Source organism: Arthrobacter sp. 05L417, assembly GCF_056397865.1.
This window is the reverse complement of record NZ_JBFTOG010000001.1, coordinates 227,052-284,722: the sequence shown is the minus strand read 5'-3', so window position 1 is coordinate 284,722 and position 57,671 is coordinate 227,052. Positions and strand designations below refer to the sequence as shown.

The following is a 57,671-nucleotide window of genomic DNA, read 5'->3' as shown; positions in this document are numbered from 1 at the left end:
GGGAAGGGCAGACTCGTTTCTCATACCCGCATTGTGGCGCAAAAAGGCGGGTGCCCGCAGAAGTTATCCACAGGCTCGGGATTCGGCTGTAGGTCTTGTAGTCCTCGGGGGGTGATAGGTGAGCGAGGGTTTCCCGAAAGTGCCACATACGTGAGCGAGGGTCAGAAGAGGCCCACCGGGTTGCCATGCTCATCGACGTCCATTCGCATCGCGGCGGGTTCCTTAGGTAAACCCGGCATCGTCATGACAGCACCCGTCAGAGCGACAATGAAGCCCGCCCCGGTCTTGGGAATCAGCTCGCGGACGTGGACCGTGAAACCCTTGGGGGCGCCCAACTGGGACGCGTCGTCGGTGAATGAATACTGCGTCTTTGCCATGCAAACGGGCATTCCGCTCCAGCCGTTTCTCCGGATGTCCGCGAGGCGCCTGAGCGCTGGGACCGAAAACTCCACACCGTCGGCACCATAGATTTCCTGCACGATCGTGCGGATCTTGTCTTCAATGGACAGGCCAAGGGGGTACAAGTGCCGGAAGTCCGACGGCGTTGCTGCCGCCACCGCCGCGGCGACCTTCGCCGCGAGCTCGTCACCGCCGTCGCCCCCTCCACCTCGGCCCCAGACGTCCGCCACTGCCGCCTGCACTCCCTCCTGGGCGCACCAAGCCAGCAACCATTCGAGCTCTTCGCTTGTGTCCGTCGCGAATTTATTGATTGCAACAACCGGTGTGACGCCAAACTTCTCCACATTGTGCACGTGCCGTTTTAAGTTCTCGACCCCAGCGGCGAGTGCCTCGACGTTGGGCTCCTTGAGCAGCTCCTTCGGGACGCCGCCCTGCATCTTCAGCGCCCTGATAGTCGCGACCACGACGACGGCGGACGGCGCCACGTCCGCGATGCGCGACTTGATGTCCATGTACTTTTCGGCACCGAGGTCGGCGCCGAATCCCGCTTCCGTGACAACAATGTCGGCGAGTTGTTGGGCCGTTCGTGTGGCGATGAGCGAGTTGCAGCCATGTGCGATATTGGCGAACGGGCCGCCGTGCACCAGGGCCGGCGTTCCTGCGATGGTCTGCACGAGATTCGGTTTGATGGCGTCCTTCAACAGCATGGTCAGGGCACCCTGGACGCCGAGATCGGCCACGGTGACCGGCTGACGGTCATAGCTGTATCCGAAAGTGATGCGGCCGAGGCGCTCGCGGAGGTCATCCAAGTCCGTCGCGAGGCAGAAGACGGCCATGATTTCGGACGCCACGGTTATGTCGAATCCGTCCTGTCGCGGCACTCCTTGAGCGGGCCCGCCCAAGCCGATGATGATCTCGCGCAGCGAGCGGTCGTTCATATCGAGAACCCGTTTGAAGGTCATGCGGCGTGGATCAATGTTGAGCTCGTTGCCTTGGAATATGTGGTTGTCCACGAGGGCCATCAGGGCATTATTTGCCGAGGTGATCGCGTGGAAGTCGCCGGTGAAATGCAGGTTGATCTGGTCCATGGGGAGAACCTGGGAATAGCCGCCCCCGGTCGCGCCTCCCTTCATGCCCAAGATCGGTCCAAGGGACGGTTCGCGTAGCGCGATCATCACGCGGTGACCGGCCCGCGCCAAGGAATCGGCGAGGCCTACCGTGGTTGTGGACTTCCCCTCACCTGCGGGCGTTGGGGACATAGCCGAGACGAGGACTACCTTGCCCGCGCGTTTGGCATCCGGGAGACGGAGCTTGGCGGGATCGATTTTCGCCTTGAACCGGCCGTACAGTTCCAACGCATCGACGTTGATCCCGGCACGCTCCGCGATCTCCTCGATGGGACGCATCGCCGCATTCTGGGCAATTTCAAGGTCGCTCAAGATCTTGTTTTCAGACATCCTTGTCCTCAAATCCGTGCGGAACACTGTGCGCGACAATCTATCAGGCGTGCCCCCATAGGTGAGCGAGCGTCGTCGGGATTGCCTTCATTGGTGAGCGAGCGTTTGGGGGATTGCCTTCATTGGTGAGCGAGCGTCGTCGGGAGGGGGCACATTGGTGAGCGAGCGTCGTCGGGAGGGGGCACATTGGTGAGCGAGCGTCGCCGGGAGGGGGCACATTGGTGAGCGGGGGTCTAGCTTGGGCGGACGAGGACAGCGCCGATGGCAGCGTGGTAGCTCTCGAGCGTGATGGCTGCCGTCCTCTGCCAGCCGAAGGACTCCGCGTGCACGGCGGCGGCACGACCCATATCTTCGCGGGTGCGGGGATCGTCGTACAGGGCTTCGATGACGTCGGCCCAGCGGGAGGGATCGTGGCCGTTAACCAAAATACCCGTCCGACCGTCGGCAAGAGCGCGGGACAGTCCACCCACGTTGGTGGCCACCACCGGAGTGCCGCAAGCCTGCGCCTCGAGGGCAACAAGCCCGAACGATTCGCTGAAGGATGGCATCAGCACGACGTCGGCTGACCGGAACCAGCCCGCCAGCTTGGGCGCCTTGACCGGCGCACGGTGCGTTACGACGTCGTCGAGCCCTGCGGCCGTAATGAAGGACTGTAGATTGAAGTCCTTGGCGCCGCTTAAGGCGCCAAGGATGGTCAGCTCGAGGTCGATGTCGGGCCGCCTCTTGCGGAGGATGCCGGCAGCCTCGATGAAGACCTGCGGGCCCTTGAGCCGTTGGATGCGTCCGGCGAAGAGCAAGTGGAAACTGCCCGGCCGCACACCAAGTTCGGCGCGGGACCGGGCCCGGAACGCTGGAGTGAACACGGTGAGGTCAACGCCGGGGGGTGCGATGTCGATATGGTCGAAATCGGCGTTGTAGTGCGATACGAGCTCCTGGGCTTCGGCGGGCGTATTGGCCACGAGGCGCGTGGCCCCATCCACGATCCGTTGTTCGCCGTCTTCACGCAGGCGCGGTTCAGGCCGCTCGCCGGATTCGAGCACCAAGTTCTTGACCTTCGCCATCGTGTGCATCGTGTGGATCAGCGGCACGTTCCACAATGCGGAGAGTTCCAGGCCGGCCACACCGGAAACCCAGTAGTGCGAATGGATGGCGTCGTAACGGCCGTGCGGTTGCCGTTGCCGGATCCTCTCGATTTCGGCAACCATGGCATGGAGGAGCTCGGGAAGTTCCTCCTTGGGCAGTTTCCGGGGCGGGCCTGCCAGGACGTTATGGACGCAGACGCCGGGACCGGGATGTTCGACGGCGGGCTGCCCGGCGGACGTCGAACGCGTGAAGATCTCCACCTCCACGCCAAGATCCGCCAACGCCATGGCCAGCGCCCGGACGTACACATTCATGCCGCCGGCATCGCCCGAACCCGGCTGCTCCATGGGGGAAGTGTGGAGTGACAGGAAGGCCACGCGACGGATCAACGACACCTCTACCTCCTGTATCCAACGCAATTCAACAAGCCCCGCAAAGCGATAAATCCTCTGCGTCCCAGCGAAAACACTACTCCTGACCTCCCTGGCATTGCAGCCGGACCAAGAGGGCCCGCTGCGCATGGCGGGCTGATACCGTAACGGACGTGAGCCACTCAAACAGCGAAGCAGGAACGCCGACGGCCGTTAAGTACGAGATCAGGCCCGCCGAGGAAAGCGACTGGCCCGGGATCTGGGCCGTCCTGGAACCCGTGATCCGGGCAGGGGAGACATTCACCTGGGACCGCGACACCACCGAAGAAACGGCACGGGGCAAATGGTTCAAGGAGGCGCCCGGCCTGACCTTCGTGGCAGTGCGCGACGGCGAAGTGCTGGGTACCGGTGAACTGCACGCAAACCAGGGCGGCGGCGGAAGCCATGTGGCCAACGCCGGCTACATGGTCCATGCCGACCACGGCGGGCAGGGAATCGCTCGAGCGCTGTGTGCCTATTCCTTGGTTGCCGCCCGGGATTCCGGGTTCAAGGCCATGCAGTTCAATGCGGTCGTCGAGAGCAACGTCCGCGCGGTGGGCCTGTGGCAGTCCATGGGCTTCCGCATCATGGCGACGATCCCCGAGGCCTTCCAACGTCCGACCCTTGGCTACGTGGGGCTGCACGTCATGTACCAGGAGCTCTAAGAGCTTTGCACAATCGTGGCTGCGGCGTAGTCTGCCGTGCATGGACGCAACGCCCAGGACTGGATTCGATCCCCTCGCTGCCATCCGCGGGGCTGAGCAGGAAGACGGGGTCGATTCAGGGTGCGATCTTCTGCTGACAGGCACAGTGTTCCAGGACATCATCTTTACCGGACTGGACCGAAGCCCTGAACCAGGGACCGAAGTGTGGAGCCAAGGCATGGGGACCTGCCCTGGCGGCGTGGCCAACCAAGCCATCGCGGCTGCCCGGCTTGGGCTGCGGACCAGCCTTGCGGCGGCCTTCGGGGATGACGGATACGGGGACTTCAACTGGCGCATCCTGGAAAGCCAGGAGCATGTTGACCTTTCCCTGTCCAGGCGGTTCGAGGGCTGGCATTCCCCGGTCACCGTCTCCTTGTGCGTCGATCAGGACCGTTCCATGGTCACCCACGGCCACCCCTCGCCCATGAGCGCGTCCGAACTGATTGGCGATCCGCCCAAGGCGCTCGCCGCCGTCGCGGATCTCGCCGAGGAGCCGGAGCCATGGATGTTGGCGGCGCGGAAAGCCGGCGTCAAACTCTTCGGCGACGCAGGATGGGATCCGACCGGGGCGTGGTCGTCGAAGCGGCTGGACCAGCTCAGCAATTTCTACGCCTTCATGCCGAACCAACGGGAGGCGATGGCCTTTACCGGCAAGGACAACCCTTGGTCTGCGCTCTACACGCTCGCCGACCGCGTTCCGGTGGCTGTAGTGACGTTGGGTGCGCAGGGAGCCATGGCCGTGGATTCCGAAACCGGTGAGGAGGAATGGGTGCCGTCCCTTCCCGTGACGGCGTACGACCCCACGGGAGCGGGCGACTGCTTTGGTGCGGCGTTTGTAGTGGGCTGCCTGGCCGGGTGGCCTTTGGGAGACCGGCTCCGTTTTGCCAATCTTTGTGCCTCGCTGGCGGTGCAGGAAGTGGGTGGCTCGCTGGCTGCGCCTGGTTGGGGAGACATCGCCGATTGGTGGCAACGAGCCAACGCCCGCAGGGAGCGGCAGTCCAGCCAGTGGCTCAAACGGTTCGCCTTCCTCGAGGACATTGTGGAGGACGTCCCGCCCGGGGCCCAACGTCGTGCAACAGCCACGATCGCCCACAACTCCGACGCCTGAGCGGCGCTCACTCGCCGGACAAGCCGCTCACCCTGCTGGACAACCCCTACACCCCCAGTCAACCCGCACGCCGCCGCGGCACTAGAATCGTGAGGGTGACTTACGAAGCAGCTGCCAGTTTCGAGCCCTCGACGAAATCGGGTTCGGCAACGGTCCTCGAACGATCAGCCGTCATTGACCTGGACGCCGTCCGGCACAACGTACGCCAGTTCGTGGCCATCGCCTCGCCTGCAAACGTCATGGCCGTGGTCAAGGCCGACGCCTATGGGCACGGCGCAGTGCAGGTGGCGCGGGCAGCCCTTGAAGCCGGCGCCCGATGGCTCGGTGTTGCCCATATTTCGGAGGCTTTGGCGCTACGCGCTGCCGGAATCGATGCCCCCATGCTGGCTTGGTTGCACACCACCCAAAGCAACTTCCAAGCGGCGGTCGCCGCCGGCGTCGACGTCGGGATATCCGGCTGGGAGCTGGACGCGGTGGTCGCCGCGGCGCGCGAACAGGAGCGGCCGGCCCGTATCCATCTCAAGGTTGACACCGGTCTGGGCCGCAACGGCTCCACCATTGCCCAATGGGACAAAGTGGTGGGCCAGGCCATGGAATACCAGGACGAGGGCCTCCTGCGCGTTGTGGGTATCTTTTCGCACTTGGCCGTGGCCGATGAACCCCACCGTCCCGAGACCGACGAGCAGTTGGCGGCCTTCCGGGAAGCGATTGCCGTGGCCGAGGACGCCGGAGTGGACACCGAAGTCCGGCATCTCGCCAACACTCCCGCCACGCTTTCGCGCCCGGATGCCCACTTCGACCTCGTCCGCGTGGGGCTCGGCCTTTACGGATTGTCCCCTTTCGAAGGACAAAGTTCTGCGGAACTTGGTCTCCGCCCCGCCATGACGGTGCGCACCCTCGTTTCCAATTGCAAGCGCGTGCCCGAAGGCCAAGGGGTGTCCTACGGACTCAACTACCGGACTTCCAGCGAGAGTGCCTTGGGCCTGATCCCGCTCGGTTATGCCGACGGCGTGCCGCGGGTCGCCACCGGCGGACCGGTGCGGGTCAGCGGGGTCAACTACCCCGTTGTGGGCCGGATCGCCATGGACCAGATGGTCATCGACCTTGGGAATGCGGTGACGGACGAAGCCGGTTGGCTGGGTGCCGAAGCCGTCATGTTTGGTGACGGAGCCGACGGCGGCCCGACGGCGGACGACTGGGCTGCCGCCGCGGGAACCAACAACTATGAGATTGTCACCCGCATCAGCCCGCGCGTGCCGCGCATCTACGTCAATGAGACTCCGGCGGCGGATGCGCGGTGAGCGGGGCTTCGATTGATAGGACCCCGTTGAGTGCGGCATTGTGGGAACGGACCGTCAAGGTCGCGACGGCGGAGCAGACGCACGCGTTGGGCTCGGCGCTCGCCGGGGTCCTTGAGCCGGGCGACCTGCTCGTCCTGACAGGCGAACTCGGTGCCGGCAAGACTACCTTCACGCAGGGACTCGGCGAAGGACTGGGCGTCCGTGCCGGCGTCATCTCGCCCACGTTCGTCCTGGTGCGGATTCACCCCAACCTGCCCGACGGGCCACGCCCCGGAGGCCCGGATTTGGTCCACGTTGATGCTTACCGGCTGGCGTCCGCCGCGGAAATCGACGACATCGACCTCGAAAACACGATGGACAACTCAGTGACGGTTGTCGAATGGGGGCGCGAGCGCGTGGAACACCTGTCGGAAAGTCGCTTGGACATCGAGATGCACCGGACGGTGGGCGGCGCGGATTCGACGGTCGCCAGTGCGGCCACGACCCAGGATGCTGTGCTGGACTTCGACCCGGAGGACGACGACGAACCGCGCACTATCGTTTTCCGCGGCTTTGGCCCTCGGTGGAGCGCCGTGCCGGAATTACTGGAGGAGAACGCCTGATGCTGATTTTGGCCATTGATACTTCGGCCGTGGCGAGTGCGGCGCTCATCTCGGACGATGCCCTGGAAGGCGTGGTGGAGTCCTTCGCCACGGAGGACACCCGCAGCCATGCCGAGGTGCTGGCGCCCGGCATTGAGAAACTCCTGGCCGACGCCGGCGTCAGCGGCGCCGACATCGACCTCATCGTCACGGGCGTTGGCCCAGGACCATTCACCGGGCTTCGTTCAGGGATTGCAACCGCCCGCACTTTGGCATTTGCGTGGAAGAAGCCGCTTTTCGGTCTGATGAGCCTGGACGCGATCGCTTTGGAAGTGGCCGAATCAACGGAGGCGCAGGCGGAGTTCCTCGTGGCCACGGATGCCCGTCGCAAGGAGGTCTACTGGGCGCGCTACACGCTTAACGATAGCCAGCTCCCGCAGCTCGTGGACGGTCCGCACGTCGGTTTCGCATCGGAGTTGCCCGATCTCCCGGTCTTTGGTGCCGGCGGAGGCATCTATGCGGACGTGGTCAACGCGAACGAGGAATTCAGCAGTACCCAGCCCGACGCCGCCTCGTTGGGCCAGTTCGCCATGGCCCTCTTGGCAGCAGGCGCGGAGCTGCCGGATTCCACACCCTTGTATTTGCGGGAATCCGACGCGCAAGTGCCGGGCCCGAGGAAGCGTGCCCTGTGAACCCCTCGTACCAGTTCAAACTCGACGGCGTGACCTTGCGCGACATGACCGCTGACGACGTCACCGCCGTCGAGGTCCTCGAACGTCGGCTCTTCCCGGTGGATGCGTGGCCGATGCAGATGTTTTTCGATGAACTTGCCCAGGTTGATACCCGCCGCTACGTGGTTGCCGAATCCGACGGCCAGATTGTGGCCTACGCGGGGCTCATGTGCATCGAGCCGATCGCCGACGTCCAGACGATCGCTGTCGTGCCCGAATTCGAAGGCAGGGGAATTGGCTCCGCCATCCTCACGGAACTGATCGAAGAGGCCCGACGGCGCGGCGCGGTGGAAGTGCTCCTGGAGGTCCGTGCCGACAATCCGCGCGCGCAGGCCTTGTACGTGCGGTTCGGCTTCGAGCAGATCCATGTGCGTCGGCGGTACTACCGCGACGGTACGGATGCCCTCATCATGAGGCTGACATTGACTGAAGGAATTCCGGCATGAACCGCTCCCACACCGTCCAGCCGCTCGTGCTGGGGATCGAGTCCTCCTGCGACGAAACCGGCGTAGGGATTGTCCGTGGCACCACTTTGCTGACCAACACGGTGTCTTCCTCGATGGACGAGCACGTCCGCTTCGGCGGCGTCATTCCGGAGATCGCTTCGCGTGCGCACCTGGACGCTTTTGTTCCCACGCTGCAGGAGGCCTTGCACGAGGCAGGGGTCACGCTGGACGATATCGACGCCATCGCCGTGACCTCCGGACCTGGCTTGGCGGGCGCGCTCATGGTGGGTGTTTGCGCGGCCAAGGCACTTTCTGTTGCCACGGGCAAGCCGCTCTATGCGATCAACCACTTGGTGGCGCATGTCGGCGTCGCGCTCCTTGACGGGGGTCCCGGCGCCGCCGGCGGCACTGGGGGACCCGGTTCGGGCGGCCGGCTGCCGGAAAATCTCGGTGCGTTGCTGGTCTCCGGCGGGCATACGGAAATCCTGCGCATCCGCAGCATCACCGACGACGTCGAAATGCTCGGCTCCACGATCGACGACGCCGCGGGCGAGGCCTACGACAAAGTGGCGAGGCTCCTGGGCCTTGGCTACCCGGGCGGACCGGCCATCGACAAACTCGCCAAGGAAGGCAACGCCAAGGCCATCAGCTTCCCGCGCGGCCTGACGCAACCCAAGTACATGGGAACCACGGAGGAGCCGGGACCCCATCGCTACGACTGGTCCTTCAGCGGGCTCAAGACCGCCGTCGCGCGCTGCGTTGAACAGTTCGAAGCGCGCGGTGAGGACGTTCCCGTTGCCGATATCGCCGCTGCATTCCAGGAAGCGGTAGTGGACGTGATCACGTCCAAGGCTGTCCTGGCGTGCAACGAGAACGGGATCACGGACCTCCTGCTGGGCGGCGGCGTTGCAGCCAACTCCCGGCTCCGTGAGCTGACAGGGCAACGCTGCAGCTCTGCCGGGATCACCTTGCATGTGCCGCCGCTGCCACTGTGCACCGACAACGGCGCCATGGTTGCTGCCTTGGGCTCGCAGCTCATCATGGCGGGAATCGCTCCTAGCGGCGTCGCGTTCGCTCCGGATTCTTCCCTACCGGTGACCACGGTATCGGTGTAGGCGCCGGAGTCCGGCTGCATGCTGGACAGCAGGGCTAAGCGGTCTGAGGCTAGGCGGTCGGAACGGACCGCATTTGCTCAACGAGATCCTGGACAACCGCGTGGAGATCGCCGTCGTGCTGCGCGGCGACGCGGCGCTGGCGCTGGTAGCCTGCTCCGCGGGCGATGATCTTTTCGACGTCGGCCAGTTCCTTGGAGCAACCCAGCTTTTCAGCGACAGGCGCCAAGCGCAGCAGCGTTTCCTTCAGGTGCTCAGTGACGAGCTGCTCATTTCCTTCGGCGTCGAGGATGATGATCGCTTCCATGCCGTAACGGGCGGCGCGCCACTTGTTTTCCTGGATGTGCCACGGCGGCATGGTGGGAATGCTGCCGCCGTTGTCCAGGATCGTGGAAAACTCGTCCACCAGGCATTGGGTCAGGGCCGCAACAGCGCCGACTTCCTCGAGGGTGGCCAGGCCGTCGCAAATGCGCATCTCGATGGTGCCCAGATTCGGCACCGGACGGATATCCCAGCGGATCTCAGACAGGGTATCGATGACTCCGGTAGTGAACATGTCCTGGACGTAGGACTCGTATTCGGCCCAGCTGGGGAACTGGAAAGGCAATCCTGCCGTGGGCAGTTGCTGGAACATGAGGGCGCGTTGTGACGCATAGCCAGTGTCTTCGCCGCCCCAGAACGGGCTCGAAGCGGACAATGCCTGGAAATGCGGGAAGTAGTTGACCAAGCCATCGAGGATGGGGAGCGCCTTGTCCCTTCGGTCCAGGCCGACATGGACGTGCACCCCGTAGATGACCATTTGCCGTCCCCACCATTGGGTGCGGTCGATCAATTTGGCATAGCGTTCTTTGTCCGAGACCGGCTGAAGCTGAGGCGGGCTGAAAGGATGGCTTCCGGCGCAGAAAAGCTCCACGCCCATGGGGTCGGTGACTTCCCTGACGGCCCGCAGGGACCGGGCCAGGTCTTCCTTGGCTTCCTTGACGGTGTTGCACACGCCCGTGACAAGTTCCACGGTGTTCAAGAGCAGTTCCCGTTTGATGTGCGGATGCTCGTCGTCTTCGTTCAAGTCCGGATGCCGCGATGCCACGCCCCGCAGGACCTCATTCGCAACGGAGACCAATTCGCCGGTGCGTGCGTTGACGAGCGCGAGCTCCCATTCCACCCCCAGGGTCGACTGCCTGGATGAAGCGAAATCAATCTGCACGTGGGTCCCCTCGGTATTTGCCAAAAACGCCCTGAGCAATGCCCGCCGTGGGGCCGTCAGCGGTTGGCTCAAGTCTAATGCAGGGGCGGTACGGTACCGCATGATGGGAACCGCGAGGTAAAACAGGAAATCAACTTTTGCTAATGAGAATTATTTGCATCTATGATAGTTGACATGCATCTTTCTGTTGTGAGCTCACTGGACAGCCAATGCCGCGAAGCAGCCACCGCCAGGCTTGGGCGGACCCACCGCGATTCGGTGGTGGTCCTTCACGACCTCCTGGACGGTTCCGTCGTTTTGCGGAGGGTTTTCCGCGACGGCGAACTGGTGGAGCGGGCACAAACCGTCTTGGAGCACGGTTGCCTCAGCTGCACGGTCCGCCTTGATGTTGTCCCGACGGCGGAACGCCTCGCGTCCTCCGGCCATGACCACATCGTCCTGGGCCTGCCACCGGGTGTCTCCGTGGAGATGGCGGTGGCCGAACTCAAACGGGGCCTTGAGCGGCCTGCCCTCATTGACAACGCCGTGTTGGCGATCGATCCCTCCGGCCTGGAAGACCATATCTGGGACAAACACACCCTGTATGAATCCGGCTTCACGGCCATGCCCGAAGATGACCGCACCAGCGGAGAATTTCTCATTGGGGAATTGAGCCACGCGGATACTGTCATGGTGCACGCCGGTCTGGGGGCAGAGCTCACCGGCTTGCGCCCGGACTCAAGCGAGGCCTGGACCCACGGCGTGGAACTTCTTGGGCAGCTTGCGCCGCACGCAGCCATTTCCGCGGGCGACGACGACTTCCGGCCCGGCTGCTACGACGGCGCCGAGGCTCTCGCGAGACTCCGTCGTGGTTCCGTGAGGGTGCCGCTCGAGGAGGAGTCGGGGAGTTTCCGGACAGTGCTCCACAAAGTGGAGCGTCCGCTTCATCCGGGGCGCTTCCAGGAGGCGCTCCCCAAGTTGGCCGAGGGATGCCACTGGATGCGGGGCCGCTTGTGGATTGCTTCGGCGGCCAAGGTTCGGATCGCGGTGCAGGGAATCGGGCCGCGTGTTTGGCTCGAGAGCACTGGCGAGTGGCTTGCGGACGCCGGCGCCGGCCCTGTCCTCGACGGCAAAGGGCTGCAGCACGGAAAGGCACTCCACGACGTCGACGCCGTTCTCGACTGGCACCCCCGCTTTGGTGACCGCGGCACTGTGCTGGCCGTGACCGGACGAGGGGAGGACCTCGACGCCGCGGAAATCCGGGCCCTGCTGGACAGTTGTGCACTGAGCGAAGCGGAGCTGCGGCACGGCTTCGCTGGACTCGAGGACCCTTTTGAACTCGAATCCACCCTTTAGCCGAGCTCCAGCCTCGGTGGAACAAAGCCCGAATCAAACAAGTCAAAACCCGAGAAGGAGAACCCCATGAAAGTCAGGAACTCGTTGCGTGCCCTCAAGAAGATCCCCGGCGCTCAAGTGATCCGCCGGCGCGGCCGCACCTTTGTCATCAACAAGCTGAATCCGCGCTTCAAGGCGCGCCAAGGCTAGCTCCCCGTCTAGGCTGGGCAGAGAACCCGCTACGCGAAGGAAGCCCCGTTATGCCGATCCTCAATAAAGACATGACGCTCTGTATTTCTCTCTCTGCCCGGCCAAGCAATAACGGAACGCGTTTCCACAACTTCCTGTACGAGGCGCTCGGCCTGAATTGGATCTACAAGGCCTTCGCTCCCACCGACCTCCCGAACGCGATCGCCGGCGTGCGCGGCCTGGGCATCCGCGGCTGTGCCGTCTCGATGCCTTACAAGGAAGACGTCATCGCCCTCGTCGACCGGATGGATGCTTCGGCCGCCGCTATCGACTCGGTCAACACGATCGTGAACGACGCCGGCGTGCTGACGGCCTACAACACGGACTACACCGCGATCGCCCAGCTGATCGAGCGCAACGCGATCGACCCGGCGTCGTCCGTGCTGCTCCGTGGGTCCGGCGGTATGGCCAAGGCCACCGCGGCGGCCTTCCGCGACGCCGGATTCTCCCGCGTTACTGTGGTTGCCCGGAACGAAAAGCTCGGGCAGTCCCTCGCAGGACTCTACGGCTTCGGCTGGCAGGCCGAACTGGGGGAGTCGACGGCGGACGTCCTCGTCAACGTCACACCGATCGGCATGGCCGGCGGACCCGAGTCCGGCTCGCTGTCCTTCCCCGAAGCGGCGGTGGCGGCCGCGCAGGTAGTGTTCGACGTCGTCGCCCTCCCCTCCGAAACGCCGCTCATCAAGGCCGGCCGTGCGGCAGGAAAGACCGTGATCAGCGGCGCCGAGGTAGCCACCATCCAGGCGCTCGAACAGTTCGTGCTCTACACGGGCATCACGCCCACGCCGGAGCAGGTGGCCGCTGCCGAGGAGTTCACCCGCGCCCAATAGGGCACCACGGCCCAGAGACCAGCTCAGGCAGCGGCTACCGGCTCCACCACAACAGCCACCTTTTCCTCGCCGATCCTGGTGAGGACCAGGGTGGCTGTTTTGTTGCCGCGGCCTTTTGCCGAGCCCTTTCCAGCCGGCAGCAACTGTTTGCGCAGTTCCTCAGGGGTGACGGAGGTGCCGCGCTTCTTGATGTCCAGGACCCCGACGCCGTTGGCCTTCACCCACGCTTTGAGGGCCTTGATGTTCAACGGCATGACTTCCAGGACTTTGTAGGCGCGGGCGAACGGTGTCTCAACCAGTTCCGGAGCGCAGATATAGGCGATGTGTTGGTCCACCAAGTGGCCGCCGAGCCGGAGTGCGACATCGGCCACCAGGCCCGCACGGATCACCGCCCCGTCCGGTTCGTACAGGTATCCCTCCACGGGCCCGACGTCGGGCACCGGGCCGCCGTCGAAATCTTCGCCGCTGGTGATCTCGGCTGCGCCCTGGGGCCCGAGCACCAAGGCCGCGCGGCGGATGCCCGGACGGGCGACGTCGTTGAACCACAGCGTTACTTCCGTGACGTCCCCTCCCACCGAAACCCACTGTGCCTCGCAGTCGGCCGGAACCGATTCGTGCGGCATTCCCGGGCCCATCTTGACCCCGACGGACTTGCCGGTAGCGGCAAGCGATTCAACGAAGGACAACGGCGGCGAGAACGCCTCCGGATCCCAGATCCGTTTGGTACCCGACGACGACGTCGTGCGGCGCGCCGGATCGAGCCACACGCCGTCGACCCCGTCGAGGGACACGGACGTAGCGTCAGAGTGCACCACCGACGCATGCGGGAAAGGCATGAGGTTGATGGTGGCGCACGCTGCGGTGGTCTCATCCAGTTCCACGGCGGTGACCTTGATGTCCATGGAGGCCATCGCCATGGAGTCGGCTCCAAGCCCGCAGCCGAGGTCCGCTACGTGCTGCGTGCCCGCCTTGGCGAATCGCTCGGCGTGCCTGGCTGCCACATTGAGCCGGGTTGCCTGTTCCAGGCCCGCCTGGGTGAAGAGCATCTGACGGGCGAATTCTCCGAACTTGGCCTCGGCCCGCGTGCGGAGCCTGGACTGGGTGAGGACGGCCGCCACGAGTGCGGGGGAGTGGCCATCTTTGCGCAGGCGCGCATTGAGGGCGAACGCTTCGCCGTCACGGTATGGTCCCAAGGATGCCAGCAGTTCCCAACCCTCCGTTGTCAGCAAGGGGGCAATCTGGTCCTGGGGTGTGTCAGCCATGGGAACTAGCCTAGTGCTCGCCCGTCATACAGTGCGGAGGGGGAGCCGGGAGCACCCGGGCGGATAGGGTTGATGCCATGGAAGACAACCCAGTACGCCAGCCTGACGACGCCAATGGTTCTCCCTTTGCCCCCGATAAACGCCCGTTCGCCGGAAATCTCTCCAAGTATGCCCGCCCCGCGCTCATCGTGGGTGCCTTGATCGCCATTGTCTGCATCGCGCTGTTGATCATTATTTTCTTCCTCGACTCCTTCAACGCTGCCACCTACTCGATGACCGGAAAGAGCGTCCAGGACGCCACGGATGAGGCCCGGGAGATCCGCGACACCTACACCGGTGCGCGCATCGGAGCGATCGTCGGGCTGGTGGTGTTCGGCGTCGTCGCGCTCGCCAGCGGCGTAGTGCTCTACCTGAACCGCGGAAACGCGCCGAAGGAAGAGTACGACGACGGTGAGGACGTTGACTTCGACGACCTCGCCGGGCAATGAACTACTCGAGCCGGAAGCGGCTCTTGGGACGTTCACCCGTGACGGAATTCTGGCACTCGCCTTGACCGAGTGCTAATGCTTACATAGAGTCTTGATTAGCACTCTCCCTAGGCGGGTGCTAATCATGCCGCCAGGCACTTACCGGCACCGCGACGACGGTAAGCACGCCACGGCACCCCTGGTTTGATAGTCCATGTACTACCTCACGTAAAGGAGAGATCCGAGTGTCGGTCTCCATTAAGCCTCTCGAGGATCGCATTGTTGTCCGCCCGCTCGAAGCAGAGCAGACCACGGCTTCCGGCCTGGTCATCCCGGACACTGCACAGGAAAAGCCGCAGGAAGGCGAAGTTGTTGCAGTTGGCCCCGGCCGCTTCGATGACAACGGCAACCGCGTCCCCGTCGACGTAACCGTCGGCGACGTCGTCATCTACTCCAAGTACGGCGGAACTGAAGTCAAGACCGGCGGCAACGAATACCTCGTTCTGTCCGCCCGCGACGTTCTGGCGATCGTCGTTAAGTAATTCCCTGGATCCCGCATCGCAGATCGAGTCGGACTTCTTCCGGTCGAATCAGCGGTGCGGGTTTTCCGTCTTGAAAGGACACAACCATGGCAAAGCAGCTTGCGTTTAACGACGCTGCCCGTCGCTCGCTCGAAGCAGGCATTGACAAGCTCGCCAACACCGTCAAGGTCACCCTTGGCCCGCGTGGCCGCAACGTCGTTCTGGACAAGAAGTGGGGCGCTCCCACCATCACCAACGACGGCGTGACGATCGCCCGCGAAGTCGAACTCGACGACCCGTATGAGAACCTTGGCGCGCAGCTGGCCAAGGAAGTCGCCACCAAGACCAATGACGTCGCTGGCGACGGCACCACCACGGCCACCGTGCTGGCACAGGCCCTCGTCAAGGAAGGCCTGCGCAACGTTGCCGCCGGAGCAGCCCCTGGCGAAATCAAGCGCGGTATCGAGGTTTCCGTCCAGGCCGTGGCTGCCCGCCTCCTGGAGAACGCCCGCGAAGTAGAAGGCACCCAGGTTGCCAGCGTTGCCGCGATCTCCGCCCAGAGCGATGAGGTTGGCGAGCTTCTCGCCGAGGCTTTCGGCAAGGTCGGCAAGGATGGCGTCATCACCATCGAAGAGTCCTCCACCACGCAGACCGAACTGGTCCTCACCGAGGGCATGCAGTTCGACAAGGGCTACCTGTCCCCGTACTTCGTCACTGACGCGGAACGCCAGGAAGCCGTTCTGGAAGACGCACTCATCCTGATCAACCAGGGCAAGATCTCCTCGCTGCAGGAATTCCTGCCGCTCCTTGAGAAGGCCCTGCAGGCTGCCAAGCCGCTCTTCATCATCGCTGAGGACATCGACGGCGAGGCACTGTCCACGCTGATCGTGAACCGTATCCGTGGCACCCTGAACGTCGTTGCCGTCAAGGCCCCGGGTTTCGGCGACCGCCGCAAGGCCATGCTGCAGGACATTGCCACACTGACCGGCGCACAGGTTGTCTCCCCGGAGCTCGGCCTGTCCCTGGACCAGGTTGGCCTCGAGGTCCTCGGCAGTGCCCGCCGGATCACCGTCACCAAGGACAACACCACCATCGTTGACGGCGCTGGCACGCCCGAGGACGTCGCAGCACGCGTCGCCCAGATCCGCGCCGAGCTGACACGCACCGACTCCGACTGGGACCGGGAAAAGCTGCAGGAAAGGCTGGCAAAGCTGGCCGGCGGCATCGGCGTCATCAAGGTCGGCGCAGCCACCGAAGTCGAGCTCAAGGAAAAGAAGCACCGCATCGAGGACGCAGTGTCCTCCACGCGTGCGGCCCTTGAAGAAGGCATCGTCTCCGGCGGTGGATCCGCCCTCATCCACGCGCTCAAGGCACTGGACGAGGACGCCGCAGTCAAGGCCCTGGAAGGTGACGCGGCTGCCGCCGTCGGCATCGTCCGCCGCGCCCTGACCCAGCCTCTTCGCTGGATCGCCCAGAACGCCGGCTTCGACGGCTACGTCGTCGTCGCCAAGGTTGCCGAGCTGGAAGACAACCACGGATTCAACGCGAAGTCCGGAGTGTACGAGGACCTGATCGCCGCTGGCGTGATCGACCCCGTCAAGGTCACCCGCTCCGCGCTCCAGAACGCCGCGTCCATCGCAGCCCTGGTTCTCACCACCGAGACCCTGGTTGTCGAGAAGCCGGCCGAGGAAGACGAGCACGCAGGCCACAGCCACTAGTCCCCACCGCCTCCCTAGCCTCGCTTCGCTTCGGCCAGGGAACCCGGGCGGCGTGGGCCCAGACCGCCTCCCTAGCCTCGCTTCGGCCAGGGAACCCGGGCGGCGTGGGCCCTCCTGCGTGAAAGAAGGCCCGGTCCCCCTCAGGGGGCCGGGCCTCTTGCATGTACGCCCCTGACCACTTTCGCTCCCGAATACGAGCCCACAGTTGGCACTCGGCATTCGTCCTGTGAACGTCCAGCCGGGCATGACCTAATTGAGTGATGGATGCTTCTCGGATGGATTTCCGATTCGCATTGAACATTACGAATCAGTAAGATTTATGGTTCGATCTAGGTCATTGAGGGGCATTGTGGTGTCAACTGCGCAAGCGACGGCTACAACCAAGGAGCAGCGTCGTTCCAGTGACACAGGGCGAAAGTCGAAGTTTCGTCCCGAAATTCAAGGCCTTCGCTCCCTTGCAGTGCTCATGGTGGTTACGTACCACGTGTGGTTCGGCAGGGTTTCCGGCGGTGTAGATGTCTTCCTTCTGGTCTCCGCCTTCTTGATGACATTGCAGTTCACAAACCGTTATGCGCACCACCGGCCCATGGATCTGCTGAGGCACTGGCTTCACCTGTTCCGGCGGCTGCTTCCGGCCACTGTCGTGGTTCTCCTGGGTACCTTGGCTGCCATCTTCTTGGTACTCCCCAAGACCCGTTGGGCAGCTTTGGTTGACCAGGTCTGGGCGTCCCTTTTCTACGTCCAGAACTGGCTGCTCCAACGGGAGGCCGTCAACTACTACGCCGCCGACCGCAGCCAGGCGAGTCCGCTGCAGCATTTCTGGTCCCTTTCGATTCAAGGCCAGGTCTTCATCCTTTGGCCGGTCATTTTCGCGCTCGTCGCCTTGGTCTGCAGAAAGTATGGCCTTCGTTACAGGGTTGCCCTGACCTATGTGTTCGGGCTGATCTTCCTGGTGTCGCTCACCTACTCGATCATTGCCACGGCGTCGAACCAAACGACTGCCTACTTTGATACCTTCGCCAGGCTGTGGGAGTTCGCCCTCGGAACGCTGGCCGCCCTTGTATTGCCGGTGCTGAATATTTCGAAGACCGTGCGCGTAGTGATGGGGTGGGCCGGCGTTGTCGCCATGCTGAGCTGCGGGATCGTGCTTCAGGTCCAGACGGCGTTCCCGGGCTTCGTGGCCCTCTGGCCCACCTTGGCAGCGGCCTGCGTTATTGCCGCAGGCCAGACCGGTAGCCGTTTCGGAGTGGACCGGATCCTGAGCTCCAGGCCTCTTGTCCGTCTGGGCGACAACTCCTACGCGCTGTACCTGTGGCATTGGCCGTTGCTGGTCATCTCCCTCATCTGGACTGGAAAAGACCACGCCGGCTGGCTCTCCGGGACAGTCATCATTGCAACCGCCTTGGTTTTGGCCTTCCTGACTACCAAATTCGTCGAGAAGCCGTTCAGGGAATGGAAGTGGCCGGAAGTAAACCGCCGACGTGCCGCCGTCGCGATCGTCGCCTGCCTCACGATCGCGATAGTGCCGTTGCTCGGTTTCAATGTGCAGCAGGCAGTGACCGCCAAAATCGCCATGGACCAAGCACAAAAGGACAACCCTGGAGCTGCTGCCTTGGTGCCGGGCTACGTCAACGAAGTGGGTGCGAACGCGGTTCTGCTTCCCACCGCGGAAAAGCTGGCCCAGGACTGGATGCACTTGCCCAGCCAATGCACAGGAGACCTGACGCCTGCCTCGAAGATCCTTCAAGGGGCTTGCGGCCAGAACAATCAGTCCGCTGATGCTGCCCGCACCATCCTGGTTCTGGGTGACTCGCATGCGGAGCAGTGGATGGCTGCGGTGGCCCCCATGGCGGATCAGGAGCAATGGCGCCTGTATCACTTGTTGCTCGGCGCTTGTCCTTTCACCGTGGATACATCCGGCCTGGACGCGCAATGCAAGACCTTCGATGACGCAGTTGTCCAGCAAATCGATGAGCATCCGCCGAGTGCTGTGTTCCTCGTGGGGACGGCGGCATCGCCCTCGTCGCCCGATGAACAGCTGACGGTTGGCTTTGAAGACACAGTGAAGATGCTCACAGGGAAGGGCATCAACGTCATCGCCGTGCGTGACAACCCGAGATTCGACTTCAATATGGCTGATTGCGTCGCGGTCAAAGGACAACACAGCCCCGATTGCAACCCCGGCGAGGCCCAGCTGCTCGCGGCCCAAAACCCGCTCGCGTCCCTTCAAGGCAAGTATCCAGGCTTGTCCATATTGGACATGACCGATCTGATTTGCAACGGCGGCGAATGCCCCGGTGTTGTGGGGAACACCTTCGTCTATTTGGACAACAACCACCTCTCGAAGACTTATGTTGAGAGCATGGCACCCATGTTCAAGGAAAGGTGGCTGGCCGCCACCGGGTGGAGCTGACTGGACCGGCTAGGCGGTCGGCCAGCTCGACGACGGAAGGCCCCGGGTGCCGTTGCTCACATTGCCCTCGCGGAATATGGGGATCGGCGGCGAGGTTCTACTATTTATTCAGAACCTTTGTGCACAGGCCAGTCCCGTAATGACGGGCTGGTCATCAGCTGCAACCCCTACCAGAGCAACCCCCAAGAACCAAGGTAAGAGGCGCACTCATGACCCAGCCCGAACACGATCCCTTTGGCTTTGTTGGCCTGACCTATGACGACGTCCTGCTGCTGCCGGGCCACACCAACGTCATTCCGTCCGAAGCTGACACCTCCTCCCGGATCTCCAAGCGAATTTCGGTCCAGACGCCGCTGCTGTCTGCCGCCATGGACACCGTCACCGAGTCCCGCATGGCCATCGCCATGGCCCGCCAGGGCGGTCTTGGCGTCATTCACCGCAACTTGTCCATCGAAGACCAGGCCGACCACGTCGACCGCGTCAAGCGCTCCGAGTCCGGGATGATCACCAACCCGCTGACCATCCACCCTGAAGCCACCCTTCAGGAACTGGACGAACTGTGTTCGCGCTACCGGGTTTCGGGCCTTCCTGTCATCGACCCCGATGGCCGGTTGCTGGGCATTGTCACCAACCGCGACACCCGCTTCGTGCCGGAGTCCGACTTCCCTCTGCGGCTGGTCAGCGACGTCATGACCAAGATGCCGCTCATCACGGGGCACGTCGGCATCAGCCGCGAAGAGGCCTCGCACAAGCTGGCCACCAACAAGATCGAGAAGCTGCCCCTCGTTGACGAGCAGGGACGCCTCAAGGGCCTGATCACCACCAAGGACTTCACCAAGGCCGAGCAGTACCCGCTCGCGACGAAGGACGAGGAAGGCCGTCTTCGCGTCGGCGCCGCCATCGGGTTCTTCGGCGATGGCTGGGAACGGGCCATGACGCTGATCGACGCAGGTGTCGACGCACTGTTCGTGGACACCGCAAACGGCCACTCGCAGGGCGTCCTGGACATGATCACGCGCCTGAAGTCCGATCCTGTTGCTGCGCACGTTGACATCATCGGTGGCCAGGCCGCTACCCGTGAAGGTGCCCAGGCACTGATCGACGCCGGTGCCGATGGCATCAAGGTGGGCGTGGGCCCGGGCTCCATTTGCACCACACGCGTCGTTGCCGGCGTGGGCGTCCCCCAGATCACGGCCATCTACGAGTCCTCGAAGGCGGCTATCCCTGCCGGTGTTCCGCTGATCGCCGACGGCGGCCTGCAGTACTCGGGCGATATCGGCAAGGCCCTCGTCGCCGGCGCCGACACCGTCATGCTCGGCTCATTGCTGGCTGGCTGCGACGAGTCGCCGGGTGAGCTGATCTTCGTGAACGGCAAGCAGTTCAAGAGCTACCGGGGGATGGGTTCCCTCGGTGCCATGCAGTCCCGTGGCAAGAACACGTCCTACTCGAAGGACCGGTACTTCCAGGCGGACGTTTCCGGCGATGACAAGCTCATCCCGGAGGGCATCGAAGGCCGCGTCGCGTATCGCGGGCCGCTCTCCTCGGTGGCTTACCAGCTGGTCGGCGGTCTGCGCCAGACCATGTTCTACACGGGTGCTCCGACCATCGCCGAGCTCAAAGCACGCGGCAAGTTTGTGCGCATCACAGCGGCCGGGCTGAAGGAGTCCCATCCGCACGACATCCAGATGACCGTCGAAGCTCCGAACTACGGTTCCCGCTAGGCGTAATTCCTGTCATAGGCAGTTTCAGGCGAGCCCGCCACCTTCATCATGAAGGTGGCGGGCTCGCCTATTTCCGCGGCAAGCCCGCGGTCATGCTGTACGTCACCCTGCCGGTACATCGCGTCGCACTGGGATAACCTAGAGCAGTGACTTATGAGATTGAGATTGGCCGTGGCAAGCGTGGGCGTCGTGCCTACTCCCTGGATGACATCGCGATCGTCCCCAACCGCCGGACGCGCGACCCCAAGGACGTTTCCGTCTCATGGCAGATTGATGCCTACAAGTTCGAGATGCCAGTGATCGCCGCACCCATGGACTCTGCTATGTCGCCCGAAACGGCCATCGCCCTTGGCCGGCTGGGCGGTCTGGGCGTGCTGGACCTTGAGGGCTTGTGGACGCGGTACGAGGACCCCCAGTCCGTGCTGGACGAGATCTCTGCCCTTGCGGATGAAACGGCCAGCCCAGCGGTCACACGACGCATGCAGGAGCTCTACAAGGCCCCCATCCAGCCCGAACTGATCACCACCAGGCTCGCGGAAATCCGTGCCTCCGGCGTGACGGTGGCCGGTTCGCTGACGCCGCAGCGCACCCAGGAGCACTACAAGACCGTGGTAGCCGCCGGCGTCGACATTTTTGTCATCCGGGGAACCACGGTTTCGGCCGAACACGTCTCCAAGAACCACGAGCCGCTGAACCTCAAACAGTTCATCTACGAACTCGACGTTCCGGTGATCGTCGGCGGAGCCGCTGGCTACACCCCGGCCTTGCACCTCATGCGTACCGGCGCGGCCGGTGTCCTGGTGGGCTTCGGCGGCGGCGCAACCACCACCACGCGCCGTGCACTCGGCATCCATTCGCCCATGGCTTCCGCCATTTCCGACGTCGCTGCTGCCCGGCGCGATTACATGGATGAGTCCGGTGGGCGCTACGTGCACGTGATCGCCGACGGCGGAATGGGTACTTCGGGTGACATCGTCAAAGCCATCGCCATGGGCGCCGACGCCGTCATGCTCGGCAGCGCTTTGGCCCGCGCGGAAGAAGCCCCGGGCAAGGGCTGGCACTGGGGCCAGGAAGCCCACCACCTTGAGCTGCCCCGCGGCGACAGGGTCAACGTCGGCACTGTCGGTCCCCTCGAAGAAGTACTTTTCGGCCCTGGCCACCACACCAACGGCACGTCCAACCTGATCGGCGCGCTTCGCCGCTCCATGGCGACCACCGGCTATTCGGACCTGAAGGAGTTCCAGCGGGTCGACGTCGTCGTCTCGCCTTACTCGGGCCAGTAGCTCCCGCCCGGACCGCTTTAGCGGTCGCCCGTAAACCCTGCCCAAGCCGCTGGACAAGAAGTAGTGTGGGGAACTACGGGCTTTGTGCGATGGGAGGCGTCCAATGAGCAGTGTTGCAGATGGTTCGCAAAGGGATGATGCATCAAGCGGTGCATTGAGTCCGGAGGCGCGTGCCAGATCCATCGAAGTCCTCAAGGGAACCACCGAGCCTGGCAAGGAACTCGACATCCTTATTGTCGGGGGAGGCGTGGTCGGGGCAGGCGCGGCTTTGGACGCGGTGACCCGCGGCTTGTCCGTGGGCATCGTCGAGGCCCGGGACTGGGCTTCGGGTACCTCGTCAAGGTCCTCGAAGCTGATTCACGGCGGGTTGCGTTACTTGGAAATGCTGGACTTCGCGCTGGTTCAGGAAGCTCTCCAGGAACGCGGACTGCTGATCCAACAGATCGCACCACACCTTGTCCGTCCGGTCCCGTTCCTGTACCCGCTCACCCGACGTTTTTGGGAGCGGCCCTACGTTGGTGCCGGCATCTTCCTCTACGACACGCTTGGCCTGACCTCCGGCCACAGCCGCGGTGTCCCCATGCACAAGCACCTCTTCCGGCGCGGAACACTGAGGGCCGCACCCAGCCTCAAGAGCGATGCCTTTGTCGGCTCCATCCGCTACTACGATGCACAGGTTGACGACGCCAGGCTGGTGGTCAACGTCGTCCGCACAGCGGCACATTACGGAGCGCATGCCGTGAACAGGATGCGCGTGGTGTCGTTCGTGCGCGAGGGCGAACGCGTAGTGGGCGCGAAGGTGGAAAACCAGGAAGACGGCAGCATCATCGAAGTCCGCGCCAAGCAAGTGGTCAATGCCACGGGAGTCTGGACAGACGAGACCCAGGCCATGGTGACGGATCGCGGCCAGCTCAAGGTCCGTGCATCCAAAGGCATACACCTTGTGGTGCCGCGCGACCGCTTCCAGTCCACGGTCGGGTTGATCCTGAGGACCGAAAAATCCGTGCTGTTCGTCATCCCCTGGGGGCGGCACTGGATCATCGGCACAACGGACACCGACTGGAAGCTGGACAAAGCGCATCCTGCCGCGTCCACGAAGGACATCGACTATGTTCTTGAACACGTCAACCGTGTCTTGAAACGACCTTTGACCCGCGAGGATGTCGAGGGCGTGTACGCGGGCCTCCGTCCGCTGCTGGCGGGGGAGAGCGACTCCACGGCCAAGCTTTCACGCGAACACGTGGTGGCGCACCCCGTTCCAGGCTTGGTGGTGGTCGCGGGTGGAAAGTTCACCACGTACCGGGTCATGGCGAAGGACGCGGTGGACGAAGCAACCAGGGCCATGGACGAGCGCGTGCCCTCGAGCTGCACCGATACCATCCCGCTCCTGGGCGCCGAGGGATTCAAAGCTGCATGGAACCGGCGGGCAAGAACCGCCGATGAGGCCGGGGTCCACGTGGCCAGGGTGGAGCACTTGCTGAACCGCTACGGATCCATGACCCCGGAAGTCCTGGCCATCATCAAGGACAACCCGGCCATGGCCGAGCCACTGCCTGGCGCCGACGACTATTTGGCGGCAGAGGTCGTCTATGCGGCGACCCACGAGGGTGCACGGCATGTCCATGATGTCCTGACCCGACGCACCCGCATCTCGATCGAGTCATGGGACAGAGGTGTTTCCGCTGTCCCCGTTGTCGCTAAGCTGATGGGAGAAATTCTTGGCTGGAGCGACGCGCAGCGGGAAAGCGAAATCAAGCACTACCTGGCCCGGGTGGAAGCTGAACGGCTCAGCCAACAGCAGCCCGACGACGAATCGGCCGATGCTGCGCGCATGGGCGTCGATGACATCGTTCCCCTCCGCTGAGCGGCCTGGGTTGGCTGGGCACACTGGAGGGAAAACGACTTGGCGGAACCACTGGACCCGTATGATGCCGAACTGACGACGCCGGAGACCGTCATCCTCGAGATGGAAGCGGTCGACAAAACTGATGCCGCGGGGCAGCTCGCGGAAAGGCTCTACGCCGCCGGGCGCATTACGGACCTTGAGGGCTTCCTCGAAGTCGTCAACTCCCGCGAACACCAACTTGCCACCGGGCTACCGGGCGGCATTGGCCTCCCGCATGCCCGCAGCGAGTTTGTTTCCCGGGTTTCCATCGCTGTTGGTGTCACGAAGTTCGGACACTCATTGGACTTCGGCGCCAGCGACGGACCGGCCACGCTGGTCCTGCTCATCGCTACGCCCGCCAGTTCATTCTCGGACCACTTGGAAGTTCTCGCGACCTTGGCCCGCTCGCTGTCCAAGGAATCGTTCAGGGAATCCCTCCGGCGCGCCCACGACCCGGAAGTCATCGCCGAACTGATCAACTCCAGCCTGGTGTTCTTCGACCACTAAAGATTGGGGCAGGCCCTTTCGTGTCGCGTTCCGCGCCACGTAGGGACCTTGCTGCCCCACTCTAGGAAGGGGCAGGCCCTGCTGCCCCACTCTGGGGGGAAGGGACCCCTCGTTTAGCTGTTCTACAGCTTGACGAAGTACGGTTAAGGGGTGTTGAAAACCGCTCTGAAGCCCCGCTGGATCGCAGGACTTGTCTTCGCGCTCCTGCTCTCCGGGGTGTTTGTGCTGCTCAGCCAGTGGCAGTTCGGCAGATCCACCCAGAGCGACGTCCCAGTTGACGACCCCGCGGTGGAGCAGGTCAAGCCGCTTACCGCGGAATTGCAGCCTGGAACGTTCTTCCCGGGTTCCGCGTCGGACCAAATGGTCAGCGCCAAGGGAAGCTACGACCCCACCAAACAGGTCCTTGTGGAGGGCCGGCTGTTGGCGGGGCAAAAAGGGTACTGGGTAGTGAACGCGTTTGCGGTCGACGGCGCCCCCGTCCTGCACGGCGCCGGCGCATCTGCGAAGACCTGGATCCCCGTGGCCCGCGGCTGGGTCGCCGATCCCGCCCAGGCCGGGCCCCCGCCGTCGGGCACTATTGAATTGACCGGACGGCTTCTGCCGTCCGAGGCACCGGTGCCAAATGTCGACGCCGGAGCGGGCCGCGCGTCTGCGGTTTCGGTCGCGGAACTCATCAACACGTGGGAAGTCTCGAGCTATCCCGGCTTCGTCGCCGCGACGTCGGAAGTATCGGCGGGCAAGACCCTCGCACTTCCGGCGCAGCTGAAGCCCTTGAACATCCCGGCCCAACCCCCCAACCAACAGATCAACTGGCTCAACCTTTTCTACTCCGTGGAATGGGTGGTCTTTGCAGGATTCGCCCTCTACATCTGGTGGCGCATGGTGGCCGATGACTACCGGCGCACCCTCGAAGAAGAAGAAGAAGAAGAGGAAGAGCCCGACGACGAATTCCCGTCAGACGATTTGCCAGCAATTACCAAGCCAGAACAGGTAAAGCCATGATTGAGCCCAAACCGGCCATCCAGCCCGAACAGTCCGGAGAATCCGCCGCCAAGCCAACCGCGGCCAAGAAGCGCCGCTTCGGCGGAACCACGGCCCAGATCCGCTCGGCCCTGAAGTTCTACAAAGTCATGGCCTACCTCACCGGCACCATGCTGCTGCTCCTGTGCGCCGAACTCGTTGCACGCTATGTGTTCGGCGTGTATCTCTTCGCCGGCGGTACCAACGCAATCACCGGTCAGCCCTTCGGTTTCGGATTCGCAGACGCCGAGTCCAAGGCGGTCCTTGGCGGAGTCAACGTCTCCGTCGCCGTCCTGATCGTCCACGGCTGGATGTACGTGCTGTACCTGATCTCGGACTTCCGCTTGTGGTCGCTCATGCGTTGGCCGTTCATGAAGCTCATCCTGCTCGCCTTGGGTGGCGTTGTCCCTCTCATGTCCTTCATTGTGGAGAAGAAATTCCACGCGGAGGTAGAGATGGAACTCGCTGCGAATCCGCAGGCATCCAAGCGCTACTGACGGGCCCGCCCCTGCGGACATTGTGAGATCGCTAACGTCGGGACGGTTTGTGGGCTGATTCCCGGCTTCACGACCGGCTTCAAGATGCACCGGGGCATCCCGGCAAAGTAGGCTGTTACGGTGACTACTCCCACCGCACCCTTCAGTTCTGAAGCTCAGACTTCCCAGAAGCCGGTGCTGGTTGTTGACTACGGTGCCCAGTACGCGCAGCTGATTGCCCGCCGCGTCCGTGAAGCGAATGTGTACTCGGAAATTGTTCCGCACACTTTCACCACCGAGCAGCTTCTGGCCAAGAACCCGGCAGCGATCATCCTCTCAGGCGGACCTTCAAGCGTTTATGCCGAGGGTGCCCCGAGGGTTGGCGCGGACCTCTTCGAAGCCGGCGTGCCGGTCTTCGGTATTTGCTACGGCTTCCAGGCCATGGCCAACGCTCTCGGCGGCAAGGTCGCGCAGACCGGTTTGCGGGAGTACGGCGCCACCGAGGCCACCACTGTCGGTGAAGCCCGCTCCATCCTTGCGGGCGTTCCGGACTCCCAGAACACCTGGATGAGCCACGGAGACTCCGTTCATGAGGCTCCTGAAGGCTTCGAAGTCCTGGCGACCACCGCGGGCGCACCGGTAGCTGCTTTCGCCAACGAAGAGAAGCATCTCTACGGTGTGCAGTGGCACCCGGAGGTAAAGCACTCCGTCCACGGCCAGCAGGTCCTGGAGAACTTCCTGTTCAACGGAGCCGGCCTGAAGCCGAACTGGACTACCGGCAACATCCTCGAAGAGCAAGTGGACCGGATCCGCCGGCAGATCGGCGACTCCAAGGTCATCTGCGGCCTCTCCGGCGGCGTCGACTCGGCCGTAGCCGCAGCCCTCGTGCAGCGCGCCGTGGGCGATCAGCTGACCTGTGTATTCGTGGACCATGGCTTGCTGCGCGAAGGCGAAGCCGAACAGGTCGAGCGTGACTTCGTTGCCGCAACCGGCGTCAAACTTTACGTCGCAAACGAGCAGGAGCGATTCCTGTCCGCACTGGCCGGGGTCAGCGATCCCGAGACCAAGCGCAAGATCATCGGCCGCGAATTCATTCGTGCATTTGAGGAAGCAGAACGGGCCATCATCGCCCAGGCTGCGTCCGAAGGCGAGAGCATCAAGTTCCTCGTGCAGGGCACCCTGTACCCGGACGTCGTCGAATCCGGCGGCGGCGAAGGTGCCGCGAACATCAAGAGCCACCACAACGTGGGCGGCCTGCCCGAGGACTTGCAGTTCGAACTCGTTGAACCGCTCCGCGCCCTGTTCAAGGACGAAGTTCGTGCCGTGGGCGCGCAGCTCGGCTTGCCGCAGGAAATCGTCGGACGCCAGCCATTCCCCGGACCCGGCCTGGGTATCCGCATTGTCGGCGACGTGAACAAGGAACGGCTCGACCTGCTTCGCAAGGCGGACGCCATCGCGCGGGCCGAACTCACTGCGGCCGGACTCGACAACGACGTCTGGCAGATGCCCGTGGTACTGCTGGCCGACGTCCGCAGCGTTGGCGTGCAGGGCGACGGCCGCACCTACGGACACCCCATCGTGCTGCGTCCCGTTTCCTCCGAGGACGCCATGACTGCCGACTGGTCGAGGCTCCCTTACGACCTCCTCGCCAGGATCTCCAACAGGATCACCAACGAGGTTGACGGGGTCAACCGCGTGGTACTTGATGTCACCAGCAAACCGCCGGGAACCATCGAGTGGGAATAGCATTCTGAGTGACCGGTCTCTGCTCCAGAGGCCGGTCACTTTGTATTTCCCCTGAAATCAGGGGTAATTTGCCTTTCGACCAGTGTTGCGGTGCGGACTGCCGGTTGATTCCCGCTACCCTCGAAAGTATGCCGATTTGGTCCAAGTCGTCTCGAGCTAGAACAGAAAAGAAGGCAGCGGTGTCAGTAGGTCAAAGCCACGAAGAGAGCTCCGTAGAGCTCCGGAAATGGCTGTCCGGGCTCAAGCCCGTGACTGGCGCGGACACCATGCTGCGCTTCGTCAAGACTCCGGAAGGGTCGATAGACCTTAGCAACGGCCATCCCTCAGGCCTGGCACAGCTCCTCGCCGGCCGTCGAACCCGGCTTTCCACCCTGATCCGGGACCGCCAGCAGTATCTCGTTGCCGCGCGTGCCGCCAGGAACCTTCGCTCGAAGATTTTCGAATTGGGAAACGACCGGGGGATCGACGCCGGTTATCTGTCCTGCGGCACGGTCGTGTGGACGTCTGCGGTCGGAGGAAAACCCCAACGCGTCTCCGCACCGGTCATGTTGGCCGCCATCTCGCTTACCGCCCGACCGGGTGAAGATGACTACGAGCTGCAACTCACCGAGCAAGCGGGCATCAACCCCGCGTTGGTCCGGCATTTGAAGTCCGTCCATGGAATTGTCTTTGACGTCAACGCAGTGAGCCGTATGGCATACAACACTGCGCGCCTCGACCCCCTGCCTGTCCTCGACCGTCTTGCCACACTTGTGCAACCGATCCCCGGTGCCGAGGTAACCCCGAATCTCCTCATCACGACGTTGGCGGATCTGTCCGGGAACCTGGAAGACCCTTGGATCAACGAGAACAGCAGCGTCGTCGCCTCGCTGTTTGAAGCCGCCAACGGCGGGGACGTGGAACCCGAGCCCATCAAGTCCGGGCGGTTCCCGAACCTCGACGAGCGCGACCCCGCCGAAGAATCGCTGCTCCTGGATGCGGATTCGGATCAGCAGTACGTCGTGGATGCCGTCCGGGCGGGCGATTCGCTGGTGGTCAGCAGCCCGCCAGGCAGCGGTCAGACCCAGACGGCCATCAACGCCATCGGCGCCCTCGTCAACGAGGGCAAATCGGTACTTGTCGTGGGCGACAGGCGAGCGAGCCTCAACGGCCTTGCGGCTCATTTTGAAGCCCTGGGCCTTGAATCGATGCTGTTCAGGCCGGGCAACGGTGCCACGCCCCAGCAGCTCAAGAGTCAGCTGGTCAGCGCGATCATCCGCAACGAAAAGTCGCTGGAACCGCAACTTGCGAATCTCCACAAGACCCTGACCGAGCACCGCCATGCCCTCATGGACCATGTCGCGTCTTTGCACAACGTACGCCAGCGCTGGGGATGCTCGCCCTATCAGGCAATGCAGTCGCTCGCAGAGCTGACCTCCATCCAGCCTGCCCCCGCCACGACGGTGCGCTTGAAGCGCAGCGTGCTGGACAATATCAAAGACCGGGGTGAGCTCGCTGAAAGACTGCGGCGCGCTGCCGAGCTTGGCAGCTTCAGCCGGGCGTCGACGTCGAGCCCCTGGTACGGAGCACGCCTGGTCACTCGCAAGGAGACCGAGGAGGCCCAGCAGCTGGCCAGTAGTGCCGCGGAACAACTTCCCCGGTTGCGGGAAACGATGAACCAGGTCGCGGAGCACTCCGAAATCCGGCTTGGGGCGAACTTCGCCGAATGGGGCGCCCAGCTTGAGCTCCTGATGGCGGTACGGGAGAGCCTGGACAAGTTCACCCCGGATATTTTCGACCGGCCAGTCCACGACCTGATTTCGGCTACCGCCACCTCCGCTTGGCGACGTGAGCGGGGGGTCGAGATGCCCTCGATGCAACGCTCCCGCTTGCGTCGCGTGGCAAAGGAGTATGTCCGGCCCGGTGTCCACATTGCGGACCTTCACAGCTCCTTGGCGCTCGTTCAGGAACAGCGGGCACTGTGGGCAGAGTACGCGACCACCCAACGCCATCCTGCGGTGCCATCCGGACTCGCGGACTTGGGCGCCAGTTACCGCGAACTGGACCGGGATCTCAGCCGTCTGGGCGATTGCCTCAAGCACACGGCCGGCGGCGGTGACCTCCACGCGACCCGCTACGAAGATCTCGTGGAGCGTCTTGAGCGCCTCGTCGCCGACACCGGGACATTGGAAACGCTCCCGGAGCGCACGCTTCTGGTTGAGAACATGCGCGAGCATGGACTCGGCGAGCTTCTCGCGGACTTGGCGGAACGCGAAGTCCCTGCCGAATCCGTTGCCGCGGAACTGGACCTTGCCTGGTGGCAGTCCGCCCTGGAAGCGATGATCAGCGGCGACGACTACCTCGCGATGTCCGACGGCGATTCCCTTCGCCGCCTCGAAGCCGAGTACCGCCTGGCGGACCACGCGCACATCGCCAGCGGAGCCGCCCGGCTGCGGTGGAGACTCGCCGAAATGTGGCGGGCCGGAATCGCTGAACATCCCCGTCAATCGGAACTCCTGCGGAACCTGATCAAGGACGGCCGCGTTACCCTCTCGGCGCTCAGCGCCCAGGCGCCTGCCCTTGTGGCCCGGCTGGTTCCCGTGTGGTCCATCAGTCCGTACCTGCTGACCAGCCTCCTGCCTGCAGAGCAGAAATTCGATGCCGTGGTGATTCTTGATGCCGAGAGCACCTCCTTGCAGGCCGTGCTGCCGGCCATCGCCCGAGCCCACCAAGTGGTTGCCTTTGGTGACGCTAAGATCGCCAATGCCCGCACCTTCAGCGTTGCCGTGGAGCCTCCCATGGCGGGTGTCGCGAGCCAAGACACAGTTGACAGTGCATTTAGTGCTTTGGCCCGGGTCTTGCCCACGTGGCAGTTGAACTGGGTGTATCGCGCAGTTGATGAAGACCTCGTGCTGCAGCTGAGCAAGAACTACTACGACGGCGGCCTGCGTCGACTGCCGGACGGCCAATCTGTCACCGGGCTGGACCGCTCGGTAGTGGTTGAGTACATCCCGGATGGTACCGGCCTGCCAGGAGCCGATCACGAAGGTGTTGAATCGGTCGCGGCCGAAGTGAACCGCGTGGTCGATCTGGTGTTTGAACACGCCAGTCTCCGGCCAAGGACCTCGCTCGCCGTAGTTACCGCAAGCCTGCGGCATGCCGCAAGGATCGGCGAAGCCATACGGCTCCAGCTTCCCAACTATCCGCTGTTGTCGGGTTTCTTCAACGCCGGCGCTGAGTCCTTCCGCGTGGTGGACTTGGAGCGCGCACAAGGACTGGTCCGAGACCACATCATCTTCTCCCTGGGCTTCGGACGCACTCCGCATGGCCGGGCGTTGCACAGTTTCGGGCCGCTGTCCGTCGAAGGCGGACGAAACAAATTTGCCTTGGCAATGACCCGCTCCCGGAGATCGTTGCACGTCCTGAGCTGCTTCCGTCCGGAGGACCTCGACCTGGACAGGTTGGCTCACGGCGCGGTTGATTTCCATGAACTCCTCGATCGTGAACTGTCGGGGAACTCGGATCTGGGAACGCCGGCCACAAGAGCCGCGGCCAGCGAGCAAGCGCTCGGTGAGGATCCGCTGGTGGCGGATCTGGGCGAGCGACTCCGTGCCCGGGGGGCCCGGGTGTGGCATCACTATGACGGAGCCTTGGACATCGCCGCGGCGGCCGATCCCGTGCACACCATAGGCCGTGACGACACCGAATTGCCCACTCCGGTGGCGATTGAATCGGATGGCACGGAACGATACCGCCGCATGAGCGTCAGGGAGCGCAGTAGGCTCCGGCCCCAGCTCCTGGAGCGCCTCGGCTGGCGCTACATGTCCCTGTGGACCATCGAAGTATTCACGGATCCCTCGTCCTGCGCTGACCGCATCGGGTCCTATCTTGGACTCGAGAAGCCCGTAGCGCCCTCGTATGGTGCCGTCCAGGATGGATTCCTGGACGTCGATGTTGAACAATTGGAACTGGACAGTCCCGCGGAGACGGCCGCGGCCAAGCACGGCCGTACCTAAGACACCGGCTCGGGACCGGCCATCCCCTAAGGAAGCGCAATGGCGGAAAGCAAAAGCACCCAATCCAAGCCCCCTGCGGACACCAGTGCCGATGCGGAAGACGCCGACACCGAGTTGGACGAGCAGGAGAAAACAGCATTGAAGCCCGCACCGGAGCCGAAGCCGGCAGGAGAAGGCATTCTGCCCAAGAGGGCCTCGGAAGATGATCCACGCCGTTGGGGTGATGAACCCGGCTACGACCACGACGCCTGGCTCAAGGAGCAAAGGCCGCCCCACTGGGGCTGAACGTTCCATCATGGTCGCGACCATCCGGCGGCGGTCTCGAATCACCGGTTGTCAGAGGGATTGACGAGGACAAAGAACAGTTTCCCGCGCGTGGAAGCTCCGGCCAGGATTTCGGCCTGATGGGGATTGGCAGCGACAACCACCAGGCCGTCCGCGTCGTTCGTGCCCAACCATTGGCTGGCTTTGCCTCCCTGCGCGGACGTCCACAATACCGGGACCGCGGCTGCCAAGAGTTCGGATTTCTTGCCCGGGTCCTCAAGTCCGCCTTCCGCAGTGAGCACAACGTTGACCAACTGGCCGGGCGAGACCAGCTGAATTGATGCGGGATCGGCCATGCGTAGTGGAACGGCCGCTGTCGCAGGTGCGGTGCCCGTCAGCAGGCCCGGTCCCAGAAGCTGGGCGTCTGTGGGGATCTGCCCCTTCTGCAGGGGCGACGCAAGCTGTCTCCCGCCGTATCCAGTGCTGGAGGTGAGTGCCCCGGCTGGAACTCCATCAGGAAGGACTTCCAGGGGTTTAAGGTCGGAATCCGTCAAACTCAAACCGGCCGGAAGATCCCGCGCGGCGGCCAGGACCGTGGCCCGCTGTTCCGAAGCCGGCGTAAGTTGATGGACAGCGATCCCGACCGCCACGCACAGCAGGAGTGCCACCACGAGGCGGCGGTTGCGGCTCAGCCAGCTACCGAAGCTGCGGTGCCCGGCTTGTCCCGCGGGAGCACCCAGATGCCCGCCAGCCCTGTAAGGAACAGCCTGTAGACGTCGGGTGCGCGCCGTGTTAATGCGTGCTGTCCCATTCGGCGCGAGGAATCTACTGCGCGGAATCGATGAAGGCCCGGCAGGAGTGGGGCCTTGGGCTGCGTTCGGGGTCGCTGGCATACTGCCACGCTAACCGGGCACGCAGGCCCGTGGCAGGGCTCTATTGAGCTATGTGGAAACGTTGAGCTATGTGGAAAAACCGGGAGTAGCTGGAAACCGCAATCAGCTCGCGGCAGCCGCCGGAACAGACGTTGGCGCCGGGGATGCAGCTGGTGCGGCAGGAGCGGCCGAAACGGTGCTTCCCTTGGAGTCCCGGGAATCGGTGCGGTAGAAGCCCGATCCCTTGAAGACGACGCCCACGCTGTTGAACTTCTTGCGCAACGATCCTTGGCATTCAGGGCAGTCGGACAGGGAACTGTCCGTGAAAGCCTGAACGATGTCAAAGGCATGTCCGCAGTCTTTGCAGGCATAGGCATATGTGGGCACTGGTGATCCTCCTCCGGGACGAACTACAGGTCCTGTGCTGCCAAGCCGGATTGTTCCGTCCATTAGCAGTCCCAGGGCCTGAGTGCCAATTCTATCATCCGGCATCCAGGCCGGTACCACAGATGTGGCGGAGTAGACAGGCCGGCAAAGCCTCGTCATGCTGCCGGAACCAGCCGGACTATCCGGTGGGGGGTAAGCGCCTCCGCCACGGGCTTATCGAACGGTTCGGCCGGGATCGTCCCGGCCGGCAGCACCTCACGGTCATATACGACGGCTACAGTCGGCGGACGCTGCCCGTCGGCGTCGAGCTTGTCGAGGAGGCGGTCGTAGTATCCGCCCCCTTGGCCGATGCGGTTTCCGCTTTCATCGACAGCGGTGGCCGGGAGGAAGATTCCACTCGCATCCTTGATGATGTCACTGTCGAATCGTTCGCCCACCGGCTCGTCAATCGGTGCGTACTTTGAGCGGACAAAAGCCGCCTCCGGTGTCCAATAGACCCAGCTCAGACGCCGTTCCGGTTCACAGACGGGAAGAAGGACCTTGTGCCCGGCCGCATGCAGAGCCGCAAGCAAGGGCATTGTGGGCGGCTCGGCGGCTACTCCGACATAGGCCGCAAAAGTCGCCGGCTTCCCGTGGGCAACGGTATCCGCCCATGAGAGGCCACCGCGGGCAATCCCCGTCCCAGCGTCGGCGCGCTCTTGCCCGGTCAAGGCGAGCCGCCGGTTCCGGTTGTCCCGGCGGATGTCGTCTTTCAAAGTCACTTTTGCTCCAGTTCTCGTTGCTGAGCGGCTCAGGGGCGGGGAAGGCCCGGCGGGATCCCTTCCCTCCGGCACCTTCCTTTTTGCCCATTGTCCAGTTCCTTCCGTTAGATTAGTCCGGTGACTTCCAATAACTGCGCCGTCCGCAAGGCCGTTATCCCCGTTGCCGGACTCGGCACCAGGTTTCTGCCTGCCACAAAGGCCATGCCCAAAGAGATGCTTCCGGTAGTCGACAAGCCGGCCATCCAATATGTTGTCGAAGAAGCCGTGAGCGTCGGGCTCAATGACATCCTCATGATCACAGGCCGCAACAAGCGTGCGCTGGAGGATCATTTCGACCGGGTACCGGCTTTGGAAGCGACCCTGGAGGCCAAGGGAGACACCACCAAGCTGGACTCGGTGCAGGCTACCAGCAACCTCGGCGACATTCACTACGTCCGTCAGGGCGACCCCAAGGGGCTGGGACACGCAGTGTTGCGTGCAAAGCAGCACGTCGGGTACGAACCTTTCGCCGTTCTTCTCGGTGACGACCTCATCGACGCCCGGGACACGCTCCTTAGCGACATGATCGAGGTCCAGCACAAAACCGGTGGTTCCGTTGTAGCCCTCATCGAAGTCGAGCCTTCCCAGATCAGCGCCTACGGCTGTGCGGACATCGAGGATATCGGCGAGGACGGCTACGTCCGCATCAAGCAGCTTGTGGAGAAGCCTGCTGTCGATGAAGCTCCGTCCAACTTGGCCGTGATTGGCCGATACGTGCTTCACCCCTCGGTTTTCGACGTCCTCGAGAAAACCGAACCGGGCCGTGGGGGAGAGATCCAACTGACAGATGCGCTTCAGGTTCTCGCTGCGGGCGAAGGCGAAGGCAGCGGTGTTTATGGAGTCGTTTTCCGCGGCCGTCGGTACGACACCGGGGACAAGCTCAGCTATCTCAAGGCCTGCGTCCAGCTTGCCTGCGACAGCGAAGACCTCGGTCCCGGCCTGCGTGAGTGGCTGCCGGGCTTTGCCGCCGGCCTCAGCAAGTAGGTCCTTGTGTGGGGGTCGGCCATCTGGCCGGTGACGCTCGAATGCGGCGACCTCGTCTTGCGTCCCATCCAATACCGGGACAAGAAGGAATGGACCGAGGTCCGCTCACGCAATAGTGATTGGCTTGCGCCCTGGGAAGCCTCCAACCCGGCCCCGGGTGGCCGCCTACCGAACTATCGGCAGATGGTGGCGTCCCTTAACGCGCAGGCTCGGCAAGCGAGTGCCCTTCCGTTCGTGATCACGGAACGTATTCCCGGGTTCCATGAGCCTAGGATCGTAGGCCAGTTGACGGTCTCCTCGATTATGTGGGGATCGGCCATGACGGCCACGCTCGGCTACTGGGTCGACCAGGCCCGGGCCGGTCGCGGAATAGCGCCCACAGCGGTTGCCATGGCGACCGACCATTGCTTTGAAGCCCTTGGCTTGCACCGGATGGAAATCAACATCAGGCCCGATAACGGGCCGAGCCTACGGGTTGTCGAGAAGCTGGGATTCCGCGACGAAGGCCGCCGTGAGCGTTTCCTTCACATCAATGGAGAATGGGCTGACCATCGAAGCTTTGCGTTGACCTCGGAGGAGGTCCCTGGGGGCTTGCTGGCTGCTTGGCTTAGACGCGGAGTCAACTAGTCCACTTGGGTGAATGAGGGTCATAAATCCATTGATTTGCCGACTCTCCGACGACACACCGTTGGCAATGCGGTGGCCCCTGCGTATTTGCTTCTACGGTTTTGATTGTGGACTTCCCTCTCAGCAGCTCGGTGATATTGGTCATTGCTGTCGCGCTGTGGATTGTTTGGGTTGCGCCATACATACTGCGGAATCGTCGCCAGCACGTCCAGGTGGCGGGTGACATACCAGCAGATGTGATCGACGAAGACGCTCATGAACTGCAAGCCGGGGTGGTTCTGTCAATCACCCCTCGGCAGGAGAAAGCAATGGAAACCATGCAGAGCACCCCTACCGCATTGCCCGAGGTCTCGGCCGACGCCGGCGAACGGCGTGATGCTGCATCGGATGCGGGGGCCTTCAAAATCAGATACGGGCGCTGCGCTCTTGCCCTCGCCGGTCTTCTCCTGCTGCTCACGGCGGCCGTTTCCGGCGTGTTGCGCATCCTGGGCCTCGTTTCGGCCTGGGTGCCACTGGTATCCATCGTCGGCGTGGTCGGGACCGTCTTCCTGCTTCGCCGGCTGGCCATCAGGGATCGCAGGGCGAGGATGAACAGGGCCTTCCGCAATGCAATGGGTCCCACAGTTGAGAGTCCCCGCGTAAGTCTTCCAGCATCGGACCGCCCGGCCACCAAGATTTTCGACGCCGAAGCCCACGCACGTGAGTCGACGCGCCTGACCGCCGTCGAACTTCGTCAGGCTGCCCTCAACGTTGCCGTCGCCGCCGGCGACAACACGGTCCGGTTTACGGCGGAATCCAAGGAATCCGAATGGCAGCCCGTGGACGTGCCCAAACCAACATACGTCGACGCCGCCAAGGCGCCTCGACCGGCACCGGAACCCCTCGACTTGCCTGAGGCTCCCAAGCCCCTCGGCAAGCCCGCCTTGAAGCCGGCCAGCGCGCCGGCCGCGGTCGTGGCGGTCCAGGCGCAGCACGGCAAGCCTCAGAGCGCCCTCAGCAACCTCGACGACGTTCTGCAGCGCCGCCGGGCATAGCCTCCCTTGACTACCGTCTGCGTGGCAGGTGGCACGGGACAAGTGGGCCGTGAAGTCGTCCGTTTGGCGCTCGACGCCGGACTTGACGTGACGGTGCTGAGCCGCCGCCCGCCGTCGGGCACGTCACGAGCCCATCACGACGGCGCCCGCTACTTTCAGGCTGATGTCACCACAGGCGCTGGGCTCGCGGAAGCCCTCCGCGGGGCCGACGTCGTGATCGATTGCCTGGAAGGGCAGTTCGGGAAGGCCCGCAAGAATTACGCCGACGGCGGCGCACGCCTGCTTGCCGCAGCCTCCGGTGCCGGCGTTCGCAAGGCGGTTCTCCTCTCGATCATCAACTGCGACAGGAGCGCGGCGGCCTTTTATATCTCCAAAGCAGCCAAAGAGCGGGTCTACGCGACGTCGGAGCTTGAGACGGTTGTTGTGCGGGCCACCCAGTTCCACAGCCTGGTGGCGGCGGTTTTCCAAGCCGGGGCCAAAGTCCGCCTGATCCCTGTCTTCAAGGGCGCGCGCTTTCAAACTATTTCGCCGTCAGACGTGGCGTTCGAGTTAGTTGCCGAAGGCATGGGGGAGCCTTCAACGGAGCGACACCGGACACGGACCATCGGCGGTCCGGACATCCGTACCATGCGTGAACTCGCTGAGATCTGGGGAAAAACTACGGGACACGCCGGCCGGATCGTGGAGGTGCCGTTGCCGGGTGCGATGGGCGAATATCTTCGGAAAGGACTGAATTTGGTCCCAAGCCAGCGTACGGGGTTTGACACGTTCGAGTCTTGGTTGGCAAAGCGCGAAGATAGTTTGTAGCCTAGGGACACTGGCAACGCACAGTTGACCAGGGGCTATAGCTCAGTTGGTAGAGCGCTTCGTTCGCATCGAAGAGGTCAGGAGTTCGAATCTCCTTAGCTCCACAGTGAAGGCCTTCCGACCTGCGGAAACGTTGGGTGGGAGGGTCTTTGTCTTGTCTGATCTGGGGCTAACCACACGGAAACCCCACGTTTTGGGACGAAACGCGCGCCAGCCGGATGGTTGCGAGACCGCTGCTCGCGATCCGGAGCGGCCAACCGAGAGCGACACAGGCAGACTGCTCCGTAGAGAGCGTATTAGGCACGCTTAGGGCATTTTTGGGAACGGCCGACTCAGGGCTGCTGGACTTTTGACCGCATGGGCGCCGCAGTCGTGTTCCTTGCCACCAGTGTTGGCCGCAGCACGATGTTGACTGCCTGGGTTCGTCCATCGATGCGTTCCAAGAGAAGGCGTCCAGCAGCAGCGCCCATGTCGAGGCCCGATTGATCGACTGTGGTGATCGAGATGGGCGCAAGTGAGGTGGTGAAGATGTTGTCGAAGCCGGCCACTGACAGTTCCTCGGGAACACGGATGTCCGCGTCCCACATGGTTGTCAGGACTCCGAAGGCGGCGATGTCGCAGCCGGCGAAGACTGCGGTGGGCCTTTCTGCGCGGGCGAGGATCATCTTTCCCGATTCCTCTCCGCCTTCCTGGCTCCACTGTGACTGGATGATGTCAATTGCGTCGCCGAGCCCGTGCCGGATCATGGCGTCAACATACCCTCGCACGCGCACTTCTTCGGGGAGCCGGGCGTCGTTCCTCCCGTCCGTCTTGTGATTGATGTAGGTGATTCGCCGATGCCCGAGCGATACGAGATGATCGACCACCAGGTTGGCGCCGGCAAAGTCGTCGGCGGCGACGGAATCGAAGTCCGGGCTGGCACCGTGTCGGCCGAGGACGACGACAGGGATGGTCTTCGCGACGACTTCCAGTTCGTCATCGGTTCCGACGGGAGAAATCAGCACGATTCCGTCCATTCCTCGGTCGATCAGGTCGTCGACCATCCGGTTCTGGGCATCCTTGCCCGAGCCGGCAGGTGCAACCAATAGCCGGTATTTCTGCCGTTCGCACTCTCTCCTGATGCCTTCAACCAGCAGCGATGAGAATTCGTTGTGCAGATCCGCGACGACCACAGCAACCGTATGGGTTCGTCCGCGGCGCATGCCGCGGGCCGAGGTCAACGGCCGGTACCCTAGGGCATCCATGGAAGCCTTGACCTTTTCCTTCATCTCCGGACTGACACCGTAGGCGTCGCGCAGCACCTTGGACGCGGCAGCCGTGGAAACCCCCGCATGGCGCGCAACGTCCACAATTGTCGGCCGCTTGCCCGCCTGATGACTGCTCATGATCCGGCCACCCCTTTCGATTCGTTCACTGTAACCCGCGCCCTCACCTGAATCGGATTCGAGCCCACTTGGCAGATCTGCTGATGTGATCTACGCTATATCCAGTGTAGTACGTACTACACATTAAAGACCATAAAAGCGGCAATTTGGCGTAGAACGTACTATCCTCCAAAAAGGCCCCCGACCGGACCAGTCCCGCCAGGCGGGCGAATGTCCGGAAGGTATCCACGGCCGAGATGAAACGATCCAAAACTGGACGGATACGACCACGGTCGACCGGTCCTCGATGAAGAGAAATGGACAATGCGATGACGCAACGTGAACTCGCAAGCCCCCGCGCAGGGGGTCTTGAACCATCTGCGATCACGCGAAGCGCGATCGCAGAGTCCCGGACCCGCAAACGGCGGACGGGCGCCGGAGCGAGGGCACCGTGGTGGTTCCTTGTGCCGGCGCTGGCTGTCTTCACCCTGATCGTGGTGATCCCGAGCTGGCGGGGAGCCTTCTATGCGCTAACCAACTGGGACGGCTTGTCGCCGCAGTTCGATTTCATCGGGTTCGACAACTTTGTCCGGGTCTTCAAGGATTCCGCGGCCGGTGCGTCGATCCTGAACACCATGCTGTATGCGGTCGGCGTCATGGTGGTGCAGAACTTCATCGGCCTGCTACTGGCGCTGGGCGTGAACTCGGCAATCCGGAGCCGTAACTGGCTGCGTGTGCTGTTTTTCGCGCCGGCTGTCGTGACGCCGCTGGTTGTGGCCAACTTGTGGCAGTACATCCTCGCCCCGGAGGGTGCGTTGAACACTGCGCTGCGGGCTATAGGCCTGGATTTCTTGGCCCAGGACTGGCTGGGCAACGCGCAACTGGCGTTGCCGGCGATCATTTCAGTGGTGGTGTGGCAGTTCGCCGGCTATTCGATGGTGATCTTCCTGGCGGGCCTGCAGAGCATTCCGGAGGACGTTTACGAGGCGGCAAGCCTCGACGGTGCCGGGTCCTTCAAGACGTTCTGGAACATTACCCGGCCGTTGCTGGCGCCTTCGATGACCATCAACCTGATGCTGTCCCTCATCGGCGGCCTGAAGCTTTTCGATCAGGTGTTGATCATGACCCAGGGCGGTCCCGGCAGCGCGACGGAGAGCCTGAGCACGATCGCGTACAAGGACGCTTTCCAGTTCTAGCTCTTCGGGTACAGCACCGCCCTGACCCTCGTTCTGACCGCATTCGTCGCCGTTGCCTCCCTCATCCAGTTCACCCTGCTCCGCCGAGGAGAAAACAAATGAAGCGTTACACCCTCAAAACGGGCGCCCTTGAGGTGGTCATGATCCTCGTCGGCCTCCTCTTCGCCGCCCCCGTCTACGTGCTGATCAACACCGCACTCAATTCCGGCGGCGTCACGGCGTCCCTGGCCCCCGTCGCGACCCCATCCTTCGACAACTTCGCCACCGCGTGGGTCAGTGGAGGCCTTGGACCGGCGATGATCAACAACATCGTCATCACGGTGGTATCGGTCTTCCTGATCGTGGTGATCAGCGCTTCCGCCGCCTACCCGCTGGCGCGCATCACCCGGACCTGGTCAAAGCTGACTTTCGCTTTCTTCCTCGGCGGGCTGCTGATTCCGGGCCTGCTGGCCCTTATCCCGCTGTACACCACCTTCCGCGACCTGCATTTGATCGGGTCGATCTGGGGTCTGGTCATCATCTATGTCGGCGCCCAGATGCCGTTCTCGATCTTCCTCTACGTCCAGTTCCTCAGGTCCCTGCCGCTTGATTTCGAGGAAGCGGCAACCCTCGACGGCGGCAGCCCGTTCCGGGTGTTCTGGCAGGTAGTGTTCCCGCTGATGCGGCCCATCACGGGCACGGTGGTCATCCTCAACACCATCCATGTGTGGAACGACTTTTTCACCCCGCTGCTGTACCTCTCAGGCAGCGGAACGAACACGATCCCGATCGCCATTTACTCGTTCACGGGACAGTACGTGAACCAATGGGGAACCATTTTCGCCGCCCTGATCATCGGCGTGGTCCCTCTCCTGATCTTCTACTTCCTCCTGCAGCGAAGCATCATCAAGGGCTTCGCAGGAGGGCTGAAGGGTTGAGCGGAGGACGCACGCAACGTCTCCGCCCGGCCGGCTCCACCCATCCTCCAATCACTTCAACCCACGCGTTTCAAGGGAGAACCATGCGTCACAAGAAAGTCATCACCGCCATCGGTGCGATAGCCGCCGTCGGCATCGCCCTCACGGGATGTTCCACGAACGCACCGGCGGCATCCGGCTCGGGGACAGTCACGGTCGCGCGGCTGTCAGGCTCTGACGACAAGTGGAAGGCCATCGCCGACAAATTCCACGAGCTCAACCCGAGCCTGACCGTCGAATACACGATCATCCCGACGGACAGCTACAACCAGCAGATGGGCACACGTCTCGCCGCAGGCACCGCCACGGACGTCCTGAATGTCTTCCCCGGCAGCGGCAACGCCACCGCGGTGCGGACCCTGGCCAAGAACGGCTATCTCGCGGACCTCTCCGGGGAAAGCTGGGCAGCCACCCAGCCCGACTCCACGACTTCCGCGACTGCATACCAGGGCAAGCGGTACATGTTCACGGACGTGGCCACCGCCAACACCCTGGGCGGCGTCTACAACACCAAAGCCCTGCAGGACGCCGGCTTGAAGATCCCCACGACATACTCCGAAGTCCTGGGCTTCTGTGCCGCCGCGCAGAAGGCAGGCAAGGTCGCCTACGCCCTGGGCGCCCAAACGCAGTGGGTCACGCAGCTGGTCACGTATGCACTGGCAGCTACGGATGTTTACGGCAAGGATCCGGATTTCAACCAGAAACAGCTCAACAAGCAGGTGACGTTCCAGGACAGCAACTGGCTGGATGCCATGACCAAGTACAAGGAGATGTTCGATAAGGGCTGCTTCAACAAGGACGCCCTGGGCACCTCGGTGGACAACCAGACCGCCATGGTGGCCGACGGCAGGGCGCTCGGAGCCATCCAGATCTCCACCATGGCCAACTCCATGAAAAAGGCCAACCCGGCGCTGAACGTCGTGCTTGCACCGATTCCGGCCACGGACAACGCTGCCGATACCCGTTTGGCCTTCGGACTGGGAGTGGGCTGGGGCGTCAATGCCAAGGCCAAGAACGCCGACGGGGCAAAAAAGTTCGTCGCATTCCTCGCGAGCAAGGACGGAAGCGCGATGAACGCGGACAAATCCGGGGTGGCCCCCAACGGCACGATCGAAGCCAATGACAGCAACAAGCTCGAGATCCCCTTCGTCAAGGACGGAAAGACGGCGTCGTTCCCGGACGTTGACTGGCCCTCACCCCAGGTTCAGAACCTGCACCTGACCGGCATCCAGGAAATGCTCGGCGGCAAGAAGACGCCCGCGGCGGTCCTCACCTCCATGCAGGACGCCTTCACCGCAGCACTGAAGTAGCAGGACCACGGGGCGGGGCGTGCAACAGCGGTGTGCGCCCCGCCCCAGCCGACCCCAGGACACATCGATAAGAAATGAAGAGCGCCGAATTGGTTCAAGAAGAGCAGACCGTCCTCAGGCAGGACCTGGGCGGACCATGGTTCGAACTGCCCGCGGGCACCGATGAGCTGTCCCGCAGCGGCGTTGCCTCCTCCATGCGGTTCCGTGCCCGCGTGATCATCGGTTCACCCGGTACGGCCCCGGCACGCCTGCATGTCAGTGCCGACTCCCGGTACCGGTTGATGGTCAACGGCTCCCTTGTAGCAGCAGGTCCCGCCAAACCGTCCGGCCGGACCTGGTTCGCTGACACCGTGGACATCGGGTCACACCTCATCATGGGTGAGAACATCATCGGCATTGACGTGTTGTCCTACTCGACATCATCCCTCGGAAACGTTTCCGTCCCGCGGACCGGCAGGCCCGGCCTGCTGGTCAGGGGAATCATCGGCGGAAAAGATCTGTCCGAGTCTGCCGCGTGGAGGTGCCGCTTCGTGCAAGGCCGGCATTTCCGGCAGGGCCGCAACACCCTGTTCCTGGGCATCCAGGAGACCACCGACGGCGCCGCCAGCGAACACGACTGGCTCCAAACCGGCTTCGACGACTCGGCATGGCATGTTCCCGCAACGGACAGCCAACAGCCCTTCAGCGGCACCCCGCGGCCGCGGCTCGCACCCAGGCCGATACCTCACCTCACCCTCGAGCCCGTGCCCATCACCGGCGTCACGGCTTCCCCGGAGCCGGGGATTGACTGGTCCCGGCTGATGCGGGGCGAGCCTATCGACATCGGCCCAAACACCGAGGCCAGCGTGGACCTGGACGCCGGCTTCTTGATGACAGCGTTCCTCTCGCTCGCCGTCGAATCCGGGCAAGGGGCGCGGATGGAGATGACCGCAGCCGAATGCTATGAACAACCCCCCATCGACACCCCGTGGCTCCGGCGCAAAGCGGACCGCACGGACCACATCAACGGGGACCTCTACGGCGACCCGGACCGGTACCTCATTTCGGGAACAGGAACACCTGACGCCCCGGAAGTGTACTCGCCCTTCTGGTTCCGGACCTTCCGGTACGTGCGGCTCCGGATCACCACGACGGACACGCCGGTCCGGCTTCAATCCATCAACCTCACCCGGACCCATTACCCCCTGCCAATCACCGGCTCATTTGCATCGTCCTCCGAGATGCACAGCAAACTGTGGCACGTCAGCGTCCGCACCCTGCTGAACTGCATGCATGAAACGTTCGAGGACTGCCCGTTCTACGAACAACTGCAATACGCCATGGACACCCGCTCCCAAGCGCTGTTCTCCCTGCACCTGTCCACCGACGACCGCCTCATCAGGCGGGCCATCGAGGACTTCGCCGCGTCGGGAAACCCGACCGGCCTGACGGAGAGCCGCTCCCCGAGCGTGGAGCCGCAGTTCATCCCCGGTTTCTCGCTCTACTGGATCAGGATGATCGCCGACCACGTCAGCTACGTCGGCGACCGTTCCTTCACCGAACGCTTCATCGGCAGGATCGACGCCGTCCTCGGCTACTTCAACGACCGGCTGTCCCCGGATGGTTTCGTCATCTCCGCAGAAGGCGACGGCGTCCTGTGGAACTTCGTCGACTGGACCGAAGCATGGCGGACAAGCCGGGGAGTACCCGAGCTGGGCCCCCGCCGGACCAACACCATCGCCACCTTCATGTACATCGCAGCCCTACGCTCGGCCGCGTCCATCGCCGGGTTCTGCTGCCGGGACGGGCTGGCCCGGGAGTACGCCTCCCGCGCTTGTACGCTCACCGAAATCGTGAGGAGAGGTGCAGCCTGGGACGAAAACGCAGGCTACTACCGGGACAGTGACCGCGGAACACCGCAAAGCGTCCACGCCCAGATGTGGGCCGTCCTTTCCGAGGTCGTACAAGGTGGGGCAGCCACCGATCTTCTTCGACGGGCTGTGGCAGACAAGCACCTCGCTCCCTGTTCCTATGCGACAGCGCTCGATCTTTTCGACGCGCTCCGGCACGCCCACGCCGACGAATGTATCGACTGGAATCCCTGGCAGGACATGCTCGCGCTGAATCTCACCACCTGGGCAGAAGACACCGTCAGCCTCCGCAGCGACTGCCACGCCTGGGGCAGCGTGCCCCTGCAACATTTCCCCCGCTACATCCTCGGCATAGCTCCCTCATCTCCCGGCTTCACCAGTGCGGTGATCGACCCCGCCCCAAGCGAGCTCGACAGGGCCGAAGGCTCGGTCCCCACCCCTCACGGGCCAATCACCGTTCACTGGAAGCGCACGGCCTCCGGCTCCCGGGACGTCATCGTGTCCGCGCCCCTGCCAATCGGCCTGACGCTTCCCGATGCTGCTTCCGCGATCACGGAGCATCCCGGCACCGGCCGCCGCACCGTGACCTTCACGCTGCCATCCGCTGCAGGCAGGCCACAAGAACCCCTCGCAGTCCTGAAGAAATGAGAACCCCCATGAACGCCCCGCACAGCGATCTGAGCACTGCCCCGTACACCAACCCGGCACTGCCCATCCCGGAACGCGTTGAGGACCTCCTGGGCAGGATGACGCTCGAGGAGAAAGTGGGCCAGATGCTTCAGCTCGACGCCCGCGGCGACCTCGAGGACCTGGTCCTCGGAAAACTCGCCGGATCACTCCTGCACGCCTCACCCGAACGCATCGTCGAAGCGCGCAAGCTCGTTCTAACCACCCGCCTGCAGATCCCGCTGCTCATGGCCGATGACTGCATCCACGGACACTCGTTCTGGCCCGGAGCCACCATCTTCCCCACCCAGCTGGGGATGGCAAGCACCTGGGACCCGGGACTCGTGGAACAAGGCGCCCGCGCGACCGCCGTCGAGGTTGCCTCCACCGGGCTGCACTGGACCTTCTCGCCCGTGCTGTGCATCAGCCGTGACCTGCGCTGGGGCCGTGTCAATGAGACGTTCGGCGAAGACCCGCACCTGATCGGGGCACTGGGGAAGGCCATGATCCGCGGGTACCAAGGCAACGGGCTCACAGACCCCACCGCCATCCTCGCCACCGCGAAGCACTTCGCCGGCTACTCCGAAACCCAAGGCGGCCGGGACGCCAGCGAAGCCGACATCAGCCGCCGAAAACTGCGTTCCTGGTTCCTGCCCCCGTTCCAGGAAGCAGTCGAAGCAGGGTGCCGTACCTTCATGCTCGGCTACCAAGCCATCGACGGCATACCCGTGACGGCCAACAAGTGGCTGCTCAACGACGTCCTGAAAGGCGAGTGGGGATTCACCGGCACCCTTGTCACCGACTGGGACAACGTCGGCCGGATGGTGTGGGAACAGAAAGTCTGCGAGGACAACGTCCACGCCGCAACCGTCGCCGTCGAAGCCGGCAACGACCTGGTCATGACGACTCCCCAGTTCTTCGAAGGAGCCCAGCAGGCCGTCAAACGGGGTGATCTCGATGAGAGCCTGATAGGCGACGCCGTCCGGCGCCTGCTCACCCTGAAATTCGAGCTCGGACTCTTCGAAGATCCCCGCATCCCGGACGCGGCCCGGCAGTCCCAAGTCATCGGCTCCGCAGAGCACACGGCCATCAACCTGGACATGGCCCGCCGGTCCCTCGTCCTGCTCCGCAATGACGGCACCCTGCCCCTCGACGGCGGCCTCGCCCCGTCAGGCGCGGGCAGGGCCGAAGCGGCCGGCGTCCCAAGGACCATCGCGGTGATCGGCCCCAACGCGGACGACCCGCACGCACAGCTCGGCGACTGGGCCGGCGCTTCAGGGCAGATCAACTGGCTGCCCGACGGTCACCCGCGGCACCTGACCTCAACCGTCCTCGACGGATTCCGCGCCACCGTGCCCGAGAACTGGACGGTCACCCACGCCAGGGGAGCCGACATCGGGCAGCTGGTACCGGACCCCGCCGGCCCCACATACGCCGACGGACAGCCGCGGCCGCCGATGTTCCTCGCGGCCGGCACGGACGAGCCCATGCTGCAGGAAGCCATCAACACGGCACGGAACGCCGACTACGTCGTGGCCGTCATCGGCGACACCGTGGCCCTGGCCGGCGAAACCAAATCAACGGCGACCCTGGAACTCCAAGGCGGCCAGATCGAACTGATCGAACGCCTCCTCGAAACCGGTGTCCCCGTCATCGTCGTCCTCATCCAGTCCAAACCCTCGGTCCTGCCCCAGGCCGTCCTTGACGCTGCCGCCATCATCGAAGCGTTCAACCCCGGCATGAAAGGCGGGCAAGCAGTGGCCGAACTCATCCTGGGACTGATCGAACCGACCGGCAGGCTGCCTATCTCCTTCGCACGCCACGCCGGCCAACTTCCGATCTACTACAACCAGATCCGCGGCCAGCACGGAAACCGGTACGCAGACCTCTCACAGGACTCTCTCTTCGCGTTCGGCGAGGGACTCAGCTACACCACCGTCGACTACTCCGACCTACGCATCGTTTCGGAAAACGTCACCGCCGAAGATCAGGTGAAAGCCACGGTCACCATTACCAACACCGGAAAGCGCCCCGTCCTCGAGACCGTCCAGGTCTACCTCACCGACATCGTGACCAGCGTGACCTGGGCAGAACGCGAACTGAAATCCTTCACCCAGGTCCACCTAATGCCCGGACAATCGGTGGAGGTGGACCTGTCTGTTCCCGCCCGGTCATGCTCACTCGTTGATCGGAACGGCCACCGCATCGTCGAGCCTGGCGCTTTCGAACTGCTCGTCGGCCGGCACTCCCGGGATCCCCGCATGCTCTCAGCCCAGTTCCGGATCACCCCTCTGACCGCCGATCATATTTTGTAAGAAGCGTGCCAATGGCTTGTTCGACCTTCGCGAAACTGCTCCGCACGCACTGGGGCTCCGAGGAAAGAGCCCCAGGATTTCGACGAGTTCATGGCATGGTTGTCCGTCAATGGAACCGATCTCCGAAGCAAGAATGTACTTAACAACAGGACCGCAGCGCTTGAAGCTGACCTGTAGGACATGCCAAGCGTACTAAGTGATGTCCTAAAGTCCGTGCTCGGTTTCCGAGGCGCCTGACACCAGATAACCGCGTCGACGGACCGCACGTAGCAAAGCGTCAAAAGGACTCCCCCTTTCAGGACACTTTCGAAGCACATATAGAGCGACCCCAAAAGCTGCTTAAGAGCGACGACCAATAATCTGTGTCTACCGCGGCGACCGAAACTCGCCGCGTAGGCGTGATCAGTTCGGCCGACGGACCCCAGGAACCGTGTACGGACGGCATCTCCGAACGGGACGACCATGCCCTTCCGGGCCGGTACACAGCGAGAACCTGTTCAACGCTTTCGGTCACGCCGTTTGCGGGAGAGCGCGTCTGCAATTCGAGCGGGTCTGAGCCCTGCCTGCTGGAAGTCTCTGCCGGGGGTTTGGAGGGGGTCCGTCGTCGATGGCCATGGCGTGCAGGATCTCCTGGTCTTTGGCGGATGCCGCGGCGAGGGCGGCTTCGATGACGACGCGTTCGTTGCGTCGGATGGCGGCGGCAATTGCCCGGTCGACGGCGGCGGAGGAGAGATCGCCGTTGTTGTTCTCGGCCTCGCGCCAGAGGAAGTACCCGACCAGCTGGATGAGGAAGGGGTAGCCTCCAGTGGTTGTCGCTGCCTTGTGCACCAGATCCGGGTCGATGGTGATCCCGGCAGCGGCGAAGGTTTCCGTGAAGGATGTTTCGACATCGCGTACCGCGGCGGCATGGAGATCGATCTTGTCGGCTCTGCGAAGGAATGTTGCCACGCCCTCGTTCAGGAGATCCGATACGGCAGAAGGAAGGCCCGCGAAGATCAGTGCGATGGGCAGCCGGTCTTGGATGAAGTGCTGGACGTTGGCCGCCAGCTGGGCTAGTTCGGCTCGGTTCGCGGCATGGATCTCGTCGACGGTGATGAGGAGCCCGGTCCCGCGTTCGTCGAGAAGCTTCAGGAGTGTTTCCCCCAGTTCCCACCAGTCCACCTGGCGTTCGGGCGAAAGTTGGGACGTGACACTGAACCCGGCAAGCGAAATCCCTGTGATACGACGGCGGGATTCGGGTTGGTCGCCAAGCTCCTGGATGAGCCGGCGCATTTTTTCGCCGATTCGGCGCATGAAGGTTCCGCTCGCGGTCTCCGCCACCACTGCCCATCCGTGCTCCTGGGCAAGGTCATGGGCCGCTCCCAGCATGACCGTCTTGCCGATGCCGCGGGCACCCGTGAAGATGGACAGGAGTCCAGGGGCTCCGGAGCCGAGCCGAAGGCCATATTCGAATTCATCCAGGAGTCCGGAGCGGCCGATGACTTCCGGTGAGGTGGCTCCGGCCGTAGGCCGGAACGGGTTGTCTGTGTCGAGAATCTGGGTGAATTTGGTGAATTTTAGAATTCGGGTGAATTCGGTGAACTTTTGACCATGGTACTCGTGTTCGTCGAATCCGAGCCACACGTTTACCCCCACGGAAACCATGAAAAACGCTCACATGTCACGGACTTTGCATCCCACGAAACCCCCTAGATCCCGCAGATTCTCAAGTCAACACAAGGTTCTGACAAGCAACAAAATATGCCCTCCCGGGAGAAGGGGTCAGGAGCTCGAATCTCCTTAGCCCCACAGCGAAGGCCTTTTGACCTGCGGAAACGTGGGGTGGAAGGGCCTTTTCGTGCCGCGGTTCTTCCCCGGGCGGCAGGGGAAGGGGAGACGTTGGTCAGCTCACCCGCTCAGCCAGGGACACGATGATTCCCTCTGGACCGCGTACGTACGCCATGCGCCAGGCTCCCTCATACTGGCCGATGCCACCGACCAGTCCGTATCCCTCCGCAGCCAGCCGGTCGACGTGCGCCTGAAGATCATCGACTTCGAAGGACAAACTGCGCAGTCCGAGTTCGTTGGCCATCGCGGCGGGCGATCCCGGCACGGGATCTGGCCGGACGAAGCTGGATAGCTCCACCCCTGTTCCCCCGTCAGGTGTCCGCAACATGACCATCTCCGTTCGGGAATCAGGGATCGCTATGACCGTGTCGATGAAGTCGCCCTCCACGAATGTCCGGCCCTCGATCTCGAGCCCGAGTCCAACGAAGAACGCCGTCACGTGGTCGAGGTCCTGAACGGTGACACCGACGTGGTCAAACCGCATGATGCGCGACATAAAAAAGCCTCCAGGTGTTCGTTGCACGGCCCAGGACGGAGCCTACCGCGGACTTTACGTCGGATTCATCACGGGAGAAAGACTCCTGGGCGTACTGAGGGTCGTGCATATGGTGCTGCACCTGAGTGCCGTTCGCAGACGGCCTTAGGAACCGGTCATCTTCTGCCCATGTCAGACTGAACCCATGTGTCCCCGTTCCGTGAAGCCACCTACCCCGTCCGACAGTCGAGAAGGCGGAGGCCCGACGCCGACGAGCAGCGCTGGCCGCCATCTCGCCCTGAGACTCGACGATGCCTGGCTCAGGTTCCAGACGCGTCTCGCGATCCGGCGCGGCCGCGTGGAGACCGTCATCCCTTATACCGGTTACGGCACCACTTCCTGGGTCCGGGTGTTGGCGCGCGTTGTCCGTAGCGATCTTCGGGACACGGGGAGCGGTGCTCAGGAATGTGCGCTCAAACCGTTGCAGGATGGCATGCGCGGCTGGCGCAACTTCACGAGTGCGCCCGTGGCACACGCCGCCGTGCGCGTGACCATCGCAGGCACCGTCCATGACGTCGAAGCCGACCGTGGAGGTGTGGTTGACGCGCGTCTCCAGGTAGCCCTCGACGCCGGCTGGCATACAATCTCCGTACAATCCGGGGGATCCAGGATCGTGGAGGCCCCAGTGCAGATCGTCGGAGACGACACAGACTTCGGTGTCGTCTCCGACATCGACGACACCGTGATGGTCACGGCGCTGCCCCGCCCGTTCCTTGCCGCCTGGAACACCTTCGTGCTCGACGAACACGCGAGGACCCCGACGCCGGGCATGGCTGTGCTGTACGAGCGGATCGTGAGGACGGCGCCGTCGGCGCCCGTGGTGTACTTGTCGACCGGAGCGTGGAACGTCGCTCCGACGCTGTCGCGCTTCCTGTCCCGCAATTTGTATCCCGCCGGTCCCAAGCTCCTGACCGACTGGGGTCCCACCCCCGACCGTTGGTTCCGCAGCGGCCAGGAGCACAAGAGGACCTCTCTGGAACGTCTCGCAGCGGAGTTCCCCGGCGTCAAGTGGCTGCTGGTTGGCGACGACGGACAGCACGACGAGGCGATCTACGCCGAGTTCGCCCAATGCCATCCGCAGAACGTCAGGGCCATCGCGATCCGTCAGCTCTCGGTCGGCGAAGCGGTGCTCGCAGGCGGGCGGTCGAAGTCCGCAGCTCAGCCCACCCCTGGGATCCCTTGGATCTACTCTCCGGACGGTGCGGGGATGTCGGCCCAGCTCGAGCAGTTGGGCATCATCCGGCGCAGCGTCCGGTCCGCTGGCGTGCCGGAAACCTCGTAGGGCTGCGGCTGACCGACGTCGGGAACCGCCCCTGCAGTACTCAACAGCATCTCCGGGCCCCGTGTATTTTTGCGCCGATAAGCGCCCTATGTTGCCCGCTAGTAGCAGGTCGTACCATCAGAACAGGGCACTTTGGCGCAGCGGGGGAGCTTGCCCAATCTCACGACAAATAGACCACTAGGCCAAGGGGTCTTTCACCATAATCTGGAGGTTGACGTGACAACTGCAATCATTGGAATCGGTAACATCGGGTCCAGTGTCGCCCGCCATCTTGTTCAGGGCGGCGAGCCTGTCGTCTTGGCGGCCCGCGATGAATCCCATGCTGAATCGTTGGCCGCCGAGCTCGGCGCGTTGGCGAGTTCGGCGAGCGTCGTCGATGCCGTGTCACAGGCTGATGCTGTCCTGATGGCCGTCTGGCTCGACACTGAGAAGGAACTCATCTCCCAATTGTCAGAGGCGCTGGTCGGCAAAGTGGTAATCGACCCGACCAACCCGATCGGACCTGATGGCCACGGCGGCTATACCACTACGCTGCCGGAGGGCCAATCAGCAGCCTCGATCGTGGCAGATCTGCTCCCTGCGGGTGCTCACTTCGTGAAGGCCTTCGGCACGCTGGGCGCCGACGCCCTAGCCTCGGCAGCCAACCGGCCATCCGAGCGGGCAGTTCTGTTTTACTCAACCGACGACGACGCGGCGGCCGAAACGGTGGAGAGGCTCATTCGTATCGCTGGTTTCGATCCGGTCAAAGCCGGAGGAATCGAGGCTGCCGGCAGGCTAGAGCTCATGCGAGGGGACCTTCACCAGAATGGCGGGCTTGGTGGAAGGCTTCTGAATGCCGACGAGGCGCGTGCCGCGCTCTAGCGCCGATCGCGGCAGCTGACGCCGTGAAGGCCCTCCGAGCTGCGGAAACGCAGGATTGGAGGGCCTTCGTCTTGCCGGTCCTAACTAGACGAAAACGGATAGCAGCAGCGTGAATCCGAATCCGACGAGGGAAATTATGGTTTCCATGACTGACCAGGTCTTGATCGTTTGCCCCACTGTCAGTCCGAAGTATTCTTTGACCAGCCAGAAGCCCGCGTCGTTCACATGGGAGAAGAATAGCGATCCGGCACCAATGGCGAGCACAACCAGGGCTAGCTGAGCCGGCGACAAACCGGTTGCCAGGGGTGCGATAATTCCGGCGGCCGTGACCGTAGCAACAGTCGCCGAGCCGGTGGCGAGGCGAATCAGTACTGCGATGATCCAGCCCAGTACCAGGGCCGACAGGCTGGCAGCTACCGCGATCTTGGCGATCGCGGTTCCGGTACCGCCGTCGACGAGTACTTGTTTGAAGCCGCCGCCCGCGCCGACGATCAGCATGACCCCGACAATCGGCAACAGGCTCTCGCCGATCTTCTTCGTCAGGATGGAGGCGGAGAAACCGACCCGTGTACCGAAGGTCACCATTGCCAGAAGCACCGCCACGAGCAGCGCAAAGACCGGATCGCCGATGAAGTCCAGCAAGGGCCGGAGCGGTGCGCTCTTGTCCATCCAAATGTCTGCCCCGGCTTTGATCAGCATGAGCACCAACGGCGACAGCAGGGTCACCAGGGTCCAGCCAAAGGACGGGCTGCGAGTCGCTTGCGGATCTTGGGCCTTGCCTACGGGTGCGTCGCCGCGCGAACTTGCGGCTTTTGCGCCGGGGCCTTGCGACCTGGCCGGCTCGGCGCTATCGCCGGCTCCAACGGTAACGGCGAGGCCAGCACCTGCGGCTCCGATCGGCACGATCCGTGCGGCGAGACGGCCAAAGAGGGGACCTGCGATGATGACGGTCGGAATGGCTATGAGCAGTCCAAACGCGAGGGTCACACCCACATTGGCGTGCAGGATGCCGATCGCGGCCAACGGGCCCGGGTGTGGCGGGATGAACCCGTGGAGCACCGACAAGCCGGCCAAGGCCGGAATGCCAAGACGCATTGCCGGGCCCTTGGAACGGTGCACGGCCAGCATCACAACGGGTATGAGTAGCACGAGCCCGATCTCGAAAAACATGGGGATGCCGATAATGCCGGCGATGAGCGCCATCTTCCAAGGCAGCGTTGCAGGACGGCCATGGAGAAGCGTGTCCACGATCTTGTCTGCGCCGCCGGAATCAGCCAACAGCTTGCCCAGCATGGCTCCCAACGCGATGAGCACACCGACATAGCCCAGCACGCCGCCGACCCCGTTTTCGTAGGAGGTGGTCACCTTGTCCAAGGCGATACCCGAGGCGATGCCGACGAAGAGGGCGCCGATGCTCAACGCCAGAAAAGCATGCATCTTTGCCCAGACGATCAGCAAGACGACGATCGCGATGCCGACGGCGGCCACCACAAGTACTTGGGTATCGTGGGCGGTCCATGGCTGATGCATCGCGTCCGTGGTGGCGTCTGTGGCTACCCCGGCGAGGGGCCTGCTGAGGATGGAGATTCCGTTCATGGTTCTCGTCCTGTTCCGCTCGGCCGCAGGCCGAACTTGTCCATGATTTGTTGGGCAATCACTCCCGGAGCCGGACCAACGTCGATCCGGATTCCGGGCTCACCCGGGGACAGTTCCTCAAGGTCCGCGAACTGACTCCCCAACATACTGGCGGGCATGAAATGGCCGTGGCGTTCGGCCAGCCGTGCGCTGATAGTCTCGGGCGTCCCGGACAGAAAAACGAAGACGACGCCTGAACCTCGGCGATTAATAATGTTTCGATAAGACCGTTTGAGCGCCGAACAAGTGATGACGCCGTTTTCCCCATGATCCAGCCTCTGGTCGACCCACTCGGCAACCTTCTCCAGCCAGGGATATCTGTCCTCATCCGTGAGCGGATGTCCAGCTGCCATCTTGTCGATGTTTGTTTGGGGATGCAAGGCATCGCCTTCTTCGAAGGGCCAGCCAAGCCGCCCTGCAAGGAGGGCGGCAACCGTGGACTTTCCGGAGCCGGAAACGCCCATGACAACCAGCACAACCGGTTTGGTCAGAGGGGGTGTCGCCAGGTCAAGAGGGTCCATGGAGCCCATCTTGGCAGCACGTTGACCCCTGTGCCATAGCGGATCGCAGCGGATCTCTTGGCGACCAGGCCCCGGGAGCGCCGGCCTGACGACGGCTCATTCGCGGCGCTGTTCGATCTCGGACAGGAGCGGCAATTCCCGAACGGCAGCGGAGGCGGCAATCCAACAGGCTGAAATCACGACGCCGGAACTCGCCACGGCGAGTACGGCACCGGTCGGAAGGAAAAGGGCCAGAACACCGGCCACAGCTGCGCCTATCGGGTCGATACCCCACGTGAGGACCCTGCTGGCGGAAGAGAATCTTCCGAGGGCTTCGTGGGGAATAAGAAGCTGTTTGAGTGTTTCGGTTCCGGTGATGTTGACCATCACGCAAGACGCCCAGAAACCGAGCGAAAGTCCGAGGAGAAGTACATTCGCGACGATGTGTCCAGGCGTGAGTAAAAGCATGCCGAGGCCTGCGAGAGCTGGGAGCATGAAAGTTGCCATGAGTGCCTGAACCGGCCGAAATCCATCCCATACCCGCGGCGCGATCAGCATGGAGAGTAGGCCGATGATTCCTCCGAGTGCTCCGGCGATTCCGATCTCGGCCGGTGTCATTGATCCACTCCGCAGTGCTTGCGTGACATAGACCGACTGGATCGCCGTGGTGAATAGGTTGAAATGGGCAATCGACAAGGTGACTGGCCACATCACGCGATCCCGGATGAGAATTGCGAATCCTGAACCCAGCGACAAGAAATAATTCTTGAAAGTGAATGTTTCCGACGCCTGCCGATCTTCCCGGATCTGGCCAATCGCCGGCGCTGACACTAGATACGTGACCGCATCCGAAATAAAGAGGGCCACAGGTGAGAGTATCTGCAGGAGTATTCCGGCCGTCGCTCCAGCACCAATGTCGCCAGCGGATTTGATTCCCGCGACCCAGGTGTTCGCCGTCGTCAGCTTGGAACGATGGGCGACACTCGGGAGGAGAGCTGCAAAGGCGCTGTCGTAGAGCCCGGTCAGTCCAGACACAAGGAAGGCCGCAATCACGAGGGCGAGCAGTGACAGGTTTCCCGTGAGAAACAGAACGGCCATCGCGCTGAGGACCAGTGCTCGAAGTCCCGACATCAGGGACATGAACCGCGTCCTGCACACCTTGTCGGTCGAGGGTCCCAAAAGCCCGAGACAGAACACGGTTCCCAATCCTGCTGCCGTGTTTATCCACGCAACGTCCGATGCGGATGAGTCAAGGAGTTGGAGCGCCCCGATGGGAATCGCGAACAGGGTGAGCTGGCTTCCGAAGAACGATACCGCTTCGCTCCACCACAGCGTGCTGAAGTCGCGATTCCAGAGCCTCGCGGAGCTGCGAGCTATTTGATCAGTCATGAGGGTCCCCGTCCGTGTTTGAGAGGATACGGACGTCGCCCCTGCAAAACAAACCAGTCGACCCGATTTCTAGTTCGCGGGGCGCGCCATGAAAGTTGCCAATATTTGGCAATCGGTTGTCAAGCTGTGTCAATCTGGCTAGACTCGAGGCGAACGCATGCCCGCGAACTACGATTTGGCGCCATTTGCCGCCGTGCGGGCGAACGGATCCAAAGGAGATTTCCGTGACTGAAACCAATGCCGTGTGGAGCCTGTCCGGTTTCGGCGACGAAGTAGATCCCGATCCCGTGGTCCAGGCAGCCGTCCTGCTGGCCCTCGGTGCCAGCCATATCGAAGTGCGCAGCGCCTGGGGCACTAATGTCTCCGAACTCGAGCCGGAAACGGTCGAGCGCCTCAAAGCCATCTTGGACGAGAAGGGCCTGAAGGTTTCCGCGGTCGCGAGTCCGATCGGCAAGGTCGACGTCAGTATTCCCGTGGAACATGAGCTCGCGCGGTTGCGCCAGATTGTTTCTGTGGCCAAGGGGCTCGACACCAAATACATCCGCATCTTCTCCTTCTACCGAGCCGAAGGGCGGAGCCCAGAAGATATCCGCGACTCAGTCATGGAGCGCATGACCGCACTTACGAACGAGGCGGCCGCGTCCGGCGTCGTCCTCCTGCACGAAAACGAAAAGGGCATCTACGGCGACACGCCCGAGCGCGTCCTCGACATCATGGAGACTGTCGATTCACCCGCGCTGCGCGTTGCGTGGGACAGCGCCAACTTTGTCCAGGTGGGCGTCAAGCCGTACACGGAGGGCTACGCCGTGCTGCGCCCCTACCTGGAGTATTTCCAAGTCAAGGATGCTGTCAGCGGGACGGGTGAAGTGGTGCCTGCCGGCGAAGGGGACGGCGAACTGGACGCCACCATCGCCGCGCTCAAGGCCGATGGCTTTGCCGGTTTCGCATCGCTGGAACCGCACCTTGCAAGCACCCACGAGCTGGGCGGATTCTCCGGACCCGTCGCCTTCGGCGCTGCAGCGCGGGCCTTTGCGGCACTCGCAGCCAAGAACGGTGTTGCCCTCGCCTGAAGGCCTGTAGGTTCAAAGGAAAACATCTTTCGAGGGAGAAGAATGCCTACAGCAGCAGTCATCGGTTGCGGCGATGTATCGAGCGTGCACTTCGGCGCAATCGCCAAAATGGACGACGTTGAACTCGTGGCGGTCTGCGACACCGACGCCGGTCGCCTCCAGGCGGCAACGGCCGCCTACGGCGTGCCGGGTTACGCGGACTACCTGGAGATGCTCGAATCAGTGAGGCCCGACGTCGTGCATATCTGCACTCCGCACCACCTGCATGCCTCGCTGGCTGCGGACTGTCTTGGGCGCGGCGTCAGCGTGATCGTCGAGAAGCCCCTCGCCCACACCCTTGAAGAGGGGCGGCGGCTGGTCGAGGCGGCTGAACGGAGCACCGCGAAGATCGCCGTATGTTTCCAGAACCGCTACAACGCGACGTCGCAGGCCATGCGGAGGCTGCTCGACGACGGCGGGCTGGGCCAGGTTCTCGGCGCCTCGGCAACCGTGATGTGGCACCGGACGGCCGAGTACTACCGTGACAGGCCGTGGCGCGGCACCTGGGCCGAAGGAGGCGGCGGCCTCATGATGAACCAGGCCATCCACACGGTGGACCTGCTCCAGTGGCTCGTAGGTGACGTGACCAAGGTGGAGGGTCACGCCTCCACGCGCTCGCTGGGCGGCGTGATCGAGGTGGAGGATACGGCGGAATTCATCGCCGGGCACGCCAATGGTGCCACCAGCGTCTTCTACGCCACCCTGGCCAATGCCACCAACGCACCGGTGACGCTGGATATCGTGACCGAAAAGGCCACGCTAAGCCTCCGGGGCGACCTCATTGTCAGCTACACCGACGGCACTGTGGAAACCATCGCGGAACGGGCCTTGGAATCGGGTGGGCGCGCGTATTGGGGCGTATCCCACGAACTCCTGATCAAGGACTTCTATGCCAAGCTCGGGGATCCTGCTCCCTTCTGGATCAGCCCCGCGGAAGCCGAAAAATCACTCAGGATCGTCAAAGACATCTACGCCCAAAGCTACCCGGAAATTTCCGGGCAAGTGGGCTAACCACGCGGCCCTTGGGGCCCGGAACTAACGGAGGACAAAGTGGCCAAAATTGGCGTGCAGGCAATGATGCTGAAGGGCGGTTTTGCCGAAGCCGGGGCGTTTGAAACGCTCCGCAAGGTCAGCGCCATCGGGTACAACGCCGTCGAG

At 63.2% G+C, this 57,671-nt stretch carries 51 protein-coding genes and 1 tRNA gene (2 of these 52 cut by a window edge); 38 read left to right on the top strand and 14 right to left on the bottom strand.

What is annotated here, in order from left to right; all coding sequences use genetic code 11:
* The 3 genes from AC1DJW_RS01290 to mshA form a co-directional block, all read right to left on the bottom strand.
* On the bottom strand, positions 1–24 hold the 5' end (the start) of the coding sequence (locus tag AC1DJW_RS01290) for a DUF559 domain-containing protein (protein WP_459341117.1). It extends 936 nt beyond the left edge of the window; only the first 24 of its 960 coding nucleotides appear in the window; the start codon lies at positions 22–24; its stop codon lies beyond the left edge, outside the window.
* A 137-nt stretch (positions 25–161) separates the two neighbouring features.
* The gene (locus AC1DJW_RS01285; RefSeq protein WP_390278791.1) at positions 162–1,856 is read right to left on the bottom strand and encodes a formate--tetrahydrofolate ligase; all 1,695 of its coding nucleotides are present in this window, start codon (positions 1,854–1,856) and stop codon (positions 162–164) included.
* Between the two features lie 233 nt (positions 1,857–2,089).
* Positions 2,090–3,334 (bottom strand): D-inositol-3-phosphate glycosyltransferase, encoded by a 1,245-nt coding sequence (mshA, locus tag AC1DJW_RS01280; protein ID WP_390278794.1) that lies wholly within the window; start codon positions 3,332–3,334, stop codon positions 2,090–2,092.
* A 149-nt stretch (positions 3,335–3,483) separates the two neighbouring features.
* On the opposite strand from mshA, the gene AC1DJW_RS01275 reads away from it, so the two are divergent.
* The 7 genes from AC1DJW_RS01275 to tsaD all read left to right on the top strand — a co-directional run bounded on the left by AC1DJW_RS01275 (position 3,484) and on the right by tsaD (position 9,335).
* On the top strand, positions 3,484–4,014 hold the full coding sequence (locus AC1DJW_RS01275) for an N-acetyltransferase family protein (protein ID WP_476900542.1): 531 nt from the start codon (positions 3,484–3,486) through the stop codon (positions 4,012–4,014).
* A 40-nt stretch (positions 4,015–4,054) separates the two neighbouring features.
* Positions 4,055–5,161 (top strand): carbohydrate kinase family protein, encoded by a 1,107-nt coding sequence (locus AC1DJW_RS01270; protein ID WP_459341119.1) that lies wholly within the window; start codon positions 4,055–4,057, stop codon positions 5,159–5,161.
* Between the two features lie 95 nt (positions 5,162–5,256).
* Positions 5,257–6,462, top strand: coding sequence for an alanine racemase (gene alr, locus AC1DJW_RS01265; protein WP_284756268.1), 1,206 nt, complete (start codon positions 5,257–5,259; stop codon positions 6,460–6,462).
* Between the two features lie 26 nt (positions 6,463–6,488).
* Positions 6,489–7,064: a tRNA (adenosine(37)-N6)-threonylcarbamoyltransferase complex ATPase subunit type 1 TsaE gene (gene tsaE / locus AC1DJW_RS01260; RefSeq protein WP_459341120.1), complete on the top strand. Its 576-nt coding sequence runs from the start codon at positions 6,489–6,491 to the stop codon at positions 7,062–7,064.
* Positions 7,064–7,735 carry a tRNA (adenosine(37)-N6)-threonylcarbamoyltransferase complex dimerization subunit type 1 TsaB gene (gene tsaB, locus AC1DJW_RS01255; RefSeq protein WP_459341121.1) on the top strand — a complete coding sequence of 224 codons (672 nt, stop codon included), beginning with the start codon at positions 7,064–7,066 and terminating at the stop codon, positions 7,733–7,735. The genes tsaE and tsaB overlap by 1 nt, the downstream gene beginning before the upstream one ends.
* A 44-nt stretch (positions 7,736–7,779) precedes the next feature.
* A complete protein-coding gene (gene rimI, locus AC1DJW_RS01250; protein WP_390278950.1) occupies positions 7,780–8,220 on the top strand; it encodes a ribosomal protein S18-alanine N-acetyltransferase in 441 nt (146 codons plus the stop codon).
* Positions 8,217–9,335, top strand: coding sequence for a tRNA (adenosine(37)-N6)-threonylcarbamoyltransferase complex transferase subunit TsaD (gene tsaD / locus AC1DJW_RS01245; RefSeq protein WP_476900541.1), 1,119 nt, complete (start codon positions 8,217–8,219; stop codon positions 9,333–9,335). The genes rimI and tsaD overlap by 4 nt, the downstream gene beginning before the upstream one ends.
* 49 nt (positions 9,336–9,384) lie before the next feature.
* Here tsaD and AC1DJW_RS01240 read toward each other — a convergent pair whose 3' ends face one another.
* A complete protein-coding gene (locus tag AC1DJW_RS01240) occupies positions 9,385–10,536 on the bottom strand; it encodes a glutamate--cysteine ligase (RefSeq protein ID WP_390278803.1) in 1,152 nt (383 codons plus the stop codon).
* A gap of 174 nt (positions 10,537–10,710) precedes the next feature.
* Between AC1DJW_RS01240 and AC1DJW_RS01235 the strand changes: the two genes are divergently transcribed.
* The 3 genes from AC1DJW_RS01235 to AC1DJW_RS01225 all read left to right on the top strand — a co-directional run bounded on the left by AC1DJW_RS01235 (position 10,711) and on the right by AC1DJW_RS01225 (position 12,929).
* Positions 10,711–11,871, top strand: coding sequence for a GTP-binding protein (locus tag AC1DJW_RS01235; protein ID WP_476900540.1), 1,161 nt, complete (start codon positions 10,711–10,713; stop codon positions 11,869–11,871).
* A gap of 66 nt (positions 11,872–11,937) precedes the next feature.
* Positions 11,938–12,060, top strand: a complete 123-nt coding sequence (ykgO, locus tag AC1DJW_RS01230) for a type B 50S ribosomal protein L36 (RefSeq protein ID WP_284756257.1) — start codon at positions 11,938–11,940, stop codon at positions 12,058–12,060.
* Positions 12,061–12,110: 50 nt separating this feature from the next.
* The gene (locus tag AC1DJW_RS01225; RefSeq protein WP_284756256.1) at positions 12,111–12,929 is read left to right on the top strand and encodes a shikimate 5-dehydrogenase; all 819 of its coding nucleotides are present in this window, start codon (positions 12,111–12,113) and stop codon (positions 12,927–12,929) included.
* Positions 12,930–12,952: 23 nt separating this feature from the next.
* On the opposite strand, the gene AC1DJW_RS01220 is transcribed toward AC1DJW_RS01225, so the two are convergent.
* Entirely contained in the window at positions 12,953–14,191 is a 1,239-nt protein-coding gene (locus AC1DJW_RS01220) for a THUMP-like domain-containing protein (protein ID WP_459341124.1), read from the bottom strand.
* A 77-nt stretch (positions 14,192–14,268) separates the two neighbouring features.
* Between AC1DJW_RS01220 and AC1DJW_RS01215 the strand changes: the two genes are divergently transcribed.
* The 13 genes from AC1DJW_RS01215 to AC1DJW_RS01155 all read left to right on the top strand — a co-directional run bounded on the left by AC1DJW_RS01215 (position 14,269) and on the right by AC1DJW_RS01155 (position 32,228).
* Positions 14,269–14,679 (top strand): hypothetical protein, encoded by a 411-nt coding sequence (locus AC1DJW_RS01215; protein ID WP_284756253.1) that lies wholly within the window; start codon positions 14,269–14,271, stop codon positions 14,677–14,679.
* Between the two features lie 224 nt (positions 14,680–14,903).
* Positions 14,904–15,200, top strand: a complete 297-nt coding sequence (groES, locus tag AC1DJW_RS01210) for a co-chaperone GroES (protein ID WP_028265041.1) — start codon at positions 14,904–14,906, stop codon at positions 15,198–15,200.
* Between the two features lie 86 nt (positions 15,201–15,286).
* Positions 15,287–16,897 carry a chaperonin GroEL gene (groL, locus tag AC1DJW_RS01205; RefSeq protein WP_284756252.1) on the top strand — a complete coding sequence of 537 codons (1,611 nt, stop codon included), beginning with the start codon at positions 15,287–15,289 and terminating at the stop codon, positions 16,895–16,897.
* A 319-nt stretch (positions 16,898–17,216) separates the two neighbouring features.
* The gene (locus tag AC1DJW_RS01200) at positions 17,217–19,310 is read left to right on the top strand and encodes an acyltransferase family protein (protein WP_459341125.1); all 2,094 of its coding nucleotides are present in this window, start codon (positions 17,217–17,219) and stop codon (positions 19,308–19,310) included.
* A gap of 209 nt (positions 19,311–19,519) precedes the next feature.
* Entirely contained in the window at positions 19,520–21,031 is a 1,512-nt protein-coding gene (guaB, locus tag AC1DJW_RS01195; protein WP_184740509.1) for an IMP dehydrogenase, read from the top strand.
* Between the two features lie 146 nt (positions 21,032–21,177).
* Positions 21,178–22,314, top strand: coding sequence for a GuaB3 family IMP dehydrogenase-related protein (locus tag AC1DJW_RS01190; protein WP_284756250.1), 1,137 nt, complete (start codon positions 21,178–21,180; stop codon positions 22,312–22,314).
* Between the two features lie 103 nt (positions 22,315–22,417).
* On the top strand, positions 22,418–24,178 hold the full coding sequence (locus tag AC1DJW_RS01185) for a glycerol-3-phosphate dehydrogenase/oxidase (protein ID WP_284756248.1): 1,761 nt from the start codon (positions 22,418–22,420) through the stop codon (positions 24,176–24,178).
* A gap of 39 nt (positions 24,179–24,217) precedes the next feature.
* On the top strand, positions 24,218–24,706 hold the full coding sequence (locus AC1DJW_RS01180) for a PTS sugar transporter subunit IIA (RefSeq protein WP_236812181.1): 489 nt from the start codon (positions 24,218–24,220) through the stop codon (positions 24,704–24,706).
* A gap of 150 nt (positions 24,707–24,856) precedes the next feature.
* Entirely contained in the window at positions 24,857–25,708 is an 852-nt protein-coding gene (locus tag AC1DJW_RS01175) for an SURF1 family protein (RefSeq protein ID WP_476900539.1), read from the top strand.
* Positions 25,705–26,223, top strand: coding sequence for a DUF3817 domain-containing protein (locus AC1DJW_RS01170; protein ID WP_459341127.1), 519 nt, complete (start codon positions 25,705–25,707; stop codon positions 26,221–26,223). The genes AC1DJW_RS01175 and AC1DJW_RS01170 overlap by 4 nt, the downstream gene beginning before the upstream one ends.
* A 120-nt stretch (positions 26,224–26,343) precedes the next feature.
* Complete coding sequence (gene guaA / locus AC1DJW_RS01165; protein WP_284751700.1) at positions 26,344–27,948, top strand: glutamine-hydrolyzing GMP synthase; 1,605 nt, start codon at positions 26,344–26,346, stop codon at positions 27,946–27,948.
* 179 nt (positions 27,949–28,127) lie between these two features.
* Positions 28,128–31,943 (top strand): AAA family ATPase, encoded by a 3,816-nt coding sequence (locus AC1DJW_RS01160; protein ID WP_476900538.1) that lies wholly within the window; start codon positions 28,128–28,130, stop codon positions 31,941–31,943.
* 39 nt (positions 31,944–31,982) lie between these two features.
* A complete protein-coding gene (locus tag AC1DJW_RS01155) occupies positions 31,983–32,228 on the top strand; it encodes a hypothetical protein (protein WP_390278824.1) in 246 nt (81 codons plus the stop codon).
* A gap of 41 nt (positions 32,229–32,269) precedes the next feature.
* Here the strand turns inward: AC1DJW_RS01155 and cpaB are convergent, their stop codons facing one another.
* The 3 genes from cpaB to AC1DJW_RS01140 all read right to left on the bottom strand — a co-directional run bounded on the left by cpaB (position 32,270) and on the right by AC1DJW_RS01140 (position 34,227).
* The gene (gene cpaB, locus AC1DJW_RS01150) at positions 32,270–33,100 is read right to left on the bottom strand and encodes a Flp pilus assembly protein CpaB (RefSeq protein ID WP_390278827.1); all 831 of its coding nucleotides are present in this window, start codon (positions 33,098–33,100) and stop codon (positions 32,270–32,272) included.
* A 102-nt stretch (positions 33,101–33,202) separates the two neighbouring features.
* Entirely contained in the window at positions 33,203–33,466 is a 264-nt protein-coding gene (locus AC1DJW_RS01145; protein ID WP_476900537.1) for an FmdB family zinc ribbon protein, read from the bottom strand.
* Positions 33,467–33,621: 155 nt separating this feature from the next.
* A complete protein-coding gene (locus AC1DJW_RS01140; protein ID WP_476900536.1) occupies positions 33,622–34,227 on the bottom strand; it encodes a 5-formyltetrahydrofolate cyclo-ligase in 606 nt (201 codons plus the stop codon).
* Positions 34,228–34,344: 117 nt separating this feature from the next.
* On the opposite strand from AC1DJW_RS01140, the gene galU reads away from it, so the two are divergent.
* The 5 genes from galU (at position 34,345) to AC1DJW_RS01115 (ending at position 37,822) form a co-directional block, all read left to right on the top strand.
* The gene (gene galU, locus AC1DJW_RS01135) at positions 34,345–35,250 is read left to right on the top strand and encodes a UTP--glucose-1-phosphate uridylyltransferase GalU (RefSeq protein ID WP_476900535.1); all 906 of its coding nucleotides are present in this window, start codon (positions 34,345–34,347) and stop codon (positions 35,248–35,250) included.
* Between the two features lie 6 nt (positions 35,251–35,256).
* On the top strand, positions 35,257–35,877 hold the full coding sequence (locus AC1DJW_RS01130; RefSeq protein ID WP_476900534.1) for a GNAT family N-acetyltransferase: 621 nt from the start codon (positions 35,257–35,259) through the stop codon (positions 35,875–35,877).
* A 308-nt stretch (positions 35,878–36,185) separates the two neighbouring features.
* Entirely contained in the window at positions 36,186–36,911 is a 726-nt protein-coding gene (locus AC1DJW_RS01125; RefSeq protein WP_350225124.1) for a hypothetical protein, read from the top strand.
* Positions 36,912–36,932: 21 nt separating this feature from the next.
* Positions 36,933–37,718 (top strand): SDR family oxidoreductase, encoded by a 786-nt coding sequence (locus AC1DJW_RS01120; protein ID WP_476900584.1) that lies wholly within the window; start codon positions 36,933–36,935, stop codon positions 37,716–37,718.
* Positions 37,719–37,749: 31 nt separating this feature from the next.
* Positions 37,750–37,822 (top strand) — tRNA-Ala (locus AC1DJW_RS01115).
* A gap of 228 nt (positions 37,823–38,050) precedes the next feature.
* Here AC1DJW_RS01115 and AC1DJW_RS01110 read toward each other — a convergent pair.
* Positions 38,051–39,103: a LacI family DNA-binding transcriptional regulator gene (locus AC1DJW_RS01110; RefSeq protein ID WP_476900533.1), complete on the bottom strand. Its 1,053-nt coding sequence runs from the start codon at positions 39,101–39,103 to the stop codon at positions 38,051–38,053.
* Between the two features lie 308 nt (positions 39,104–39,411).
* Here AC1DJW_RS01110 and AC1DJW_RS01105 point away from each other — a divergent pair, with 308 nt between their 5' ends.
* The 5 genes from AC1DJW_RS01105 (at position 39,412) to AC1DJW_RS01085 (ending at position 47,375) form a co-directional block, all read left to right on the top strand.
* Complete coding sequence (locus AC1DJW_RS01105; RefSeq protein WP_476900532.1) at positions 39,412–40,278, top strand: carbohydrate ABC transporter permease; 867 nt, start codon at positions 39,412–39,414, stop codon at positions 40,276–40,278.
* Between the two features lie 98 nt (positions 40,279–40,376).
* Entirely contained in the window at positions 40,377–41,195 is an 819-nt protein-coding gene (locus tag AC1DJW_RS01100; RefSeq protein WP_476900531.1) for a carbohydrate ABC transporter permease, read from the top strand.
* 83 nt (positions 41,196–41,278) lie between these two features.
* Positions 41,279–42,544 carry an ABC transporter substrate-binding protein gene (locus tag AC1DJW_RS01095; RefSeq protein WP_476900530.1) on the top strand — a complete coding sequence of 422 codons (1,266 nt, stop codon included), beginning with the start codon at positions 41,279–41,281 and terminating at the stop codon, positions 42,542–42,544.
* 74 nt (positions 42,545–42,618) lie between these two features.
* Positions 42,619–45,042: an alpha-L-rhamnosidase-related protein gene (locus AC1DJW_RS01090; RefSeq protein ID WP_476900529.1), complete on the top strand. Its 2,424-nt coding sequence runs from the start codon at positions 42,619–42,621 to the stop codon at positions 45,040–45,042.
* Positions 45,043–45,050: 8 nt separating this feature from the next.
* A complete protein-coding gene (locus AC1DJW_RS01085; protein ID WP_476900528.1) occupies positions 45,051–47,375 on the top strand; it encodes an exo-beta-d-1,3/1,6-glucosidase in 2,325 nt (774 codons plus the stop codon).
* Between the two features lie 510 nt (positions 47,376–47,885).
* Here the strand turns inward: AC1DJW_RS01085 and AC1DJW_RS01080 are convergent.
* Together AC1DJW_RS01080 and AC1DJW_RS01075 are read right to left on the bottom strand one after the other, a co-directional pair.
* Positions 47,886–49,010 (bottom strand): ATP-binding protein, encoded by a 1,125-nt coding sequence (locus AC1DJW_RS01080; RefSeq protein WP_476900527.1) that lies wholly within the window; start codon positions 49,008–49,010, stop codon positions 47,886–47,888.
* Between the two features lie 247 nt (positions 49,011–49,257).
* Positions 49,258–49,698, bottom strand: a complete 441-nt coding sequence (locus tag AC1DJW_RS01075; protein ID WP_476900526.1) for a VOC family protein — start codon at positions 49,696–49,698, stop codon at positions 49,258–49,260.
* Positions 49,699–49,882: 184 nt separating this feature from the next.
* Between AC1DJW_RS01075 and AC1DJW_RS01070 the strand changes: the two genes are divergently transcribed.
* Together AC1DJW_RS01070 and AC1DJW_RS01065 are read left to right on the top strand one after the other, a co-directional pair.
* Positions 49,883–51,019, top strand: coding sequence for an App1 family protein (locus AC1DJW_RS01070; RefSeq protein WP_476900525.1), 1,137 nt, complete (start codon positions 49,883–49,885; stop codon positions 51,017–51,019).
* A gap of 216 nt (positions 51,020–51,235) precedes the next feature.
* Positions 51,236–51,880 carry an NADPH-dependent F420 reductase gene (locus tag AC1DJW_RS01065; protein WP_390278851.1) on the top strand — a complete coding sequence of 215 codons (645 nt, stop codon included), beginning with the start codon at positions 51,236–51,238 and terminating at the stop codon, positions 51,878–51,880.
* Positions 51,881–51,964: 84 nt separating this feature from the next.
* Here AC1DJW_RS01065 and AC1DJW_RS01060 read toward each other — a convergent pair whose 3' ends face one another.
* The 3 genes from AC1DJW_RS01060 to AC1DJW_RS01050 all read right to left on the bottom strand — a co-directional run bounded on the left by AC1DJW_RS01060 (position 51,965) and on the right by AC1DJW_RS01050 (position 55,404).
* Positions 51,965–53,476, bottom strand: a complete 1,512-nt coding sequence (locus tag AC1DJW_RS01060) for a GntT/GntP/DsdX family permease (protein ID WP_459341133.1) — start codon at positions 53,474–53,476, stop codon at positions 51,965–51,967.
* On the bottom strand, positions 53,473–54,036 hold the full coding sequence (locus AC1DJW_RS01055) for a gluconokinase (protein ID WP_476900524.1): 564 nt from the start codon (positions 54,034–54,036) through the stop codon (positions 53,473–53,475). Before AC1DJW_RS01055 ends, AC1DJW_RS01060 begins: the two co-directional genes overlap by 4 nt.
* 96 nt (positions 54,037–54,132) lie before the next feature.
* The gene (locus tag AC1DJW_RS01050) at positions 54,133–55,404 is read right to left on the bottom strand and encodes an MFS transporter (protein ID WP_476900523.1); all 1,272 of its coding nucleotides are present in this window, start codon (positions 55,402–55,404) and stop codon (positions 54,133–54,135) included.
* Between the two features lie 224 nt (positions 55,405–55,628).
* Here AC1DJW_RS01050 and AC1DJW_RS01045 point away from each other — a divergent pair, with 224 nt between their 5' ends.
* The 3 genes in view from AC1DJW_RS01045 to AC1DJW_RS01035 are tightly spaced (at most 42 nt apart) and all read left to right on the top strand, a layout consistent with a single transcriptional unit that may run on beyond the window.
* Positions 55,629–56,474: a sugar phosphate isomerase/epimerase family protein gene (locus AC1DJW_RS01045; protein ID WP_476900522.1), complete on the top strand. Its 846-nt coding sequence runs from the start codon at positions 55,629–55,631 to the stop codon at positions 56,472–56,474.
* A 42-nt stretch (positions 56,475–56,516) separates the two neighbouring features.
* Positions 56,517–57,524, top strand: coding sequence for a Gfo/Idh/MocA family protein (locus AC1DJW_RS01040; protein WP_476900521.1), 1,008 nt, complete (start codon positions 56,517–56,519; stop codon positions 57,522–57,524).
* A gap of 39 nt (positions 57,525–57,563) precedes the next feature.
* Positions 57,564–57,671, top strand: the start of a protein-coding gene (locus AC1DJW_RS01035) for a sugar phosphate isomerase/epimerase family protein (protein ID WP_476900520.1). Its footprint extends 753 nt past the window's final position; only the first 108 of its 861 coding nucleotides appear in the window; the start codon lies at positions 57,564–57,566; its stop codon lies beyond the right edge, outside the window.

Bases quoted from the DNA above. Each gene is read 5' to 3' on its own strand.
- AC1DJW_RS01185 (WP_284756248.1), top strand. From the start codon at position 22,418: ATGAGCAGTGTTGCAGATGGTTCGCAAAGGGATGATGCATCAAGCGGT.
- AC1DJW_RS01050 (WP_476900523.1), bottom strand. From the start codon at position 55,404: ATGACTGATCAAATAGCTCGCAGCTCCGCGAGGCTCTGGAATCGCGAC.
- AC1DJW_RS01225 (WP_284756256.1), top strand. From the start codon at position 12,111: ATGCCGATCCTCAATAAAGACATGACGCTCTGTATTTCTCTCTCTGCC.
- AC1DJW_RS01075 (WP_476900526.1), bottom strand. From the start codon at position 49,698: ATGTCGCGCATCATGCGGTTTGACCACGTCGGTGTCACCGTTCAGGAC.
- AC1DJW_RS01090 (WP_476900529.1), top strand. From the start codon at position 42,619: ATGAAGAGCGCCGAATTGGTTCAAGAAGAGCAGACCGTCCTCAGGCAG.
- tsaD (WP_476900541.1), top strand. From the start codon at position 8,217: ATGAACCGCTCCCACACCGTCCAGCCGCTCGTGCTGGGGATCGAGTCC.
- AC1DJW_RS01110 (WP_476900533.1), bottom strand. From the start codon at position 39,103: ATGAGCAGTCATCAGGCGGGCAAGCGGCCGACAATTGTGGACGTTGCG.
- AC1DJW_RS01155 (WP_390278824.1), top strand. From the start codon at position 31,983: ATGGCGGAAAGCAAAAGCACCCAATCCAAGCCCCCTGCGGACACCAGT.
- ykgO (WP_284756257.1), top strand. From the start codon at position 11,938: ATGAAAGTCAGGAACTCGTTGCGTGCCCTCAAGAAGATCCCCGGCGCT.
- cpaB (WP_390278827.1), bottom strand. From the start codon at position 33,100: ATGCCAGCGACCCCGAACGCAGCCCAAGGCCCCACTCCTGCCGGGCCT.
- AC1DJW_RS01060 (WP_459341133.1), bottom strand. From the start codon at position 53,476: ATGAACGGAATCTCCATCCTCAGCAGGCCCCTCGCCGGGGTAGCCACA.
- AC1DJW_RS01285 (WP_390278791.1), bottom strand. From the start codon at position 1,856: ATGTCTGAAAACAAGATCTTGAGCGACCTTGAAATTGCCCAGAATGCG.
- AC1DJW_RS01220 (WP_459341124.1), bottom strand. From the start codon at position 14,191: ATGGCTGACACACCCCAGGACCAGATTGCCCCCTTGCTGACAACGGAG.
- AC1DJW_RS01200 (WP_459341125.1), top strand. From the start codon at position 17,217: ATGGTTCGATCTAGGTCATTGAGGGGCATTGTGGTGTCAACTGCGCAA.
- AC1DJW_RS01100 (WP_476900531.1), top strand. From the start codon at position 40,377: ATGAAGCGTTACACCCTCAAAACGGGCGCCCTTGAGGTGGTCATGATC.
- AC1DJW_RS01215 (WP_284756253.1), top strand. From the start codon at position 14,269: ATGGAAGACAACCCAGTACGCCAGCCTGACGACGCCAATGGTTCTCCC.
- AC1DJW_RS01235 (WP_476900540.1), top strand. From the start codon at position 10,711: ATGCATCTTTCTGTTGTGAGCTCACTGGACAGCCAATGCCGCGAAGCA.
- tsaB (WP_459341121.1), top strand. From the start codon at position 7,064: ATGCTGATTTTGGCCATTGATACTTCGGCCGTGGCGAGTGCGGCGCTC.
- AC1DJW_RS01055 (WP_476900524.1), bottom strand. From the start codon at position 54,036: ATGGACCCTCTTGACCTGGCGACACCCCCTCTGACCAAACCGGTTGTG.
- guaB (WP_184740509.1), top strand. From the start codon at position 19,520: ATGACCCAGCCCGAACACGATCCCTTTGGCTTTGTTGGCCTGACCTAT.
- AC1DJW_RS01085 (WP_476900528.1), top strand. From the start codon at position 45,051: ATGAACGCCCCGCACAGCGATCTGAGCACTGCCCCGTACACCAACCCG.
- AC1DJW_RS01270 (WP_459341119.1), top strand. From the start codon at position 4,055: ATGGACGCAACGCCCAGGACTGGATTCGATCCCCTCGCTGCCATCCGC.
- AC1DJW_RS01170 (WP_459341127.1), top strand. From the start codon at position 25,705: ATGATTGAGCCCAAACCGGCCATCCAGCCCGAACAGTCCGGAGAATCC.
- rimI (WP_390278950.1), top strand. From the start codon at position 7,780: ATGACCGCTGACGACGTCACCGCCGTCGAGGTCCTCGAACGTCGGCTC.
- AC1DJW_RS01095 (WP_476900530.1), top strand. From the start codon at position 41,279: ATGCGTCACAAGAAAGTCATCACCGCCATCGGTGCGATAGCCGCCGTC.
- AC1DJW_RS01105 (WP_476900532.1), top strand. From the start codon at position 39,412: ATGACGCAACGTGAACTCGCAAGCCCCCGCGCAGGGGGTCTTGAACCA.
- AC1DJW_RS01040 (WP_476900521.1), top strand. From the start codon at position 56,517: ATGCCTACAGCAGCAGTCATCGGTTGCGGCGATGTATCGAGCGTGCAC.
- AC1DJW_RS01125 (WP_350225124.1), top strand. From the start codon at position 36,186: ATGGAAACCATGCAGAGCACCCCTACCGCATTGCCCGAGGTCTCGGCC.
- AC1DJW_RS01070 (WP_476900525.1), top strand. From the start codon at position 49,883: ATGTGTCCCCGTTCCGTGAAGCCACCTACCCCGTCCGACAGTCGAGAA.
- groL (WP_284756252.1), top strand. From the start codon at position 15,287: ATGGCAAAGCAGCTTGCGTTTAACGACGCTGCCCGTCGCTCGCTCGAA.